General features: G+C 73.5%; 54 protein-coding genes (2 of these 54 only partly in view). 15 read left to right on the top strand and 39 right to left on the bottom strand.

What is annotated here, in order from left to right:
- From VKK44_RS30860 to VKK44_RS30820, 9 genes are all read right to left on the bottom strand, one after another.
- A protein-coding gene (locus tag VKK44_RS30860) for a PrsW family intramembrane metalloprotease (protein WP_343444716.1) crosses the window boundary here: on the bottom strand, positions 1–367 show its beginning. 806 nt of this gene lie to the left of the window's left edge; the window shows 367 of its 1,173 coding nt (coding positions 1–367); it begins with the start codon at positions 365–367; its stop codon lies beyond the left edge, outside the window.
- Positions 364–963, bottom strand: coding sequence for a hypothetical protein (locus VKK44_RS30855; RefSeq protein ID WP_343444715.1), 600 nt, complete (start codon positions 961–963; stop codon positions 364–366). The genes VKK44_RS30860 and VKK44_RS30855 overlap by 4 nt, the downstream gene beginning before the upstream one ends.
- A 250-nt stretch (positions 964–1,213) precedes the next feature.
- Positions 1,214–2,623 carry a class II fumarate hydratase gene (locus tag VKK44_RS30850; RefSeq protein WP_343444714.1) on the bottom strand — a complete coding sequence of 470 codons (1,410 nt, stop codon included), beginning with the start codon at positions 2,621–2,623 and terminating at the stop codon, positions 1,214–1,216.
- Between the two features lie 44 nt (positions 2,624–2,667).
- The gene (locus tag VKK44_RS30845) at positions 2,668–5,649 is read right to left on the bottom strand and encodes an AfsR/SARP family transcriptional regulator (protein WP_343444712.1); all 2,982 of its coding nucleotides are present in this window, start codon (positions 5,647–5,649) and stop codon (positions 2,668–2,670) included.
- A 308-nt stretch (positions 5,650–5,957) separates the two neighbouring features.
- The gene (locus VKK44_RS30840) at positions 5,958–6,491 is read right to left on the bottom strand and encodes a hypothetical protein (RefSeq protein WP_343444711.1); all 534 of its coding nucleotides are present in this window, start codon (positions 6,489–6,491) and stop codon (positions 5,958–5,960) included.
- An 8-nt stretch (positions 6,492–6,499) separates the two neighbouring features.
- On the bottom strand, positions 6,500–6,901 hold the full coding sequence (locus VKK44_RS30835; RefSeq protein WP_343444710.1) for a hypothetical protein: 402 nt from the start codon (positions 6,899–6,901) through the stop codon (positions 6,500–6,502).
- Between the two features lie 91 nt (positions 6,902–6,992).
- The gene (locus tag VKK44_RS30830) at positions 6,993–8,660 is read right to left on the bottom strand and encodes a fumarate hydratase (RefSeq protein ID WP_343444709.1); all 1,668 of its coding nucleotides are present in this window, start codon (positions 8,658–8,660) and stop codon (positions 6,993–6,995) included.
- 76 nt (positions 8,661–8,736) lie between these two features.
- A complete protein-coding gene (locus VKK44_RS30825; protein ID WP_458351586.1) occupies positions 8,737–10,170 on the bottom strand; it encodes an outer membrane protein assembly factor BamB family protein in 1,434 nt (477 codons plus the stop codon).
- A 70-nt stretch (positions 10,171–10,240) separates the two neighbouring features.
- Positions 10,241–10,735 (bottom strand): Lrp/AsnC family transcriptional regulator, encoded by a 495-nt coding sequence (locus VKK44_RS30820; RefSeq protein ID WP_343444708.1) that lies wholly within the window; start codon positions 10,733–10,735, stop codon positions 10,241–10,243.
- Positions 10,736–10,873: 138 nt separating this feature from the next.
- On the opposite strand from VKK44_RS30820, the gene hppD reads away from it, so the two are divergent.
- The 4 genes from hppD to hisC all read left to right on the top strand — a co-directional run bounded on the left by hppD (position 10,874) and on the right by hisC (position 15,032).
- Positions 10,874–12,079 (top strand): 4-hydroxyphenylpyruvate dioxygenase, encoded by a 1,206-nt coding sequence (gene hppD, locus VKK44_RS30815; RefSeq protein ID WP_343444707.1) that lies wholly within the window; start codon positions 10,874–10,876, stop codon positions 12,077–12,079.
- Between the two features lie 10 nt (positions 12,080–12,089).
- Positions 12,090–12,803 (top strand): RDD family protein, encoded by a 714-nt coding sequence (locus VKK44_RS30810; RefSeq protein WP_343444706.1) that lies wholly within the window; start codon positions 12,090–12,092, stop codon positions 12,801–12,803.
- Positions 12,804–12,918: 115 nt separating this feature from the next.
- Positions 12,919–13,932 (top strand): RDD family protein, encoded by a 1,014-nt coding sequence (locus VKK44_RS30805; RefSeq protein ID WP_343444704.1) that lies wholly within the window; start codon positions 12,919–12,921, stop codon positions 13,930–13,932.
- Positions 13,929–15,032, top strand: coding sequence for a histidinol-phosphate transaminase (gene hisC / locus VKK44_RS30800; RefSeq protein WP_343444703.1), 1,104 nt, complete (start codon positions 13,929–13,931; stop codon positions 15,030–15,032). The genes VKK44_RS30805 and hisC overlap by 4 nt, the downstream gene beginning before the upstream one ends.
- 68 nt (positions 15,033–15,100) lie before the next feature.
- Here the strand turns inward: hisC and VKK44_RS30795 are convergent, their stop codons facing one another.
- From VKK44_RS30795 to VKK44_RS30775, 5 genes are all read right to left on the bottom strand, one after another.
- Positions 15,101–16,354 (bottom strand): outer membrane protein assembly factor BamB family protein, encoded by a 1,254-nt coding sequence (locus tag VKK44_RS30795; RefSeq protein WP_343444702.1) that lies wholly within the window; start codon positions 16,352–16,354, stop codon positions 15,101–15,103.
- 67 nt (positions 16,355–16,421) lie between these two features.
- Entirely contained in the window at positions 16,422–16,904 is a 483-nt protein-coding gene (locus VKK44_RS30790; RefSeq protein ID WP_343444701.1) for an SRPBCC family protein, read from the bottom strand.
- 102 nt (positions 16,905–17,006) lie between these two features.
- Positions 17,007–17,216: a DUF397 domain-containing protein gene (locus VKK44_RS30785; RefSeq protein WP_343444699.1), complete on the bottom strand. Its 210-nt coding sequence runs from the start codon at positions 17,214–17,216 to the stop codon at positions 17,007–17,009.
- Positions 17,217–17,362: 146 nt separating this feature from the next.
- Positions 17,363–18,562, bottom strand: a complete 1,200-nt coding sequence (gene fahA, locus VKK44_RS30780) for a fumarylacetoacetase (protein ID WP_343444698.1) — start codon at positions 18,560–18,562, stop codon at positions 17,363–17,365.
- On the bottom strand, positions 18,559–19,425 hold the full coding sequence (locus tag VKK44_RS30775; RefSeq protein ID WP_343444697.1) for a hypothetical protein: 867 nt from the start codon (positions 19,423–19,425) through the stop codon (positions 18,559–18,561). Before VKK44_RS30775 ends, fahA begins: the two co-directional genes overlap by 4 nt.
- Positions 19,426–19,518: 93 nt before the next feature.
- Here VKK44_RS30775 and VKK44_RS30770 point away from each other — a divergent pair, with 93 nt between their 5' ends.
- Positions 19,519–20,685 (top strand): homogentisate 1,2-dioxygenase, encoded by a 1,167-nt coding sequence (locus VKK44_RS30770; RefSeq protein ID WP_343444695.1) that lies wholly within the window; start codon positions 19,519–19,521, stop codon positions 20,683–20,685.
- Between the two features lie 52 nt (positions 20,686–20,737).
- On the opposite strand, the gene VKK44_RS30765 is transcribed toward VKK44_RS30770, so the two are convergent.
- The 3 genes from VKK44_RS30765 to VKK44_RS30755 all read right to left on the bottom strand — a co-directional run bounded on the left by VKK44_RS30765 (position 20,738) and on the right by VKK44_RS30755 (position 24,248).
- Positions 20,738–21,778, bottom strand: a complete 1,041-nt coding sequence (locus VKK44_RS30765; protein ID WP_343444694.1) for an NAD(P)-dependent alcohol dehydrogenase — start codon at positions 21,776–21,778, stop codon at positions 20,738–20,740.
- A 71-nt stretch (positions 21,779–21,849) separates the two neighbouring features.
- Entirely contained in the window at positions 21,850–22,848 is a 999-nt protein-coding gene (locus tag VKK44_RS30760) for a tetratricopeptide repeat protein (protein WP_343444693.1), read from the bottom strand.
- A gap of 47 nt (positions 22,849–22,895) precedes the next feature.
- Positions 22,896–24,248 (bottom strand): BTAD domain-containing putative transcriptional regulator, encoded by a 1,353-nt coding sequence (locus VKK44_RS30755; protein WP_343444691.1) that lies wholly within the window; start codon positions 24,246–24,248, stop codon positions 22,896–22,898.
- 188 nt (positions 24,249–24,436) lie between these two features.
- Between VKK44_RS30755 and VKK44_RS30750 the strand changes: the two genes are divergently transcribed.
- On the top strand, positions 24,437–24,958 hold the full coding sequence (locus VKK44_RS30750; protein WP_343444689.1) for a hypothetical protein: 522 nt from the start codon (positions 24,437–24,439) through the stop codon (positions 24,956–24,958).
- A 37-nt stretch (positions 24,959–24,995) separates the two neighbouring features.
- Here VKK44_RS30750 and ispF read toward each other — a convergent pair whose 3' ends face one another.
- From ispF to VKK44_RS30735, 3 genes are all read right to left on the bottom strand, one after another.
- Positions 24,996–25,478, bottom strand: coding sequence for a 2-C-methyl-D-erythritol 2,4-cyclodiphosphate synthase (gene ispF, locus VKK44_RS30745; RefSeq protein ID WP_343444688.1), 483 nt, complete (start codon positions 25,476–25,478; stop codon positions 24,996–24,998).
- 120 nt (positions 25,479–25,598) lie between these two features.
- Positions 25,599–26,294, bottom strand: a complete 696-nt coding sequence (ispD, locus tag VKK44_RS30740; protein WP_343444687.1) for a 2-C-methyl-D-erythritol 4-phosphate cytidylyltransferase — start codon at positions 26,292–26,294, stop codon at positions 25,599–25,601.
- 53 nt (positions 26,295–26,347) lie between these two features.
- Positions 26,348–26,833: a CarD family transcriptional regulator gene (locus tag VKK44_RS30735; RefSeq protein WP_091610855.1), complete on the bottom strand. Its 486-nt coding sequence runs from the start codon at positions 26,831–26,833 to the stop codon at positions 26,348–26,350.
- 330 nt (positions 26,834–27,163) lie between these two features.
- Between VKK44_RS30735 and VKK44_RS30730 the strand changes: the two genes are divergently transcribed.
- The gene (locus VKK44_RS30730) at positions 27,164–27,844 is read left to right on the top strand and encodes a hypothetical protein (RefSeq protein ID WP_343444686.1); all 681 of its coding nucleotides are present in this window, start codon (positions 27,164–27,166) and stop codon (positions 27,842–27,844) included.
- A 6-nt stretch (positions 27,845–27,850) separates the two neighbouring features.
- Here the strand turns inward: VKK44_RS30730 and VKK44_RS30725 are convergent, their stop codons facing one another.
- From VKK44_RS30725 to VKK44_RS30710, 4 genes are read right to left on the bottom strand one after another with little or no spacing between them, the layout of a single operon-like run.
- Positions 27,851–28,456, bottom strand: a complete 606-nt coding sequence (locus tag VKK44_RS30725) for a hypothetical protein (protein WP_343444685.1) — start codon at positions 28,454–28,456, stop codon at positions 27,851–27,853.
- 33 nt (positions 28,457–28,489) lie between these two features.
- Positions 28,490–29,548 (bottom strand): type III polyketide synthase, encoded by a 1,059-nt coding sequence (locus tag VKK44_RS30720; protein WP_343444684.1) that lies wholly within the window; start codon positions 29,546–29,548, stop codon positions 28,490–28,492.
- 38 nt (positions 29,549–29,586) lie between these two features.
- Positions 29,587–30,753: an acyl-CoA dehydrogenase family protein gene (locus VKK44_RS30715; RefSeq protein ID WP_343444683.1), complete on the bottom strand. Its 1,167-nt coding sequence runs from the start codon at positions 30,751–30,753 to the stop codon at positions 29,587–29,589.
- A gap of 41 nt (positions 30,754–30,794) precedes the next feature.
- Entirely contained in the window at positions 30,795–31,550 is a 756-nt protein-coding gene (locus VKK44_RS30710) for a methyltransferase domain-containing protein (protein WP_343444682.1), read from the bottom strand.
- A 45-nt stretch (positions 31,551–31,595) separates the two neighbouring features.
- Between VKK44_RS30710 and VKK44_RS30705 the strand changes: the two genes are divergently transcribed.
- From VKK44_RS30705 to disA, 4 genes are all read left to right on the top strand, one after another.
- Positions 31,596–32,435, top strand: a complete 840-nt coding sequence (locus VKK44_RS30705) for a UbiA family prenyltransferase (RefSeq protein WP_343444681.1) — start codon at positions 31,596–31,598, stop codon at positions 32,433–32,435.
- Between the two features lie 142 nt (positions 32,436–32,577).
- A complete protein-coding gene (locus tag VKK44_RS30700; protein WP_343444680.1) occupies positions 32,578–33,357 on the top strand; it encodes a hypothetical protein in 780 nt (259 codons plus the stop codon).
- Positions 33,358–33,462: 105 nt separating this feature from the next.
- Positions 33,463–34,911: a DNA repair protein RadA gene (gene radA, locus VKK44_RS30695; protein WP_343444679.1), complete on the top strand. Its 1,449-nt coding sequence runs from the start codon at positions 33,463–33,465 to the stop codon at positions 34,909–34,911.
- 142 nt (positions 34,912–35,053) lie between these two features.
- Positions 35,054–36,241: a DNA integrity scanning diadenylate cyclase DisA gene (gene disA / locus VKK44_RS30690; protein ID WP_343444678.1), complete on the top strand. Its 1,188-nt coding sequence runs from the start codon at positions 35,054–35,056 to the stop codon at positions 36,239–36,241.
- A 6-nt stretch (positions 36,242–36,247) separates the two neighbouring features.
- Here the strand turns inward: disA and VKK44_RS30685 are convergent, their stop codons facing one another.
- The 3 genes from VKK44_RS30685 to VKK44_RS30675 all read right to left on the bottom strand — a co-directional run bounded on the left by VKK44_RS30685 (position 36,248) and on the right by VKK44_RS30675 (position 38,217).
- Complete coding sequence (locus VKK44_RS30685) at positions 36,248–37,039, bottom strand: hypothetical protein (protein ID WP_343444677.1); 792 nt, start codon at positions 37,037–37,039, stop codon at positions 36,248–36,250.
- A 105-nt stretch (positions 37,040–37,144) separates the two neighbouring features.
- Positions 37,145–37,708 carry a peptide deformylase gene (locus VKK44_RS30680; protein ID WP_343444676.1) on the bottom strand — a complete coding sequence of 188 codons (564 nt, stop codon included), beginning with the start codon at positions 37,706–37,708 and terminating at the stop codon, positions 37,145–37,147.
- Complete coding sequence (locus VKK44_RS30675; protein WP_343444675.1) at positions 37,705–38,217, bottom strand: glycine cleavage system transcriptional repressor; 513 nt, start codon at positions 38,215–38,217, stop codon at positions 37,705–37,707. Before VKK44_RS30675 ends, VKK44_RS30680 begins: the two co-directional genes overlap by 4 nt.
- A gap of 96 nt (positions 38,218–38,313) precedes the next feature.
- Between VKK44_RS30675 and VKK44_RS30670 the strand changes: the two genes are divergently transcribed.
- Positions 38,314–39,213: an HhH-GPD family protein gene (locus VKK44_RS30670; protein WP_343444674.1), complete on the top strand. Its 900-nt coding sequence runs from the start codon at positions 38,314–38,316 to the stop codon at positions 39,211–39,213.
- 169 nt (positions 39,214–39,382) lie between these two features.
- Here the strand turns inward: VKK44_RS30670 and VKK44_RS30665 are convergent, their stop codons facing one another.
- From VKK44_RS30665 to lysS, 3 genes are all read right to left on the bottom strand, one after another.
- Complete coding sequence (locus VKK44_RS30665) at positions 39,383–41,920, bottom strand: ATP-dependent Clp protease ATP-binding subunit (protein ID WP_343444673.1); 2,538 nt, start codon at positions 41,918–41,920, stop codon at positions 39,383–39,385.
- 488 nt (positions 41,921–42,408) lie between these two features.
- On the bottom strand, positions 42,409–42,759 hold the full coding sequence (locus VKK44_RS30660) for a histone-like nucleoid-structuring protein Lsr2 (RefSeq protein ID WP_343444672.1): 351 nt from the start codon (positions 42,757–42,759) through the stop codon (positions 42,409–42,411).
- Between the two features lie 118 nt (positions 42,760–42,877).
- A complete protein-coding gene (gene lysS / locus VKK44_RS30655) occupies positions 42,878–44,386 on the bottom strand; it encodes a lysine--tRNA ligase (RefSeq protein WP_343444671.1) in 1,509 nt (502 codons plus the stop codon).
- 94 nt (positions 44,387–44,480) lie between these two features.
- Between lysS and VKK44_RS30650 the strand changes: the two genes are divergently transcribed.
- On the top strand, positions 44,481–45,221 hold the full coding sequence (locus VKK44_RS30650) for a class I SAM-dependent methyltransferase (protein WP_343444670.1): 741 nt from the start codon (positions 44,481–44,483) through the stop codon (positions 45,219–45,221).
- Between the two features lie 2 nt (positions 45,222–45,223).
- Here VKK44_RS30650 and VKK44_RS30645 read toward each other — a convergent pair whose 3' ends face one another.
- The 8 genes from VKK44_RS30645 to VKK44_RS30610 form a co-directional block, all read right to left on the bottom strand.
- Positions 45,224–45,982, bottom strand: coding sequence for a type III pantothenate kinase (locus tag VKK44_RS30645; protein WP_343444669.1), 759 nt, complete (start codon positions 45,980–45,982; stop codon positions 45,224–45,226).
- A gap of 17 nt (positions 45,983–45,999) precedes the next feature.
- Complete coding sequence (nadC, locus tag VKK44_RS30640) at positions 46,000–46,896, bottom strand: carboxylating nicotinate-nucleotide diphosphorylase (protein ID WP_343444668.1); 897 nt, start codon at positions 46,894–46,896, stop codon at positions 46,000–46,002.
- A 16-nt stretch (positions 46,897–46,912) separates the two neighbouring features.
- Positions 46,913–48,622, bottom strand: a complete 1,710-nt coding sequence (locus VKK44_RS30635; RefSeq protein WP_343444666.1) for an L-aspartate oxidase — start codon at positions 48,620–48,622, stop codon at positions 46,913–46,915.
- Between the two features lie 61 nt (positions 48,623–48,683).
- Positions 48,684–49,577, bottom strand: coding sequence for a septum formation family protein (locus VKK44_RS30630; protein WP_343444665.1), 894 nt, complete (start codon positions 49,575–49,577; stop codon positions 48,684–48,686).
- Positions 49,578–49,798: 221 nt separating this feature from the next.
- Complete coding sequence (gene panD, locus VKK44_RS30625; RefSeq protein ID WP_343444663.1) at positions 49,799–50,227, bottom strand: aspartate 1-decarboxylase; 429 nt, start codon at positions 50,225–50,227, stop codon at positions 49,799–49,801.
- A gap of 30 nt (positions 50,228–50,257) precedes the next feature.
- Positions 50,258–51,097 (bottom strand): pantoate--beta-alanine ligase, encoded by an 840-nt coding sequence (gene panC, locus VKK44_RS30620; protein WP_343447964.1) that lies wholly within the window; start codon positions 51,095–51,097, stop codon positions 50,258–50,260.
- Between the two features lie 126 nt (positions 51,098–51,223).
- On the bottom strand, positions 51,224–52,153 hold the full coding sequence (locus VKK44_RS30615; RefSeq protein ID WP_343444662.1) for a Rossmann-like and DUF2520 domain-containing protein: 930 nt from the start codon (positions 52,151–52,153) through the stop codon (positions 51,224–51,226).
- Between the two features lie 146 nt (positions 52,154–52,299).
- The gene (locus tag VKK44_RS30610) at positions 52,300–53,577 is read right to left on the bottom strand and encodes a phytase (protein ID WP_343444660.1); all 1,278 of its coding nucleotides are present in this window, start codon (positions 53,575–53,577) and stop codon (positions 52,300–52,302) included.
- A 54-nt stretch (positions 53,578–53,631) separates the two neighbouring features.
- Between VKK44_RS30610 and VKK44_RS30605 the strand changes: the two genes are divergently transcribed.
- Positions 53,632–54,753: an SAM-dependent methyltransferase gene (locus VKK44_RS30605; RefSeq protein WP_343444659.1), complete on the top strand. Its 1,122-nt coding sequence runs from the start codon at positions 53,632–53,634 to the stop codon at positions 54,751–54,753.
- Positions 54,750–55,919: an NADH-quinone oxidoreductase subunit D gene (locus VKK44_RS30600; protein WP_343444657.1), complete on the top strand. Its 1,170-nt coding sequence runs from the start codon at positions 54,750–54,752 to the stop codon at positions 55,917–55,919. Before VKK44_RS30605 ends, VKK44_RS30600 begins: the two co-directional genes overlap by 4 nt.
- Positions 55,920–55,962: 43 nt before the next feature.
- Here VKK44_RS30600 and VKK44_RS30595 read toward each other — a convergent pair whose 3' ends face one another.
- On the bottom strand, positions 55,963–56,108 hold the 3' portion of the coding sequence (locus VKK44_RS30595; RefSeq protein ID WP_343444656.1) for a hypothetical protein. The gene runs 1,921 nt beyond the window's last position; only the last 146 of its 2,067 coding nucleotides appear in the window; its start codon lies off the right edge, out of view — the gene reads right to left on this strand; the stop codon is at positions 55,963–55,965.

Genomic DNA, 56,108 nt, shown 5'->3' with positions numbered 1-56,108 from the left:
CGTACAGCGAAAGGATCGCACCGTTGGCGGCCAGCGCGATCCAGAACGCGGCGCCGAGCGCCCCCCAGACGAACGCGGTCAGCAGTAGCTTGCCGGGCAACCGGGTGTATCGGTTGTGATAGGCCAGCAGAATGAGCCACGGAATGACGTAGAGGGCGAAGGCGATGACCCCGACACCCAGCCCCACACCGTACGCGGCAAGGCCGGACCCGAAGTAGTGGATCAGCGTGTAAGCGCCGCTGACGACGCCCAGCGCGAAGACCCAGAAACACAGGTTGCGAACCTGCACCAGGCGGAACGGTTCGCCCCAGCCGGATGCCCGTAGAGCGGTGGCGCGGTCGTTCTGCGCCGCGTCAGAAGTGGTCACGACTGCTCCTGGAAGTCGACGCTGCGCAGCATGGCGTTGATCGGCGCGGCATTGGCGGCGAGCTGGCTGCGGGTCCCGACGACCTCGATGACGACGCCACGGCCGTCCGGAACGGTGTAGGCGGCCAGGATGCCGTCATCGGAGGCGGTGGTGTAGTTCTCGGCGACGCCGGTCAGGCCGCCGGCGGCGCTCAACGTGGCCCGCGTGCCGGTGACGGTGAACTCGGGACGGTCGGACTCGGCGTCATTGCGGCTGACCTGATCCAGCAGGGCGTCCGGGCCGCCGGCGAAGGGCGCCACCCGAATCTGGACGTTGACGCCGCCCTGCGTGAATGCCGCAGATGGTGAGCCGGCCCCGGGCTCCACCCTGTTCGCGCCGACCAGAATGCCGTCGGTCAACTCCCACCCGGCCGGCGCCGCGACGGTGAGCCCACCGTCAAGGTTGATCCGCTCACCGGCCTTGATCACGTTATCGACCGGGACGGCCTGGTCGATCGCCGGTAGGACCGTCCGCAGCACGATGGCAATGACCAGCACGACCAGAGCGGGGAGCAGAGTACGCCGGTCCAGACCGAGCCATCGCCGCTCGACCGGCACCCACCTGTCTCTCGGGACGTGTCGTCCCCCGTAGCTGGTCATGCCTGCACCCTGCCATGAACACGTGACCACCGCATGACCGGAAGACACGCCACGTCGCATCCGGCCAGCCGGGTGGCGGTCGAGGTGATTACCGGCCCGGCGGCGCGACCGCCGACCTGCACCGGCTGCACCCGGTCGAACGGCTCGACCCGGCCGCCCTGCTCGCCCGCCTCCTCGGCTGGGCGCGACGACGGGCCCTGCCCTGACCTCAGGGGTGCGTCATCCGGAGCAGGTCCAGCGCCTCGTCCAACTGGGTCTCGGTGAGCGTGCCCGACTCGACGTGCCCGCGCGAGATCACCACCTCGCGGATGGAGACCTGCTTGGCCAGCGCCTCCTTCGCGATCGAGGCGGCCTCGTCGTACCCGAGATGGCGGTTGAGCGGGGTGACGATCGACGGCGAGCCCTCCGCGTACGCCAGGCAGACCTCGGCGTCGGCGACCAGGCCGGCCACCAGGCGCTCGGCGAAGAGCCGGCTGGAGGCGGCGATCAGCTTGATCGACTCCAGCAGGTTGCGGCCCATGACCGGAAGCATCACGTTCAGCTCGAAGTCGCCCTGCGAGCCGGCGAAGGCCACCGCCGCGTCGTTGCCGATCACCTGCGCGCAGACCTGGCGCATCGCCTCGGCCACCACCGGGTTGACCTTGCCCGGCATGATCGACGAGCCGGGCTGGAGGTCGGGAATGCGCAGCTCGCGCAGGCCCGCGCGAGGGCCGGAACCCATCCAGCGTACGTCGTTGGCGATCTTGTAGAGGCCGACCGCGACGGTGCGGAGCTGCCCGGACGTCTCCACCAGCGCGTCCCGCGCACCCTGCGCCTCGAAGTGGTTGCGTGCCTCGGACAGCGGCAGGCCGGTCGAGTCCCGCAGCCGCCCGATCACCTTGCCCGCGAAACCGAGCGGGGTGTTGATGCCGGTGCCCACCGCGGTGCCGCCCAGCGGCAACTCGGCCAGCCGGGGCAGCGCCGCCTCCAACCGCTCGACGCCGTAGCGGACCTGCGCGGCGTAGCCGCCGAACTCCTGCCCGAGCGTGACCGGGGTGGCGTCCATCAGGTGCGTCCGGCCCGCCTTGACCACGGTGGAGAACTCGGCCGCCTTCGCCTCCAACGCCATGGCGAGCTGCGTCAAGGACGGGAGCAGATCCTCCACCACGAACTGGGTGGCGGCCAGGTGGATCGAGGTCGGGAACACGTCGTTGCTGGACTGCGATGCGTTCACGTGGTCGTTCGGGTGCACGTCACGGCCCAACTCGCGGCTCGCCAGCGACGCGATCACCTCGTTGGTGTTCATGTTGGACGACGTGCCGGAGCCGGTCTGGAACACGTCCACCGGGAACTGGTCGTCGTAGCCCCCGGCGGCGACGTGCGCGGCGGCCGTGGCGATCGCCTCGGCCACGTCCGCGTCGATCACGCCCAACTCGCCGTTGACCTGGGCAGCCGCACCCTTGATCTGGGCCAGCGCCTTGATCTGGGCCGGTTCGAGCCCGCGACCCGAGATCGGGAAGTTCTGCACCGCGCGCTGGGTCTGCGCCCGCCACAGCGCCTCGGCGGGCACCTCCACCTCGCCCATCGAGTCACGTTCGATCCGGTAACCGGTCGCCTCTGGAGTCGTCACGCGTACCATCCTGCCGCGCCGCCCGCCGGTACGCAGGGAAAGCGGCGCGGGCCTCAACCCAGCTCGGCCAACAGTTCCTCGGTCGCCCGCTGGTCCGGGGACTCGATCTGACGGAACAACACCAGCGCCCGGCCGGCGTACCGGCGGGCCTGCTCGGCGTCCGTGTCGCGCAGGCACCGGGCCATGCCGTCCAGCGCACGGGCCTGCTCGTAGCGGGCGCCGAGCCGGGTGGCGTCGGCGAGCACCCGGCGGTGCAGGTCGAGCGCGCTGGCCACGTCACCCTGGTCGAGCAGCGCCTGGGCGAGCAGGTTGCGCGAGGCGCCCTGACCGATCCGGTCGCCGGAATCGGTCACCACCACCAGCGCCTCCCGGTGCAGGTCGGCCGCCCGCTCGGGCCGACCGACCCGCCGCTGGAGGGCGCCCATCTCGTTGAGCACCTCCGCCTCGCCGTACCTGCCGACGTACTTCTTCTTGAGGCGCAGGGCGACCCGCAGCAGCCGTTGCGCCGGCTCCAGGTCGCCCATCCGGTGCCGGATCATGCCGGTGTGCGCGACCGCGTTCGCCAACTGCCGGAAATCCCCGTTCTGCCGCGCCAGCACCAGGTGGGACCGGCTGAGGCGCAGCGCCTCCGCGTGGCGGCCGGCCGACAGCAGCGCGTAGGCCACGTTGTTGATCAGGTTGGCCAGCTCCGCCGTGTGGTCGGCGCCGCGGATCATCCGCATCGCGGAGTCGAGGCACTCCATCCCCTGCTGGTGATCCCCGTTCGCCGAGTAGGACACGCCGAGGTTCCACAACGACGTCCGCATCTCGTCGCGGAGCCCGAGCCGGCGACGGATGTCGAGGGCCTGCCGCATCAACCGGATGGCCTCGGGAAACCGGGCCTGCCGGTAGTAGACCGAGGAGAGGTAGTTGTAGATCGTGCCCACCGCCGCCTCGTCACCGAGCGCCTCGGCCGCGCGCAGGCCGACGCGGTGCGTCTCCAACAGGTCGTCCAGGTGTCCACTGTCGAAGTTGGCTCGCCAGCAGGCCCGGGTGAGCTGCCAGCAGTGCCGCAGGAAACCCTCCGCCTCGGCGAGCTGGACCAGCGCGGTCAACAGCGCCGTGTGCTCGTCGAACCAGGCCCGGCCCTGCGGGAGCGTGGCGGCGACCAGATCGGGCCGGCGCGGTGGGTTGGCGGGCAGGGACCGCAGGCTGCCCGCCGACTCGATCGTCCGGGCGATGGCCGTGGCCACGTCGAGGTGATGGTCCAGCAGCCGTTCCAGGGCCGTCCGGCGCTCCGCGGCCCGGTCCGGCTCGGCGATCAGCGTCCGGGCGTACTCGCGGATCAGGTCGTGCAGCCGGTAGCGGCCCGGCTCGGCCTCCTCCACCAGGTGCGCGTCCACCAGCTCGTCGAGCAGGTCCTGCGCCTCGGCCAGGGGTGCGTCGGCCAGCGCGGCGGCCACCCGGTTGTCGAAACCGCCCCCCGGCGGCAGACCGAGCAGCCGCAGCATCCGCTGCGCCGAGGGCGACACCTGGGCGTACGAGAGCGCGAACGCCTGCCCGACGGAACGCTCCCCGGCGGCCAGCTCGGCCAGCGGGTCCGGGCTGGTGGCGAGCCGTTCGGCCAGGTCCGCGACCCGCCAGCGGGGCCGGTGCGCCAGCCGGGCCGCCGCCAGCCGCAGGGCCAGCGGCAGGTGCCCGCAGCGCCGCGCCACCTCGGCAGCCGCCTCCGGTTCGGCGGCGACCCGGTCCCGGCCGCCGATCCGGCCGAGCAGCTCCACCGCCTCCTCCGGGTCGAGCACGGGCAGGGACGACGGGCGTCCCTCGTCCAACCCGACCAGCCGGCGGCGGCTCGTGATGAGGACGAGGCAGTCCGGGCCGTTCGGCAACAGCGGCGTGACCTGCGCGCTGTCGGCCGCGTTGTCGAGCACCACGAGCGCGCGGCGGCCGGCCAGCTCGGTACGCCACAGCGTCAACCGGTCCGCCAGGTCCAGCGGCATCCGTTCCGGCGGCACCCCGAGCTGGCGCAGCAGGACCGCCACCGCCGCCGCGGGGGTCAGCGGCATGCGCTCGCTGTGCCCGTGCAGGTCGACGAAGAGATGCGCGTCCGGGTAGCGGTCACCGAGGGCGGCAGCCAGGTGCACCGCCAGCGTGGTCTTGCCGCTGCCGGCCATGCCATCGATGAGCTGGACCCGGACCCGGTCCTCCCCGATCTCCTTCACCAGCCGGACCACGGTCTGCTGACGGCCGGTGAAGTCACTGATCGCCCGCGGCAGCGAACGGACCGGCACCGTGGACCGGTGCTCCGCGACACCCAGGGCCAGGTCGCCGGCGAGCACCCGCTGGTGCAGGTCCTGCAACTCCGGACCGGGCTCGATGCCCAGCTCCTCGGCGTACAGGCGGCGGCCCTCGCGGTAGACGGCGAGCGCGTCGGCCTGCCGGCCCACCGCGGCGAGGGCGCGCATGAGCTGGCCGCGCAGCCGCTCCCGCAGCGGGTTCCGCTCGACGCTCTCGGCCAGCTCGTCGACGAGGTCGGTCGCCGGTCGCAGTCGCAGCTCGATCTCGACGCGCTCCTCCAACGCGGCCAGCCGCTGCTCGTCGAGGGCCTGCGCCCGCCGGCGTACGCTCCGGCTGGGGATGCCGCTGAGTGCCGGACCCCGCCAGAGGGCCAACGCGGCCCGGTAGTGACGTCGCGCCTCCTCGGACTGCCCGGCGGCGACCGCGGCCCGCGCGGCGTCGACAGTCCGGCCGAAGATGTCGGCGTCGAGGTCGTCCGGTGCGGTGCGGACGCCGTAGCCGGACGGATCGGTGACGATGACGTCCGGCGGCAGCCCCAGCACCGCGAGGCGCTGTCGTAGTCGCGACACGCAGATCTGGAGCTGGGCCCGGGCGGTGGCCGGGGGACGCTCCTCCCAGACGGCGTCGATCAGCTCGTCGAACGGCACCACACGGCCGGCGCGCAGCAGCAGGAGGGCGAGCACGGTCCGGTCCCGACCTGCGGTGACGGTGGCTTCGCCGCCGCCTACCCGCAGAGGTCCCAGGATCCCGAACCGCATGCGCCGCCCCCGTACGCCCTTTGTGCACTTAGAGCAGCGTAACCCGGTGGTAACCGTACGACGCGTGGAGGCGATAGCGATCTGATAGAGGATCGACAGCGACGCCGTACAGACTCGTCACGGGTTGTCGGTGACGACATCCGACGGGGGCGGTGCGCCCGTCCGGCCGCGAGGTCGGGCGAGCGCACCGATGTCGGAAGGTGGAACCAGGCCCGTCGAAGCGGGTAGTATCGCAGTCGCCAGGAGCAGTAGCTTCTGGAAGTGGACCCGGCAGCCTTCCGGACGGTGGGTGGGCCGGGTCTCGCGTTTCAGCCGTCCACCGGTCGCACCTCGTCCACCATCGGGCGCACCATCGCCTTCCACTCGCCGCCTCTGGCCCACGACCAGGCAATCGCGTCGGGGAGCGCGAGCAGGTGGTCCTCATGGGCCCGCAAGTGGTCGTACCGCAACTGTTCGGCCACCCCGGCCAGCCGTAGCTCATGGTTGAGCGTGCGCACGTCGGCCACCCGCCGGGAGTCGTCCAACTCCAACACCAGACGCTCGGCACCGGCCTTGGCGGCGTCGGCGATCAACGCCCGGAGGCACGCTTCCCGGGCGGCACGATGGTCGCGGTGACTCGATGCGTCGTAGAGCACGACTGCCGCGCCGAGCTTGCGGAACGCCACGAGGATCTCCCGCCGCCGTTCAGGTCGCTCCTTGCAGAAGTGGATGCTGCGTTGACCGCGCAGCGTGAGCCCGGATACGACCTGACGGGCCGCAGTCACCCGGTGCCGATCGAGGACGGCTGCCGCGAGTATCAGGCCGCGTTCCTTGGTCTCGTCCACGAAGATGTGTGGCCCCACCTCTCACCTCACCGATGCCGCAGCGTCTGAAGCGGCGCAGCGGTCTCCGCGATGAGGAAGAAGCTCCAACCGTTGCGGTGCGGGCTCACCTCGGGGTTGTAGTGCTTGACAATCTCCCGGGCCGCCTGGCTCGGCGTCTTGAAGACGCTTCCGGCCAGCGGACCTGAGGTGATCTCGATGCGCCCCGGCCCCGGAACGAACGACGCGAAGGTGCGATGCCCGGCGTAGTCGGCATATACCTGAACGGCCGAGGGCTCGTCAGCGGCACTCGTTTCGCCTGCCCGCGCCTCGGCGCGCGCTCTCGCCTCCCGGACCAGGCGTGCCACGACCTGCCCTTTGGTCAGCCCCGCGATGTCGGCGGCGAACGCCAAGTAACGGTCGGTTTCTTCGTCTATGTCGATCGATGGCATGTGGCCCTCCTCGTCAGCCCGATCAGGCTACGAGAAGGGGGAAACTCCACCAAGCATCAAAACGCCAAAGATTCCTGAGAACTTAAATTTCTCAGCGGCGGCCGACGGTGAGCACCGGCTTGGTGACCTCGGCGAAGAAGTCGCTGCCCTTGTCGTCGACCACGATGAAGGCCGGGAAGTCCTCCACCTCGATCCGCCAGACCGCCTCCATGCCCAGCTCCGGGTATTCGAGCACCTCGACGTGCTTGATGCAGTCCTGGGCCAGCCGGGCCGCCGGGCCGCCGATCGAGCCGAGGTAGAACCCGCCGTGGGTGTGGCAGGAGCGGGTGACCTGGGCGGACCGGTTGCCCTTGGCCAGCATCACCATCGAGCCGCCGGCCGCCTGGAACTTCTCCACGTAGGCGTCCATCCGGCCGGCCGTGGTGGGGCCGAACGAGCCGGAGGCGTAGCCCTCGGGGGTCTTGGCCGGGCCGGCGTAGTAGACCGCGTGGTCGCGCAGATATTGCGGCATCGGCTCGCCGGCGTCCAGCCGCTCGGCGATCTTCGCGTGCGCGATGTCCCGGGCCACCACGAGCGGGCCGGTGAGCGAGAGCCGGGTCTTCACCGGGTACTTCGACAGCTCGGCGCGGATCTCGTCCATCGGCCGGTTCAGGTCCACCCGGACGACGGTCTCGGTGTCCAGCGTCTCGTCGGTGACGTCGGGCAGGTAGCGGGCCGGGTCGGTTTCGAGGCGCTCCAGCCACACACCCGACGGGGTGATCTTGGCAACCGCCTGCCGGTCGGCGGAGCAGGAGACCGCGATGGCGACCGGGCAGGACGCGCCGTGCCGGGGCAGCCGGACCACCCGCACGTCGTGGCAGAAGTAACGCCCACCGAACTGCGCGCCGATGCCGAAGTTGCGGGTCAGCTCCAGCACCTCCGCCTCCAGCTCCAGGTCACGGAAACCGTGCGCGCTCATCGAGCCCTGCGTCGGCAGCGCGTCGAGGTACTTCGCGGAGGCGTACTTGGCGGTCTTCAACGCGTATTCCGCGGAGGTGCCGCCGATGACGATGGCCAGGTGGTAGGGCGGGCAGGCCGCGGTGCCGATCAGCCGCAGCTTCTCCTCCAGGAACTGCATCATCCGCGTCGGATTCAACAGCGCCTTGGTCTCCTGGTAGAGGTAGGACTTGTTGGCCGAGCCCCCACCCTTGGCCATGAACAGGAACTTGTACGCGTCCGGGTGGCCGTCCGGGTCCTCGGCGTAGAGCTCCACCTGGGCCGGCAGGTTGCTGCCGGTGTTCCGCTCGTCCCACATGGTCAGCGGCGCGAGCTGCGAGTAACGCAGGTTCAGCTTCGTGTACGCCTGGTAGACGCCGCGCGAGATCGCCTCCGCGTCGGTGCCGTCGGTGAGCACGTGCCGGCCACGCTTGCCCATCACGATCGCGGTGCCGGTGTCCTGGCACATCGGCAGCACGCCACCGGCCGCGATGTTGGCGTTGCGCAGCAGGTCGAGCGCGACGAACCGGTCGTTCGGCGAGGCCGCCGGGTCGTCGATGATCGACCGGAGCTGGGCCAGGTGGGCCGGGCGCAGGAAATGGGCGACGTCGTGCATGGCCTCGGCGGTCAACGCGGTCAGCGCGGCCGGTTCCACGGTGAGGAAGCGGCGGCCACCCGGGCCGTTGACGACGTCCACGCCCTCGTCGGTGACCAGGCGATATTCGGTCTGGTCGGGGCCGGTCGGCAGGAGGGGCGCGTACGAGAAGGCGGCAGCACTGCTCATGACCGAAAAGCCTAGGGCAGAGCGGTCGATCGGTGACACCCGCCGGTAGGTCCTGGGACGCCTATCTCACCCGGCGTCACTTCCCGTCGGCGCAGAGTTCCTTCTTCGGCCCGCAGTCGCCCCGGTCGTTCGGGGGACGCCAGGTGTCACCGGGGTCGGGCGCCGGTACGGCACCCTGGTCGGCCGGCGGCGCACCGGCGCCACCGGTGCCCCAGCGGACGTACCCGATCTCCCGCCCCTCCCCGACGATCATGCCGTTCGGGCCGACCGCCAACGCGTTCGCCGAGGTGCGCAGCTCGGCCAGCACCCGGCCGCCGCGCGGCTCGACCGCGATCAGCCGGGACGGCTTCTCCTCCGTGATCACCACCGCGTACGGGGTGAGCGCCGCGCCGCTCCGGCCGCCGGCCGGCCGCGTCCACCGGGTCCGGTCGGCGGACAGCTCGCGGCCGAGCAGCGAGTCCTTGTCGGCGCTGCGCACCACCGCGTACCGGTCGTCGACGGCGAGCAGCTTCTCGCCCTCCGCGCCGACCTGGAGCAGCCGGCCGTCGTAGCCGTCGAGCACCGCCTCGCGACCGTCCGGGGCCACCCCGATGAGCACGTTGCGGGCGCCCTGCGGGTCCTCCCGCTGCACGCAGCCGGCGGCGTCCGCGGTCCGCAGGTTGACCCCGGCCCGTCGCCACACCTGCTGGCCGGTGGCCGGGTCGACGGCGGTGATGACGAAATAGCAGCTCCCGTCGCGGGAGGTGGCCGCGATCCGGAGCAGCCGGCCGCCGACCACCGCCAGCCGCTCCTCCCGACCGGGCTGGACGTTCTGGAGCACCCGGCCGGTGGCGGTGTCCACCACGTGCACCCGGCCGTCGACCGGGAAGCCGAGCAGCGGCGGGACCGACTCCGGCCCGGCCACCCCGCCGTCGATCCGGTTCGCGCCCAGCCGACGCGTGCCGAGCAGCTCCGGGTTGTCGGCGAGCACCCCGCTGTGCACGCCGGGCAGGAACGCGGTCCACAGCGGAGCGGTGCCGCGCGGCTCCCAGGCCCGCAGCGTGCAGTCGGTGGCCTGCACGCAGTACGCGTCGAGCAGCAGGTTCCGGTACGTCCAGACGGCAATCGCGCGACCGTCGCGCCGGCGGGTCACGCCGGTGGCCGGGTCGAGCACCTCGTACCCCTTGTCGAGCAGCTTGCCCACGGCGACGACCGACTCCCGGCCGTTGCCGGCCACCGCCGACCAGTCGGCCTTGCGCTCCCAGAGCTGGCTGCCGTCGGCGAGCTTGCGCGACTCGATCCGGGTGCGCTGCTCGACGATCACGGTGTCGCCGGCGATGGTGACGCTGCGCGGGGTGCCGCCGACGCGTTGCTGCCAGACCACGTCCGGCTCGGAGATCGGCTTGCTCCGGTCGACCCAGTCCCACAGCCGGGGGAAGGGATTCCAGACGCCGGTGGCGGCGAGGACGACCACGGTGATGAGCCCGAGCAGCAACCAGCCGCGTACGCCTAGGCCCTTCACACCGGACACGGTAGCGACGATCACCGTTCCCCGGGCTCCGTGCGGGGCGTGTCGCGCCGCTTCTTGCCGGCCCGAGGTGTTAATGGCCGCCGCGGGCGGCGGAGCGGACCAGCGGGAGCGTGCGGTAGGGGATCTGCTCGGCCAACGCGATGATGGTGGAGGCCCGCCGGATGGCGTCCGAGGCGACGATCTGGTCGATGACCCGCTGGAGGTCGGTGTTCGACCGGGCCACGATGCGGCAGAGCAGGTCGCTGGAGCCGGTGATGGTGTGCGCCTCCAGCACCTCCGGGATGGCGGCCAGGTGCGCGGTGACCTGGTCGTGGCCGTGCCGCTGGCTGATCTCCAGGGTGACGAAGCTGGTCACCCCGAACCCGATCGCGGCCGGGGAGATCTCCGGCCCGAACCCGCCCACCACGCCGCGGCCGACCAGCTTGTCGAGCCGGGCCTGCACGGTGCCGCGGGCCACGCCGAGCCGGCGGGAGCACTCCAGCACCCCGATCCGGGGTTCCTCCGCGAGCAGTTCGATCAAGCGCGCGTCCAACTCGTCGAGCTGTACATCCTGACCAGTGTTCATGGTGGTTCACGGTACCGAATGCGCAACCTGACCAGGAACATCGCCAACTATTGCCCAACTGGAGGCGGTCCGGAGATGCTCGCCGCAAGCACATCCACGGCGGCCCACGAGGCCGGCCGGTACGCGAGGGAGGCCACCATGACCCAGGCGATCGACCGACCCCAGTTGACCGAGGAGGTCGACGCCGACGTGCTCGTCGGCGCCGTCGACCACGACATCAGCCGGGACCCGTTCCCGGTCAAGGGCCTCGACCACCTGCACTTCCTGGTCGGCAACGCCAAGCAGGCGGCGCACTACTACTCCACCGCCTACGGCATGACCTGCGTGGCGTACCGGGGCCCGGAGCAGGGCTACCGCGACCACGCGCAGTACGTGCTGACCAGCGGTTCCGCCCGGTTCGTGCTGACCGGCGTGGTCCGCCCGGGCGCGGACGGCGAGGCGCACGTGGCGAAGCACAGCGACGGCATCTCCGACATCGCGCTGGAGGTGCCGGACGTGGACGCCGCGTACGCGCACGCCACCGCCCAGGGCGCGACCGGGCTGCTGGACCCGCACGACGTCAGCGACGAGCACGGCACCGTCCGGATGGCGGCCATCGGCGCGTACGGCGACACCCGGCACACGCTGATCGACCGGTCCCGCTACACCGGGCCGTTCCTGCCCGGCTTCGTGGCCCGCGCCCCGATCGTGGACCGCCAGCCGATGATCGACGCCGGCCTCCAGCCGAAGCGCTTCTTCCAGGCCGTCGACCACGTGGTCGGCAACGTGGAGCTGGGCCGGATGGACGAGTGGGTCGAGTTCTACAAGCGGGTCATGGGCTTCAGCAACATGGCCGAGTTCATCGGCGACGACATCGCCACCGACTACTCCGCGCTGATGAGCAAGGTGGTGGCGAGCGGCACCCGCAAGGTGAAGTTCCCGCTCAACGAGCCGGCGGTGGCCCGCAAGAAGTCGCAGATCGACGAGTACCTGGAGTTCTACCAGGGCCCCGGCGCCCAGCACGTCGCGGTGGCCACCAACGACATCCTGGCCAGCGTGGACGCCATGCGGGCGGCCGGCGTCGAGTTCCTGGACACCCCGGACTCCTACTACCAGGACCCGGAGCTGCGCGCCCGCATCGGCAACGTGCGGGTGCCGATCGAGGAGCTCCAGTCCCGCAAGATCCTGGTGGACCGGGACGAGGACGGCTACCTGCTCCAGATCTTCACCAAGCCGGTGCAGGACCGCCCGACCGTCTTCTTCGAGCTGATCGAGCGGCACGGCTCCCTCGGCTTCGGCAAGGGCAACTTCAAGGCCCTGTTCGAGGCGATCGAGCGGGAGCAGGAGAAGCGCGGCAATCTGTGACACTGTCCGCGTGACCCAGCCTCCCCCGAACACGACGCCGCCGCCCGCCGGGCCCCCGCCCGTGGGCGGCGGCTTCGCGCCGCCCAGCGGCCCGGCGGTGCCCGCACAGCCCATCCCGCAGACGTACCCGCCGCTCCCCGGCTACCCGCCGCCCCCACCCGGGTACGCCCCGCACGCCGCGTTCGTGCCACCGGCCCTGGCCCCGAACGGCCAACCGCTGGCCGCGTTCGGCGAGCGGCTGGTGGCGTGGCTGATCGACACGGCGGTCGCCACCGCGGTGGCGATGGTGCTCTTCGCCCCGGTCTTCATCTGGCTCGTCCTCCGCATGATCGACCGGATGCCGGCGCCCGGCCCGGACGGCACCGTGGCCGAGCCCGACCCCTTGGTCATCTTCGGCGACTTCCTCCTGCCGGTGCTCCTGGCCGAGTTGGGGCTGTTCGTTCTGCTGCTGGTCTTCTACTGGCTCTACCACGTCGAGTACGCCCGCCGGACCGGGCAGACGCTCGGCAAGAAGGTGATGAAGCTGCGGATCGTCCCGGCGCGTCCCGACGCCACGCTGACCCGCGGCATGCTCGGCAAGCGCTACCTGGTCGAGTTCGTCGCCGCCTCGCTGGTGCCGTTCCTCAACTACCTCGACGGCCTCTGGCAGCTCTGGGACAAGCCCTGGCAGCAGTGCCTGCACGACAAGGCCGCCGGCACGGTCGTCGTTAAGGTGGCACCGTGAGCGTGAGGAGCGAGCCGGGCCTGCGAGCCCCGCAGTCGCGAACTGAGGGGAGCCCTGTGAGCGTGAGGAGCGAGCCGGGCCTGCGAGCCCCGCAGTCGCGAACTGAAGGGGCACCGTGAGTCTGGAACCTGGCTGGTACGTCGACCCCGCCGAACCGGAGACCCGCCGCTGGTGGGACGGGGCGGGCTGGATCGGTGCGCCGATCCCGGTCGACGTCACCCCGCCCGACGGTCCACCGCCCGCCGAGCCCGAGCCGGCCGCCGCGCCGGGCAACGGCTCCGCCGCCAACCGGCCGGCCTCCGGCGCGGCGGGTGGCCCCACCGGTCAGCCGGCCGGACCGGTCCCGTCGGGGCAGCCCACCCCCGGGTGGGGGCAGCCCGGACAGCCGGGCCAGGCCGGACCATGGCCGGGGCAGCCCGGACAGCCGGGCCAGTCTGGAGCGTGGCCGGGACACCCCGGCCAGCCGGGGCAGCAGGGGCCGCCGCCGGGCTGGCCGTACCCGCAGTGGCCGGGCCGGCCGCCGGCGCCGCGCCCGCACGGGCTGCCGCTCGCCTCGTACGGTGCCCGGCTGGTCGCCCGCCTCATCGACCTCGGTGTGGTGTTCCTGCTCAACGTGCTGGTCAACGGCTGGTTCGTCTGGCGCTACTTCGAGGCGATCGAGCCCTACCTGCGGGAGACGATGCGTCGGGCGTTGAACGGCGACACCTCCACCGAGGGGCTGCCCCAGATCGACGACCAGGCCGGCGGGTTGCAGGTCGTCATCCTGCTGATCGCCACCGCGCTCTGGTTCGCGTACGAGGTGCCGTCGATGGCGGCGCGCGGGCAGACGTTCGGCAAGCGGGTGGCCGGCGTACGCGCGCTGCCGGTCGAGGCGGACCAGCCGCTCGGCTTCGGCCGGGCCTTCCGGCGCTGGAGCACGCTCGGTATGCCCACGCTGCTCTGGTACTGCTGCGGGCTGGGCCTGCTGCTCCAGCTCGTCGACGCCGTCTCGCCCCTGTTCGACCAGCCGCTGCGTCAGGCGCTGCACGACAAGCGGGCGCAGACCGTGGTGGTCCAGCTCCCCCGCAACCGGCCCGCTCCCCGTACCGCCCCGCCCGACCGCGCCGACCCCCCGGGAGACACCCCATGACCGAGACCGGACGTCACCAGCCTGCGCCGCGGCTCACCCGCGTCGACCTGGACGCGCTGCCCAACTACGTGCCCGGCCGCAGCCCCGCCGACCTGGCCCGGGAGCTGGGCCTGCCCGAGGCGATCAAGCTGGCCAGCAACGAGGTGCCGTACGGCCCGCTGCCCGGCGTGGTGGAGGCGGTCGCCGAGGCGGTCGCCGGTTCGCACCGCTACCCGGACATGGGCGTGGTGGCGCTGCGCCAGGCGCTCGCCGAGCGCTACGGCGTGGACGCCGACCGGATCGCCACCGGCTGCGGTTCGGTGGCGCTGGCCGAGCACCTGGTCCGGGCCACCTGCCTGCCCGGTGACGAGCTGCTCTACTCGTGGCGGTCGTTCGAGGCGTACCCGATCATCGCGGCGACCAGCGGCGCGACCAGCGTGCGGGTGCCGAACGACGCCGGCCACGGGCACGACCTCGCGGCGATGGCGGCGGCGGTGACCGACCGGACCCGGATGATCCTGGTCTGCAACCCGAACAACCCCACCGGTACGGCGGTCCGCAAGGCCGAGCTGGACCGCTTCCTCGACGCGGTGCCGGACGACGTGCTCGTGGTGATCGACGAGGCGTACCGGGAGTTCGTCACCGACGCCGAGGTGCCGGACGGCCTGAGCTACCTGGACCGGCCGAACGTGGCGGTGCTGCGCACGCTGTCCAAGGCGTGGGGCCTGGCCGGCCTGCGCATCGGCTGGCTGGTGGCCGCGCCGGCCGTGGCCGCCGCCGTCCGCAAGGTGGTCACCCCGTTCTCCACCAGCATGGCCGCCCAGGCCGGCGCGCTGGCCGCGCTCGCCCAGGCCGACGAGGTGCAGCGGCGCTGCGCGCTGGTGGTGGCCGAACGGGACCGGGTCACCGAGGCGCTGCGCAAGTTCGTGCCGGACGTGCCGGACAGCCAGGCCAACTTCGTCTGGCTGCCGCTGGGCGAGCGGGCGGTGGAGTTCGGCAAGGCGTGCGAGGCGCGCGGCGTGATCGTGCGGCCGTTCCCGGGCGACGGCGTGCGGGTCACCATCGGCACCCCGACCGAGAACGACGCGTTCCTGGCCGCCGCCGAGGCCGCCCTCGCCTGAGGCGTAGGGAGGGGCCCCTTCTTGACGCCTGGCGTCGAGAAGGGGCCCCTCCTCACCCGGCTGTCCGCTCAGGTGGCGGCGAGCAGCACCGGCTCGGCCATCAGGAACCACCCCTGGTCGTCGTCGTCCGGGGAGGCGTGCTCCCGCACCCGCTCCACCGCGACGTAGCCGTTCACCGCGTACGCCCGCCCCGGCTGCCAGCCGGTCCCGTCCCGCCCGGCGTTCAGCACGAACTCCGACCGGGTTGCGCCGGTGAGCGGGTCCAGCGTGACCAGTTCCCGCCGGTCGGTCAGCAGGTGCACCCGTCCCGGCTCGACCGCCAGCACCCGGGCCGGGTGGATGTCGGCCCGGCGCCACAGCTCCGCACCGGTGCGAGGGGACCGCCCGGTCACCACGCCGCCGGACGTGTCCACCACCCGCTCGCCGTCCAGCACCGACGCCGGCCCGTCCAGTCCCGGCGCGGCGGTCGGCTCGCCGGGATCCGTCACCAGCCAGCCCCGGCTGTGCTCGCCGTCCGGCCCGGCGGTACGCAGGCCACGGCAGCCGGAGTGCCGGTCGCGGCAACCGACCGGCGTGACCACGAGCCGGTCCGGCGCGTCCGGTGGCCGCCAACGGGTCCGCACCACGCCGGTCGTCGCGTCCCGCAGCTCGACCACTGCCGGTCCTTCGCAGGTGTCCACCCCGACCAGATCGCCGCTCGCGGTGCTGCCCACGTCGACCCGGCAGTCCGGGCCGACGTCGGCACGCCACAGCCGGCGGCCGTCCGTCAGGGCGTACCCGCCGACCGCGCCCGGACCGGCGGCGAGCAGCACGTCGCGGCCGTCGGCGGTGCGGGCGACGTGCAGGCCGGCCCGGTCCCAGACCGTGGCCGCGAACGTGCGGCGGGGCTTCGGCACCGACCCCGGCTCGGGCCCGTCGGCCCGCCACGCCACCCGCCCGGTACGCGCGTCCAGCGCCACCAGCTTCCCGTCGGACCAGCGGCTGACCACCGTGGTGCCCTCGGCGAGCACCCCGACCAGCGTCGCCGGCCACCGGCGGTAGGACCAGAACGGGGTGACCCGGTACCGGCCGGTGACCGGCTGGTCCGCGTACACCTGGCGGGTGCCGGCATAGACGCGGAGCCGGCCGTCCACGACCAGCGGCGCCACCGGCAGCCGCCCGATCACCCCGGCGGTCGGCGCGGGCGCCTGCGGGTACGGGTCCCGGGCCACGGTCTCGACCTCGGCCGGCGCCAGCACCCGGGCGACCACGGCGACCGACGCCACGACGGCCAGCACCGCCACCAGCGCCACCACGGCCCGCCGCCTGCCGGCCTTCGCCATCCGCCACCTCCGCCCCGGCACCCTACCGGCCGGGGCCGGACCGCGAGCCGGTCGCCCGGCCCTCGGCTCAGGCGGCCTCGGTGGAGCGGGTGGGGCCGGCGGCCAGCGCCAGGTCGGCCAGGTCACGCCGGAGCGCGCCCTCGACCGCCCGGGCGGCCAGGCCGCCGAGGATCAGCGCCAGCACCCGACCGTACGGCCGGGTCGGCGCCGCCTCCTGCTCGACGGTGACCTCGGTGCAGCCGCGCCGCCGCCGCTCGACCGTGCGCAACGTGAAGGTGATCCGGTAGTCGACGCCGGACCCGCGCGAGCCGAGCACCAGGCGGCGTGGAGCGACGGCCTCGACCACCTCGTACTCCTCCGGCTCGGCCCCGCCGTCCGGCCGGAGACGGGTCTCCCGCCAGGTGGTGCCGGGCCCGAACGCACCGGCGGTGAGCACCTCGACCGCGCCGACCGCGGAGAGCCAGTCGGCGCGTGCCGGGAGGTCGGTGAGCAGGCGCCAGAGGTCGGCATCCTGCGCTTCGATGAAGGCGGAAACGGTCACCGTCGACATGGCACCTCCCGTGTCGTCCACGGTACGGGCCGTGACCGGTGCAGGGGAGTCCCACGGTGACATTTCCACCGCCGGTGCCCCGTGCGGGGCACCGGGGGTCGGTCAGCCGCGGAGGGCGTCGCGTCGCAACGCCGTGACGAACGCGCTCCACCCCGGCGGGCTCACCGCGAGCGCCGGACCGGTCGGGTCCTTCGAGTCGCGTACGCCCACCACGCCGTACGCGGCCACCACGTTCGTGGCCACCTCGACGCAGAGGCCCTGGTCGTTGGAACGGCTGCTGGTGCGCCACACGGCACCGATCAGCTCGGTCATGCTCGGTCCTTCCTGTGTTTCCTCCTGGGTGCGCCCCGGACCGGCACCGCCCGGGGCGCACCCGATCCGCGTCGATCAACGCGCGAGGAAACGGCCCCGGTCGCACAGTGGGTGCGACCGGGGCCGTGGGCTCGGAAAGCCGGATCTCAGCGGGCCGGGAGGACCGTCCCGGTGACCTCGCCGAGCGCGATCGTGGTGCCGTCCGGTCCGGGCGCGGTGGCGGTGATCGTCACCGTGTCGCCGTCGGCCAGGAACGTCCGCTCGCTGCCGTCGGCGAACTTCACCGGCTCGGTCCCACCCCAGGTGAGTTCCAGGAACGAGCCGACCTGGCCGCGTTCCGGCCCGGAGACGGTGCCGGAGGCGTAGAGGTCGCCGGTGCGCAGCGACGCCCCGTTGACGGTGAGGTGGGCGAGCTGCTGGGCCGGCGTCCAGTACATGGTGGCGAACGGCGGCTCGGTCACCCGCTCGCCGTTCCACTCCACCGCCAGCGTCAGATCCAGCCCGAGGTGCGGGGTGTCGCGCAGGTAGTCCTGCACCGGCGGGTCCTGGTCGGGCGCGGGCACGAACGCGGCGCCGAGCGCGTCCAGCGGGGTGACCCAGCCGGCGACCGAGGTGGCGAACGACTTGCCCAGGAACGGGCCGAGCGGCTGGTACTCCCAGGCCTGGATGTCCCGGGCCGACCAGTCGTTGACCAGCACCACGCCGAAGACGTGGTCGGCGAAGTCGGCCACCGGGACCGGATCGCCGAGCCGGCTCGGCACGCCGACCACGAAGCCGACCTCGGCCTCGATGTCGAGGCGTACGGAGGCACCGGTGGTGGGGCCCTGCGCGCTGGCGCGCTGCCCGGTGGGACGGACCACCGGCGTGCCGGAGACGACCACCGTGCCGGCCCGGCCGTGGTAGCCGATCGGCACGTGCTTCCAGTTCGGCAGCAGCGGCGGCTGACCGGGCCGGAAAATCTGCCCGACGTTCGACGCGTGGTGCTCCGAGGAGTAGAAGTCGACGTAGTCCGCCACCTCGAACGGCAGCAGCAGCTCGATCTCACCGACCGGCACCAGCAGCGGCTCCACCGCCGGCCGGTGCGCCGGGTCGGTGAGCAGTTCGGTGACGCGCTCCCGGACGGCGGTCCACTGCGGCCGGCCGAGCGCCAGGAACGCGTTCAACGTGTGCCGGCCCAGCGCACCGCCGGCCAGCACCAGACCGGCGGCCTCCGCGCCGGCCAGATCCAGCACGAGGTCGCCGATGCGGACGCCGACGCGCGGCTCGCGGTCGCCGTGCCGGAACACGCCGTACGGCAGGTTCGTCACCCCGTACGGCGAACCCGCCGCCCCCTCAACCCAGCTCACGATTCGAAGCCTCCGTTCACCAGCCCCAGCCGGATCAGATCGGTCAGTGGTTCGGCGATGCTGCACGAGCCGTACCCGACCCAGAGCGGGCGCTGCGCCTCGCGCCGGGCCCGGGCCGCCTCGACCACGCGCACCGCGTCGGTGGCGGCCAGCAGCTCGGCCACGCCGTCCACGTCGGCGCCCTCGACCGCGGCCAGCGTGGCGGCCAGCACGTTGACGAAACCGTGGTGCGTGAAGCCGGTCTCCGGGTCGCGGTGCCGGATCGCGTGGTGCAGCCCGGCGGTGAGCTTGAACGGCAGGCTCCGGTCCCGGCAGGCGCAGATGACCGCGGCCAGCTCGACCGGGCTGGGGAACAGCTCGGCGGCCAGCCCGCCGGTGCGGAACTTGGCCGCCACCGGCAGCCCACCGGCCCGCGCCCCGGCGAGCGCGTCCAGCGCGCCCATCAGCCCGAACGTCAGCGGGATCTCCGCGTAGACGGCGGTGCCGTCGAGCCGCCCGGCGAGCGCGACCAGTTCGGCGAGGCCGGGCTGCGGGTCCTCGCCCCGCTTGGCGACCGGCGCCTCGATCTGCCGGGCGGTGACGCCGTCCGGTGTCAGGGCATCGAGCGCGACGGGCAGCCGGTCGAGGCCGGTGTCGCCGATGAGCCCGATGACGAACCCCTCGGCCGGGTCCACCCGGCCGTGCAGCGCGCCGTCCTCGATCTCCGAGGCGGGCAGCAGCAGCGGGCCGACCAGGCCGGCGTACCAGGCGTCGCGGTGCCGGCGGTGCGCGGTCACCGCGTCGGGCAGCGCGGCGTTGCCGGGCGGAAAGACCGCGGCGTCGTCGACCAGGCCGGCGAGGAGGCGGGGCACCTGCGTTGACACGAGAGAAGAATGTACGGGACGCTACGAGGAACGGACAACAGCGTCCGATTATCGGACGCCACCGGCCGGCCAACGGGACATAACGGAGGCGAGATGCCGTACTACCGCAGCGTGGGCGAGGTGCCCCGCAAGCGCCACACCCAGTTCCGGCAGCCCGACGGCACGCTCTACGCCGAGGAGCTGGTCGGTCAGGAGGGCTTCTCCTCCGACTCGTCGCTGCTCTACCACCGGCACGCGCCGACCGCGATCCTCGCCGCCGAGGAGTTCGCCCCGCCCACCGTCACCCGGGTGCCGAACCTACCGCTCAAACCGCGCCACCTGCGTACGCACAAGCTCGACGGCAGCGGCGCGGACCCGGTGCTCGGCCGGCGGTACCTGCTCGCCAACGACGACGTCCGGATCGCGTACGTGCTGGCCGACCGGCCGTCGCCGCTGTTCCGCGACGCCACCGGCGACCACTGCCTCTACCTGGAGTCCGGCTCGCTGCGGGTGGAGTCGCCGTTCGGCGTGCTCGACGCGGTGGCCGGCGACTACGTCGTCATCCCCACCTCGACCATCCACCGCCTGGTGCCCACCGGCGACGAGCCGACCCGGCTGCTCGCCGTCGAGGCGTCCGGCCACATCGGCCCGCCCAAGCGCTACCTCTCCGTACGCGGGCAGTTCCTGGAGCACTCGCCCTACTGCGAGCGCGACGTCCGGGGACCGGACACCCCGCTGCTCGTCGACGGCGAGGAGGTGGAGGTGCTGGTCAAGCACCGGCGCGGCTGGACGAGGTACGTCTACGCCAACCACCCGTTCGACGTGGTGGGCTGGGACGGGCACCTGTACCCGTGGGCGTTCTCCATCCACGACTTCGAGCCGATCACCGGGCGGATCCACCAGCCGCCGCCGGTGCACCAGACGTTCCAGGGCCCGAACTTCGTGATCTGCTCGTTCGTGCCGCGCAAGGTCGACTACCACCCGGCCGCCATCCCGGTGCCGTACAACCACCACAACGTCGACTCCGACGAGATGCTGTTCTACACCGGCGGCAACTACGAGGCCCGACGCGGCTCCGGCATCGAGCAGGGCTCCATCTCGCTGCACCCGTCCGGCTTCACCCACGGCCCGCAGCCGGGCGCCGCCGAGCGGTCGATCGGGGCGGACTTCTTCGACGAGCTGGCGGTCATGGTGGACACGTTCCGCCCGTTGGACCTCTGCGACGCCGGCACCGCCTGCGAGGACGACGGCTACGCCTGGACCTGGGCGCGCAAGCCCTGACGTACACGATGAGGGGCCGCGCGGACGCGGCCCCTCATCGCTCGTCGGCGCGTCAGAACGTCGAGGCGTCGATGACGAAGCGGTAGCGCACGTCGGACGCGAGCACCCGCTCGTACGCCTCGTTGATCTTCTCGGCCGGAATCACCTCGATCTCGGCGCCCAGGCCGTGCTCGGCGCAGAAGTCGAGCATCTCCTGCGTCTCCGCGATGCCGCCGATCATCGAGCCGGCGAACGACCGGCGGGCCGGGATCAGCGAGAACGCGCGCACCGACAGCGCGTCCTCCGGCGCGCCCACGTTGACCAGCGTCCCGTCCACGGCCAGCAGGCCCAGGTACGCGTCCAGGTCGATGCTCGCGCTGACCGTGTTGACGATCAGGTCGAACGAGCCGACCAGTTCCGTGAACGTCCCCTCGTCCGAGGTGGCGAAGTAGTGGTCGGCGCCGAGCCGCAGCCCGTCCTCCCGCTTCTTCAGCGACTGCGAGAGCACCGTCACCTCGGCGCCCATGGCGTGGGCCAGCTTGACGGCCATGTGGCCGAGGCCGCCCATGCCGATCACGGCCACCTTCCGGCCCGGCCCGGCGTTCCAGTGCCGCAGCGGCGAGTAGGTGGTGATGCCGGCGCAGAGCAGCGGCGCGGCGGCGTCCAGCCTGATGCCGTCCGGGATGCGCAGCACGAAGTCCTCGGTGACCACGATGGCCTGCGCGTAGCCGCCCTGGGTCGGCTGGCCGTCCCGGCCGACCGCCCCGTACGTGCTGATGTTGCCCTTGAGGCAGTACTGCTCCAGGCCCCGGCGGCAGTTGTCGCACTCCCGGCAGGAGTCGACCATGCAGCCGACGCCGACCCGGTCGCCGACGGCGAACTTCGTCACCGCGGAGCCGACCTCCCGCACCACGCCGGCGATCTCGTGGCCGACCACGATCGGGTAGGGCGTCGGGCCCCACTCGCTGCGCGCGGTGTGGATGTCGGAGTGGCAGATGCCGGCGAACTTGATGTCGATGAGGACGTCGTCCGGTCCGAGGTCCCGCCGCTCGATGGTGGTCGGCGTGAGCGGGTCGGTCGCGGAGGTCGCCGCGTAGGCGTTGACAGTCAGCATCCGACCTTCCTACCCCGGGAACGCCGGCCGGCACACGTACGCTTCCTCACCCCTGCCGGCGGGAATACCGCTCAGCGCCGGGTGAGCGCCACGAACCCGGCGACCATCGATGCGCCGACCGCCCCGACCAGCGGCCACGGGCCACCGGCCACCGCGTAGACCACCAGCAGCAGCGGCGCGGCGGCCCCCGCCCAGACCGCCGGTGCCGGTCCGCGCGACATCGCGTCCCGCACGCCGGGCAACCGGGTCATCGGCCGCCAGGCCAGCAGCACCACCCCGACCGCCGCCAGCACCGCGAGCAGCCGGGACACGGCCGGCGCGGTCGGGGCCAGCGCGGCGACGAGCACGGCGGCGGCCAGTGACCAGCCGGCGGCGGCCAGCAGGAGCCGGCGTACGCCCGCGTCGACGGTCCGCACCGGATCGGGGCCGGTCGGGGAGATGTCGGCCACCTCGGTCAGGTGCTCCAGCGTCTCCGCGTACCGCCGCCGCTCCAGCCGGACCACCCCCGCCTCCCGCCCCGCGCCGGCCAGCTCCGGGTCCAGCCGCAACGCCTCCCGGTAGGCGCGCTCGGCCAGGTCGAACAGCTCCAGCCGGACCGCGACCAGGCCGAGCACGAGGTGCGCCTCCGGCTCGTCCGGCGTCAGCTCGACACCCCGCCAGGCCGCGTCCAGCGCCGGCTGCCCGTTACGCGAGGCGGACAGGATGGCGGCGGCGCTGCGCTGCGCGTACGCGTCGGTGGGGTCGAGCGCCAGCAGCTCGTCGGCGGTGCTCGCGGCGGCCTTCCAGCGCTCCAGGTCGAGCAGCGCGAACCCGCGTGCCACCAGCGCGGGCGCGTCACCCGGCGCGGCGGCGACCGCCGCCTCGGCCACCGTCAGCGCCTCGGCGGGACGGCCGGCGGCGAGCTGCATCCGGGCCAGCATGGTCAGCGCGGCGAGGTGCGCGGGCTCCGCCGCGATCAGCGCGGTCAGCTCGCCGATGCCCTCGTCGTAGCGGCCCAGCTCGGCCAGGAGGTGGGCGCGTTGCAGGTAGCCGTCGGCGGCGGACTGGTCGGGGGCGGCGTCACTCGGCATCCCGGCGAGCCTAGCCGCCCCGGCCCGCCGGGTGCCCGGCAGCGCGGTCAGGCGCTGCGACAGGACGCGTCCGCCCGGCGCCCGCAGGTCCCGAGGCTGCACCACCTGCGCAGGCCGCTCCCGTCCAGGAACAACCACCCGCAGCGCTCGTCCGGGCAGGCCCGGACCGTGAGCCGGCTCGGATCGGCGAGCAGTTGCGCGCCGCTGAACGCGGCGGCGTGCACGGGCAGTCGCAGCCCGGCGGCGAGGTCGATCCACCAGCGACCGCGCCCGTCCGCCGTACGCCGGAACACCAGCGACCGGGCGGCCGACCCGGCGGCGCGGGCCACCGCGTCGAAGGCCCGACGGTCCGCCGGATCGGCCAGGCTGGCGTAGAGCGCGGCCCGCAGCGTACGGGCCTCGGCGAGCACCGCCTCCGCGGTGCCGGGGTCACGCCGGGCGAGGTGCAGCAGGCGGTTCACCGACGCCTCGTCGGTCAGCCCGACGTGGCCCGCCCAGACGGCGAGCGTCCGGTAACCGCGCAGCCACTCCGCGCCGGGCAGGGGGGTGCCGCGGCCCCACCCCGCGAACGTGTTGCAGAAGTCCAGCGCGGGATGGCCGCCGACGCTCCAGGGGAGGCTCTCGTCGCGGACCCGCACCTCGTAGACCGGGCGACCGGGCCGGTCCAGCCGGTCGTCGCCGGCGAGCACCCGGCGGTGCACCTCCCGCAGTCGGGGCCCCGGCTCGACGCCGACGTCCGCCGCGAGCCGCTCCCGGGTGGTGCGGTAGAGCCGCAGCGCCTCGGCCCGCCGGGCCCCCCGGTACAGCGCGGTCATCAGGACCGCCACGAGCTGTTCCCGGGTGGGGTGCCGGGCCGCCAGCGGCAGCAGGTCGGTGATCGCCGGCCCGTGCCGGCCCAACGCCAGATGCGCCTCGGCGCGCAGCTCCACCGCGACCAGCCGAAGCTCCTCGACGGTCCCGTGCAGCCGGTCGCGCAACTCACCGTCCGCCACGTCGGCGAGCAGCGGCCCCCGCCAGAGGGCCAGTCCCCGGTCGAGCAGCCGCACCCGCGTGTCCGGCTCGGCGGCGACGCCGGCCGCCCGGACCAGGTCCCCGAACTCGTCGACGTCGACGTGATGCCCGGCCCGGTCGACGACGTAGCCCCCGGCCCGGGTGCTGATCCGCACCCCGTACGGGCCCAGCGCGGCCCGCAACCGCCCGACGTACGTCTGCACCGCGCCACGGGCCGCAGCGGGCGGCCGGCCGCTCCAGAGCAGGTCGACGAGACGGTCGGTCGGCACCACCCGGTCCGCGTCGAGCAGCAGCAGTCCGAGCAGGCAGCGCTCCTGACGTCGGACGCCGATCTCGACGGGCCGGCCGTCGTGGTGGGCCTCGAACGGCCCGAGCAGGTGGAACTCCATGTCGAACAGGACGAGGAGGCCCCGCCCGGCGGTTGTCACCCGGCGGTGAGCGCGTGGTGGGGCGGGCCCGGTCGTCGGTCCGGGACCCCGCATCGATCGCCCGGCGGAGGTCCGGAAGCGGTGAGCCGGTGGTGAGCCGGCCGGACGATCCTGGTCCGGTCCCGGTCAGCGACACGGATGGAGTGACCATGCGATTGAGGATGAGCGTCGCGGTGGCGGCGGTCGTGACGGCGGTTGCCGCGGCTCTCCCCGGCCCGGCGTCCGCCGCCGCCCGCGCCCCCGGGGCCTGGGTGCCGGCGCCGCAGGAGGCGTTCGAACTGCCCGCCGGCGCCCGGTGTGCGTTCGCGGTACGGGTGGAGCCGATCGTCGACGAGGTACGGAAGCTGACGCTGGCGACCTACCCGGACGGCTCGCCGAAGCGGGAGTTGTTCACCGGCGCCCTGCTCGACCGGGTGACCAACCTGGAGACGGGTGCCACCTCCACCGCCGACGCGAGCGGCACCTCACTCGTCGTCCACGGCACGGACGGGTCGATGACCTGGTACGTCACGGGCCCGGTGCTGCTCGGCTTCCGGGAGAACGCCGGCACATTGCCGAAGGGGCTGTGGATCGTCGACGGCCAGTTCCGGGTGGCGTTCACGCCCACCTTCGACAAGACCATCACGATGCTGCACGGCACGACCCACAACGTCTGCACCGACGTGGACTGAGCCCCCGACCCGGCGGCCGGCGTCCCCGGTCGCCGGGTCACGCCGCCGGCGCCTCGTACACCAGCGCCACCGCGATGCCGGCGAGCCCTTCGCCGCGCCCGGTGAAGCCCAGGCCGTCGGTGGTCGCCGCGGACACCGTGACCGGTGCGCCGGCCGCCTCGGAGAGCACCCGCTGCGCCTCGTCCCGGCGTGACCCGATCCGGGGCCGGTTGCCGACCACCTGCACGGACACGTTGCCGATCACGAAGCCGGCCGCGCGTACCCGGCGCGCGCTCTCGGTCAGCAGCGCCACCCCGGAGGCGCCGGCCCACTCGGGTTGGTCGACGCCGAAGTTGGCGCCCAGGTCGCCGAGGCCGGCGGCGGAGAGCAACGCGTTGCAGGCGGCGTGCGCCACCACGTCGGCGTCCGAGTGGCCGGCCAGGCCGTCCTGGTCGGGCCAGTGCAGGCCGGCGACCCAGCAGGGCCGACCGGCCGCGAACGCGTGCACGTCGGTGCCGACGGCCACCCGAGGAACGATCATGACCCGAGCGTACGCGGACGCCATGATCAAGGAGTTCGGGTCACCATCGGGCCGGACGGCGACGCAAACCCCTTGGTCAACTCCGGAGGGCGGAGGGCGGAGGGCGGAGGGCGCGGAAGGTCAGGCGCCGGTGGCCAGGAGGTGTTCGGCCAGGGTCAGGTCGAACGGGCGGGTGATCTTCAGGGCCAGCTCGGAGCCGGGCACGCAGAACACCGCGACGCCCTGCTTCTCCACCAGGCCGGCGTCGTCGGTGAGCGGATCACCGGCCGCCCGGTGCGCGGCGGCCAGCACCGGCCGGCGGAAGCCCTGGGGGGTCTGCACCGCGCGCAGGACCGCCCGGTCGACGGTGCCGAGCACCCGCTCGGCGGCGTCGACCTCCTTGATCGTGTCGACCACCGGCAACACCGGGATCACCGCGTCGTGCCCGCCGCGGACTGCCGCAGCCACCGACTCGACCAGCTCGGGCGGGGTGAGCGCCCGGGCCGCGTCATGGACCAGGACGATCTCCGGCCCGGGCGGCACGGCGGCGAGCGCCGCCGCGACGGAAGCCTGGCGTTCGGCACCACCCGGCACCACGGTCACCGGTGCCACCGGGGCCAGCAACGCCCGCACCGACTCGACGTCGGCGGCCGGCGCGGCCACCACGATCGTGTGCACCGACGGTGCGGCGGCGATCCGGCGGACGGCGTGCACCAGCAGCGGCTCGCCGCCGAGCGCCCGGAGCGCCTTGGGAGCACCGGGGCCGAGGCGTACGCCGGCACCGGCCGCGGGAACGAGGACCGCGACGTCACCGCGCGGATTGAGCTGCGCGGTCACGTCGCGGTCCTCGGTTTCGTTCAGGGTGCTGCGGGTAGAGGCAGCGGTGCGGATCAGGCTTCGGTCAGCACCTTGTCGAGCAGCGACTCCGCCTCGTCCTTCGTGCTCTTCTCGGCCAGCGCGACCTCGCCCACGAGGATGTCACGAGCCTTGGCGAGCATGCGCTTCTCGCCCGCCGACAGGCCCCGCTCCCGCTCCCGGCGCCACAGGTCGCGGACGACCTCGGCCACCTTCAGCGGGTTGCCGGAGGCCAGCTTCTCCAGATTCGCCTTGTAACGCCGCGACCAGTTGGTGGGCTCCTCGGTGTGCGGAGCACGGAGCACGTCGAAGACCTTGCCCAGGCCCTCTTCGCCGACCACCTCGCGCACACCCACGATCTCGGCGTTCTCAGCGGGCACCCGGACCGTCAGGTCACCCTGCGCGACCCGCAGGACGAGGTACTCCCTGGGCTCGCCCTTGATGACCCGAGTCTCGATTGCCTCGATGAGTGCGGCCCCGTGGTGGGGGTAAACAACGGTCTCGCCGACACTGAAAACCATAGGTTCGAAACCCCTTTCGCTGTGTCTAGGGTAACACGCTCAGGCACCGATGTCTCACCGCTGTCCTGATCGTTGGCGCAGCTCAGGGGCCCTGTGAGAGGTATTTCTTCGGCTTGACAGGAGGCCAAGACGATGGTTTAGCCACGCTCCGTGACGAACAAATAACAACCCGGTACGGGCAACGACCGGAGCGAACAGATCTAGGGCAATGCGCTTCTTCCATGGTAGCTCCGTAACTCCACCCGTGCCCAGGTGTGGCGGTACGGCCCCCGGTGCGGGACGCTGGTGGAGGACGTGACGTCCGCTCGCCGAGACGTTCCTGGGGGTCCGATGGGCGTGCCTGACGCTGACGGCCAGGGGCCGGCGGACGGCCTGCCGGGGCTGCCCCCGGAGTGGGGCCGGGTCGTCGTGCCCGACGACGCCTCGGCGCTCGCCGACGAGGCCCGGCAGATCCGCCGCGAGCTGCGCCGCGACCCCCGCCACCACGCACGCCCGGCCCGGTTCGCGCGCCCGCTGCTGGCGCTGCTGGCCTCGGTGTTGATCACGCTCGCCGGGTTGGCCGCCGTCACCTGGCCGCGACCCCACCGCACCACCGGCGCGCCGACGGTGCTGCCCCGGTCCACCCCGGCGGCGATCGGCCCGCTGCCCGCGCTCGACCTGGTCGGCGCCGACGACACGCCGGTGCCGCTGCGCGGCCTGCTCCCCGCCATGATCATTTTGGTCGACGCCTGCGCCTGCGCCGAGCAGGTCGGCGCGGCGGCGGCCACCGCGCCCGCCGGCGTCACCGTGGTCACCGTGACCGAGGGCCGCCGCGCCGGACCCGCCACCGCGACCGGCGTACGACCGCTCGGCGACCCGGCCGGCGGCCTGCGCTCCTACCTGCACCTCTCGGCCCGTCCGGGCACCGCCACCGCGCTGCTCGTGGACCGACGGGGCACGCTCGTGCGCCTGGTGCCGGAACTGGGGCCGACGGCGGACTACCGGGCCGACCTGGCCCGGTTGGCCGGCTGAACCCGGCTAGTAGAGCGCCTCCATCCGCGCGTCCAGCTCGATCTCGCCCCGTACCGCGACGAACCGCACCCACACCGGCGCGCCCGTGCCGCCCAGGAGCGAGACGCTCACCCGGTCACCGCAGCCCATCACCCGCTCCACGCCGTTGGAACCGGCCCCGGTCACCGTCATCGAGACGGCCCCGTCGCCGGAGCAGCTCACCGACAGCCGGTACCCGTCGTCCCGGGACGGATTCGCCTGCCGCACGACCGGCGGGCCACCCGGCATCAGCCGGGACGTCTCCCGCCACACCACGTGCGACACGTCCCCCTGGCGCGTCCCGCCGTCGGGCTCCACGTCGACCACCACCGGACGGCCCGGCCCCGGGCGCACCTCGCCGGTGCGGGGATCGACCTCGACCACCACCGAACCCCGACCGACCGGCTGCTCCGGCAGCACCGGCGCGGTCCTGGCGTCGAGATCGACGCGGGACCGGACGCGGTCGTCGGCGGAGGGGCCGACGGTCGTGTCCAACCACGGCGTCGCCGACCGCCACCACCACGCGCCGAGCGCCAACGCCGACACGGTCAGCCCGACCAGCATCGCCGCCCGGAACCGCTCCTCCGAGGCCATGCCGGGCAGCGTATCGACGCGACGGCGACCCCGTCAGCCCGTGCGCTCCAGCAACGCCGCGTAGAGCGTCAGCCCCGGCCCGAACGCGAGCATCACCACCCGGCGCGGCGGCGGCTGGGCACGACTCAGCCGGTCCAGGATCAGCAGCACCGTCGGGGACGAGCAGTTGCCGTGCTCGGCCAGCGTCTCCCGGGACGCCGCCAGCGCCGTCGGCGGGAGATCCAGCTCGCGCTCCACCACGTTGAGGATCCGTGGACCACCCGGGTGCACCGCCCAGCCGTCCACCCCGGACCGGTCGCAGCCGTGCCGGGCCAGCAGGTCGTCCACCAGGTCACGGACGAACCGGGACAGCACCTTCGGCACCTTCGGCGACAGCCCCATCCGGAAGCCGGTGTCGGTGACGTCCCAGGTCATGTGGTCGGCGGTGGAGGTGTCGGTGACGGAGGTGACCTCGCGCAACGCGTACCCCGGGCCGCCCGGGACGACCACGGCGGCGACCGCGGCATCCGAGAACAACGCGTGCGAGACGATCTGCTGGGTGTCCACCCGGGCGCCCGGTGGCTGGATGTGCAGGCTGGTCAGCTCCGCGCAGAGCAGCAGCGCCGGCCGCCCCCGGGCGGTGACGAAGTCACTCGCCGCGCCGAGCCCCGGCAGCGCCGCGTAGCACCCCATGTGCCCGACGAACATGCGCTGGGTGTCCGGGGCCATGCCGAGGTCACGGGCCAGCAGGATGTCCAGGCCGGGCGTCGCGTAACCGGTGCAGGAGCAGACCACGAACAGCCCGACGTCGCCGGCGTCCAGGCCGGCGGCGGTGAGCGCGCGGCTGACCGCCTCCTTCCCGAGCGGCAACGCCTCGACCTGGTAACGGCGCATCCGGCGCTCGGTCGGCCACTCCGAGACGTCCTCCAGCAGCGGATTCACCGCCGCCTGCCGCCGGGTCACCCCGGAGTTGGCGAAGATCTTCTCGGCCAGCACCCGCGTGGTGCCCGAGAAGTGCTTCTCGAAGAAACCCGTCCACAGCTCGTCCTGCGCGGTGCCCGGCGGTAGCGCCATGCCCAGACCCGCGATCACCGGTACGCCCACGTCCCCCACCTCAGCTTCGCTCAGTCCTGCGGCCGTCGAACTCCGGCTTACCAACGAGGGACCGCGCTGTCCCGGTCCGGGTCGCCGCCGAGCGCGGCGATGCCGAGCCAGTCGGCGCACACGTCGGAGGTGGCCGGGTGCAGCGAGCCGCACCGGGCGTCCCGGTAGAGGCGCTCCAACGGATGACCGCGGCGGGTCGCCGACGTGCCGGCCGCCTCCAGCATGGACGCCGCCACGTCGGCCGCCGTGGTGCCGGCCAGCAGCTTGGCCCGCCACACCCAGCGGTTCGTCTCGGCGGAGCCGGGTTCCTCGTCGACCCGGCGGGCCGCCTCGGCGACCACCAGCTCGGCGGCGGCCGTGGCCGCGTCCGCCCGGCCCAGCCGGGCCCGGACCGCCGGCAGGCCGGCCAGGCCGCGGGTGTTCAGGTGCTCGGCGGCGGCGTCGATCGCGGCCCGGGCCACCCCGACGTAGACGGCGGCGTAGCTGGCCACCAGCCAGTGCGGCATGAGCTGGGCCACCACCAGCGCCAACCCCTCCACGCCGCCGAGCAGCCGGTCGGCCGGCACGGTCACGTCCAGGTGCAGGTCGTGCGAGGAGGTGGCGCGCATCCCGAGCGAGTCCCAGGTCGGCTCGACCGTGATCCCCTCCCCGGCCGGGACCAGGAACTGGGAGACCACCGACTGGTCGGTGGCGCTGCGCGCGGCCACCAGGTAGCCGTCCGGGTGGCCGGCACCCGAGCAGAACGTCTTGGCGCCCTTGAGGTGCCAACCGCCGTCGACCGGTTCGTAGACGGTGCTGAGCTGGGACAACCGCGCGCCGGCCCCGCGCTCGCTCATCGCCACCGCGTACCAGGCGCCGTCGGCCGCCGCGCGCAACAGCCGGTCGCGGGCGGCGAGCGCCTCCTCCGGTACGCCGAGCGCCTCGGCCAGTTCCTCGGTCACCGCGCCCAGCGCCCCGGTGACCGAGGCGTGCATGTTGAACACCAGCGCGGTGGCCCCGTTGCCCCGGGCCAGTTCGGTGGCGACGGCGGCGTACTCGGCGAAGGTCGCCCCCTGCCCGCCCAGCTCGCGCGGGACCATCAGGCCGAACAGGCCGGCCTGGCGAAGGTCGGCGAAGTCGTCCACCGGGAACGAGCCGTCCCGGTCGTGCCCGGCCGCCCGGGCGGCCAGTCGCGGCGCCAACCGGCGGGCCGCCTCCAGCGCGTACACGGTCATGTCGCCCCCTTCTCGGCGTCCCTTACCCCCGGTGACCTCGGCTATCCGCGCCGGCGTCCACTGCCCTGGTAGAGCACCGCGGTCGACCGCGTCGGCACGATGCGCGGCTCCGTCCGCACCGGACGGTCACCGCCCCGCCACCGGCGCAGCAACCAGGCCAGCGTGCCGCCCAGCTCCGGCCGGACCCCGCGCAGGCGCAACGACACGCCGTGCCGGGCACACTCGGCGACCAGCGCGCGGGCGTCCACGAACAGCCGGTGGTCGTGGATGCCGCGCGGCACGGTCGGCAGCCGCTCGCCCAACTCCACCGCGACCAGCCGGGCCAGCAGCGTGTCGTTGAGCGTGTCCAGCACCAGCAGCCCGCCGGGTCGCAGCAACCGGCACGCCTCGGCCACCGCCCGCCGCCAGTCCGGCACGTGCTCCAGCAGCTCGCCGGCGGAGACCACGGCGGCGCAGCCGTCGGCCAGCGGCACGGCGGTGGCGTCGCCCTGGAGCACCGTCACGCCGTGCGCGGCGGCCTGGTCGAGCGCGGAGCGGGTCAGATCCACACCGACGTGCCGGTAGCCCTTGCCGGCCAGGTGCGGCGCCAGCAGCCCGGCCCCGCAGCCGAGGTCGACCAGCAGATCGTCCCGGGTGGACGCCGGTGGCACCAGGGCGGCGCGGGCGCGGGCCAGCCAGTGCAGCATGGCGAACGCGCCGTCGGGCCGCCACCACTCGCCGGCCAGGTCGTCGTACTGCCGGGGGTCGTTCGGGGACAGCGCCCGGTGCGGGCTGGGCACCGGCGACGCTTCGGGCATGGACCGAGCGTGGCACGACTCCCCGGTAACGACCAGACTTCCCTTATGTCGACGCGGGTGTTAGGGCTGGTCAGAGCGAGTCATCCGGAGCCGGCCGTGGCGGTCGTCGTGGTCGCCGCGCTGCTCGCCGCCGGCGTCGGGCACACCCCCGTCGGGGTGGCGACGGTGGCGCTGACGGTGCTGGCCAGCCAGCTCGCCGTCGGCTGGAACAACGACCTGGTCGACGCCGACCGGGACGCCGCGGTGGGGCGTACCGACAAGCCGGTGACCACCGGCGCGGTCGCCCGCCCGACGCTGGCCCGGGCCACCGCGGTGGCCGCCGTCGCCACCCCGCTGCTGGCGCTGACCGGCGGCCCGGCCGCGGCGGCCTGCGCCACGTTGGGGCTGGTCTCCGCGTTGCTCTACAACAAGCCGTTGAAGTCCACGGCGGTGTCGGTGCTGCCCTACGCGGTCTCGTTCGGCGCGCTGCCCGCGTTCGTGGTGCTGGCCCGGCCCGGCCCGGCCGCGCCGCCGGCCTGGCTGGTGGCCGCCGCCGCGCTGCTGGGTGCCGGGGCGCACTTCGCGAACGTGCTGCCCGACCTGGCCGACGACGCCCGGACCGGGGTGCGTGGGCTGCCCCACCGGCTGGGCCCCGCGGGCAGCCGACTGGCCGCCGCCGGGCTGCTCCTCGCCGCCACCGTCGCGCTGGTCCTCGGTCCGCCCGGGCCGCCGTCGTGGACCGGCCTGGCGGCGGTCGCCGCCGCCGTCGCGGTGCCGGCCATCGGTTGGTACGCCGGGCGCGCCGCCACCGGGACCGGCGGCCGGCCGGTGGCCGCCTTCCGGGCGGTGCTGGTGGTGGCGCTCATCGATGTGGTGCTGCTGGTGGCGAACGGCCGGGTGGTCTGAGCCGTCGCCGCCGAAGGTGGCATTGCCGGGTCCGCGTGCGGGCCTCGATCAGCTCCAACTACCCTGGAGCGCGGTCTGCGCGGGTATGGCCACCCCGTGTCCGGGGGTCGACCGGGCGGGGATCGTGACGAGGAGGACCGACGTGACGCGCTCGATCAGGGGTTCCCGGCGGCCGGCCCTGCTGCTGGCCGGCACGGCGGCGGCGGCGAGCCTGCTGCTGTCCGGGTGCGGCGCCGGGCAGGTGGCCGAGACCGCCAACAAGATCCCGTCGGTCCAGGGCGTCAACGTCCAGACCTCTGACAACCTCTACAAGGTGCGCGGGCTCTACGTGCAGTTCCCCGGCCCGGAGGGCTACCAGGCCGGTGCGAACGCGCCGCTGAACGTCGTGATCTACAACGACAGCGAGGCCCCGGTGACGGTGACCGTCACCACCGACAGCGCCCGCGAGATCCTGCTGACCGGCGCGGCCGGCTCCAGCGGCGCGGCCACCCCGACCGGCTCGCCGACCGAGCCGGCGTCGGCGTCGCCTACCGCCGCCGACCCCAGCGCCTCCCCCAGCCAGTCGCTGGAGGTGCCCGCCTCGCCGTCCGCCTCGTCCAGCGCGTCGCCGTCGGGGGAGGCGTCGCCGTCCGAGAGCGCGTCGGCGCCCGCCGGCCAGCCCGCTCGGATCGAGATCCCGGCGCTCGGCTACGCGCAGCTCAACCACGGCAACCCGCGGTTCCTCCAGCTCGTCGGCCTGAACCAGAAGCTCCTCGTCGGCCAGCAGGTCAACCTGACCTTCGACTTCGGCGACGGCAAGGTGGTCAAGACCCCGGCGCCGATCGGTGTCCCGCTGACCCCGCCGGCGCAGCCGTCCCAGATCGTCAACCCGCGCGAGCACTCCGCCGAAGAGGGTGGCACCGAGGGCGGCAGCCACGGCTGACGCCGTACCCGTTCCGTCCGACACCGCCGCGGTGGCCAGCGCCACGCGGCGGTGTCGTCGTCTCGGCGGTGGGCGTTCGTCGTACCGGCCGGATAGCGTCCGGTGGTGACCACGCCCCGATCGACCCCGTCCCGCGCCGGCGCCGGCCGCGGTCGCGCCGCCGCCCGCGAACCCCGCCCGGCCTACGAGTGCGACGCCTGCGGCCACCAGCCGCCCAAGTGGATGGGTCGGTGCCCCGAGTGCGGCGAGTGGGGCTCGGTGGTCGAGTCCACGGTCACCGGCCCGCTGGTCTCCGGCCGGGTGGTCAGCTCCCGGATGCCGGCCGAGCCGGCCCGGCCGATCGCCACCATCAGCGCCGCGCCGGCCCGGGCCCGGCCGACCGGCGTCAGCGAGCTCGACCGGGTGCTCGGCGGCGGGCTGGTTCCCGGCGCGGTGGTGCTGCTCGCCGGTGAGCCCGGCGTCGGCAAGTCGACGCTGCTGCTCGACGTGGCCCAGCAGTGGGCGGCCGGGGCCGGCAGCCCGTCGCTGGTGGTCAGCGGCGAGGAGTCGGTCAGCCAGGTGCGGTTGCGGGCCGAGCGGATGGGCACCCTGCACGACCAGCTCTACCTGGCCGCCGAGAGCGACCTGGCGGCGGTGCTCGGCCACCTCGACGCGGTCAAGCCGGGGCTGCTGGTGCTCGACTCGGTGCAGACCATCTCCACCACCGGCACCGAGGGCGTGCCCGGTGGCGTGACCCAGGTGCGCGCGGTCACCGCGGCGCTGGTGTCGGTGGCCAAGGAGCGGGGCCTCGCCACCGTGCTGGTCGGGCACGTCACCAAGGACGGCCAGGTGGCCGGCCCCCGGGTGCTGGAGCACCTGGTGGACGTGGTGCTCCACTTCGAGGGCGACAAGCACTCCTCGCTGCGCATGGTGCGCGGCGTGAAGAACCGGTTCGGCGCCGCCGACGAGGTGGGCTGCTTCGAGATGCACGAGGGCGGCATCAGCAGCCTGGCCGACCCGTCCGGCCTGTTCCTGACCCGCTATTCCGAGCCGGTGCCGGGCACCTGCGTCACGGTGGCCATGGAGGGCCGGCGGGCGCTTGTCACCGAGGTGCAGGCGCTCATCGGGGCCACCGTCGCCGGCTCGCCGCGGCGCACGGTCTCCGGTCTCGACAGCGCCCGGCTGGCCATGGTCCTGGCGGTGCTCCAGCGCCGCACCGAACGGCTGACGCTGCACGACCGCGAGGTCTTCGCCGCCACGGTGGGCGGCATCCGGGTGGTCGAGCCGGCCGCCGACCTGGCGGTGGCGCTCGCGGTGGCGTCGGGTGGGCTCAACCTCGCGCTCAACCCGCACCTGGTCGCCATCGGCGAGGTCGGGCTCACCGGTGAGGTGCGCCGGGTCGGCGCGGTGCCCCGGCGGCTGGCCGAGGCCGCCCGGCTGGGTTTCCGACTGGCTCTGGTCCCGCCCGGGTGCGGCCCCGGCAGCAGCGGCGTGGCCCCCGAGCACATGCGGGTGATCGAGGTCACGGACGTGCGGGCGGCGCTCCAGGCGGCTGCCCGGGCATCGGCGGAGTGACAGTGCGTAGTCACGTGCCGGGAGCGGCCGGACGATTCCGGACAGGCCACCCCGCCCGGCGGGGACCCGCCGAGCCGGACATCACGACACATCACAGTAACCACGAGAGCACCCACCGCACCGCAGTCCGTAGACTGTGCCCGTGCCGATCGACCGCGATGCCACCAAGCCCGCAACGGCGACGCCGCACGCCCGCACCGGCGCCGTGAGCGGCAACCCCACCCGTGCCATCAGCGTGAGCGTCGCCGGCAGCGTCGGCGGGGCCGGCGCCGACCCGCTGCGGGCCAATCTCGCCCTGATGGCACCGGGCACCGCGCTGCGCGACGGCCTGGAGCGCATCCTGCGCGGTCGCACCGGCGCGCTGATCGTGCTCGGCTACGACAAGGTGGTCGAGCAGATCTGCACCGGCGGCTTCCCGATGGACGTGGAGTTCTCCGCCACCCGGGTCCGCGAGCTGTGCAAGATGGACGGCGCCGTGGTGCTCTCCAGCGACGGCACCCGGATCGTCCAGGCCGGCGCGCACCTGATGCCCGATCCGTCCATCCCCACCGAGGAGTCCGGCACCCGGCACCGCACCGCCGAGCGGGTGGCCCGACAGACCGGCTACCCGGTCATCTCGGTCAGCCAGTCGATGCGGATCATCAGCCTCTACGTCAACGGTCAGCGGCACGTGCTGGACGACTCGGCGGCGATCCTGTCCCGGGCCAACCAGGCCCTGGCCACGCTGGAGCGTTACAAGCTCCGGCTGGACGAGGTCTCCGGCACGCTCTCCGCGCTGGAGATCGAGGACCTGGTCACCGTGCGCGACGCGGTGGCCGTGGTGCAGCGGCTGGAGATGGTCCGGCGGATCGCCGACGAGATCGCCGGCTACGTGGTCGAGCTGGGCACCGACGGCCGGCTGCTGGCGCTTCAACTGGACGAGCTGATGGCCGGCGTGGACGCCGACCGCACCCTGGTCATCCGCGACTACCTGCCGGTCGGCCGCAAGTCGCGCACGCTCGACGAGGCGCTGGTCGAGCTGGACCTGCTCAGCGCCACCGAGCTGATCGACCTGGTGGCGGTGGCCAAGGCGATCGGCTACCCGTCCGCCTCGGACGCGCTCGACGCGGCGGTCAGCCCGCGCGGGTTCCGCCTGCTGGCCAAGGTGCCGCGACTGCCCGCCGCCGTGGTCGACCGGCTGGTGGTGCACTTCGGCAGCCTCCAGCGGCTGCTCGGTGCGACCGTGGAGGATCTCCAGGCGGTCGAGGGGGTGGGCGACGCCCGCGCCCGGGGCGTGCGCGAGGGCCTGTCCCGGCTCGCCGAGGCATCCATCCTGGAGCGGTACGTCTGACCCGGCTCAGCCGGTGACGGTCAGCTTCACCGGCTCGCTGATCTTGGTGCCGACCCGGGCGAAGACCTGGTACGTGCCGATCGGGGCGTACGGGCCGGCGGCCAGCCCGTCGGCGCAGCGGCTGGTGTCCCGCCCGTTCCAGCCCAGCTCGTAGGCGCGCTCGAAGTTCGGCGTGAACGACTGCACATCCGAGCCCTTGCCGGTGCCGCAGGTGTCCGACGACCAGATCTTCTCCGCGCCGGCCTTGACGTAGAGCTCCTGGAGATCGGCGCCGACGTCCCGGCTGCACGTGCGGTTCGAGACATTCTTGATCTTGAGGCGCAGCGTGACCACCGTGCCCCGCTGGGCGGTGGCCGGCACCGCGACCGGCGTCACCTGAAGCTCGGCGTCGGTGCAGGCGCCGTCGGCGGAAACCGGCTCGCCGGACGCGCCACCGTCGCCCGGGCCCGATCCGCCGCCGGTGTTCGTACCGCCCCCGGTGTTCGTACCGCCCCCGGTGTTCGTGCCCCCGCCGCTGCTGCTCGTGCCGCCGCCGTCGGCGCCGGTGTCACCACCGGAGGCATCAGGCGCCGGCGACGGACTGGCCGTCTGCGGGGTCAGCACCGAGCCGGACGGGCCCGGGGCCGCCCCCGCGGAGCCGCCCGGTGACGGGTCACCCCCGCCCGGCCCGCCGGCGTTGCGGTCCGTGCCGGTGCAGGAGTAGAGCAGGACAATCAGGAAGAGCACGCCCGCGCCGAGCACGACGGCACGACGCCGCCAGTACACGGTGGGGGGCAGGGGGCCGACCGTCAGACGCATGATGCGCCTACCGTAGTCGCGCGGCGCTCGGCGCGCCGGTCCGACGCGCCGGTGACCGCGCGTCACCCCGATCCGGACGTCCACTGTGGATCACCACGGGGTCGGTCAGAGGTAGACCTGACGCTGGTAGATGGCGTGCGCCCCGGCGACCCGGTCGAGGAAGAGCAACCCGGTGCAGTGGTCGATCTCGTGCTGGAGCGCACGCGCCTCGAAACCGTCGGTCACCAACCGCACCGGCTCCCCGCTGCCCGGCAGCGCCCCCTCCACCACCAGGCGACTGGCCCGCTTCACGTCGCCGGTCAGGTCCGGCACCGACATGCAGCCCTCACGGCCGGCCTTCCACCGGCTCGCCTCCACCACCCGGGCGTTGCAGAGCACGAACGTGCCGTGCACGGTGACCGCCTTCGGATGCCCGGTCACGTCCACCACGAACACCTGGGCGCTCACCCCGACCTGCGGCGCCGCCAGGCCCACACAGCCCGGCGAGACGCGCATGGTGGCCACCAGGTCGGCGGCCAGTCGCACCACCTCGTCCGAGGTGGGATCGACCTCCGGGCCGGGCCGGCTCAGCACCGGCTCCGGGGCGGCGACCACCGGACGGACCTCACCCGGGACGCCCAGCTTCTCCGGTGTCCAGCCGCCCAGGCCGGCGTACCCCCCGGAGGTCACAGCAGGTCCGAGTCCGCCGGGCGGAGGCTGACGCCGACACCCAGCTCGGCCGCCGCCCGGGTGAGCCGCCCGGCCACCTCGTCCGAGCTGCCCGGCGGCAACTCCACCTCGGCGACCACCACGTAGAGCGAGCCGGTCAGCCGGGTGCTCAGATCGGTCACGTTGCCGCCGGCGTCGGCCAGCACCCGGGTCATCGCCGCCACGATGCCCATCCGGTCCGCGCCGTGCACCGCGAGCACGTACGGCTCACCGGCGGGCACGCTGGCGCCGTCCGGGGCGACCGCGCGCACGGTGGCCAGCAGGTACCCGTCGGCGGCGAGCGGGGCCAACGCGGCCTCGACGTCGGCGGCGGTCGGGCCCACGCAGATCAGCGTCATCGCGAAGTGGCCGCGCAACCGGGTCATCGTCGAGTCGGTGAGGTTCGCGCCGAGCCGGGCGAGGGCCTCCGCGACGTCGGCGACGATGCCCGGCCGGTCCCGGCCGATGACGGTGATCGCGAGCTCGTTCATTCGGACATTCTGCCGCGCCGCCGAAGTCCCGCCGCGCCGGCCCACCCGGCCCGCCCAACCAGCGGGAAAGCCACCCGTGACATCATCGGCACCGCCATGACTGAGCCCACCTTCGCCACCCAGGTCAGCCGGTGGTACGAGCGCAACGCCCGTGACCTGCCCTGGCGCAAGCCCGGCATCGGCGCCTGGGCGATCCTGGTCAGCGAGGTCATGCTCCAGCAGACCCCGGTGGTCCGGGTGGTGCCGGCCTGGGAGGCGTGGCTGGCCCGCTGGCCGGAGCCGCGTGCGCTGGCCGAGGACACCCCGGCCGAGGCGATCCGGATGTGGGGCCGGCTCGGCTACCCCCGCCGGGCGGTACGCCTGCGCGAGTGCGCGGTGGCCGTCGTGGAACGGCACGGCGGCGTGGTGCCCGACCGGCTGGACCAGTTGCTGGCGCTGCCCGGCGTGGGCACGTACACGGCCCGGGCGGTGGCCGCGTTCGCGTACGGGCAGCGGCACCCGGTGGTCGACACCAACGTCCGGCGGGTGGTGTGCCGGGCGGTCGCCGGTGAGCCGGACGCCGGCCCGACCACCCGGCCCGCCGACCTGGTCGCCACCGAGGAACTGCTGCCGGTCGAGCCGGCCGCGGCGGCCCTGGCCAGCGCCGCGTTCATGGAACTCGGGGCGGTCGTCTGCACCGCCCGCACGCCCCGCTGCGCGGTGTGCCCGGTCGAGTCCACTTGTGCCTGGCGGGCGTCCGGGCAGACCGCCCCGGCCGGGCCGACCCGCCGGCCGCAGCGCTACGCCGGCACCGACCGGCAGGTACGCGGCCTGCTCCTGGCGGTGCTCCGGGACACCAGTGGACCGGTGCCGCACCAGCGGCTGGACCAGGTCTGGCACGACGACGTGCAGCGGGCCCGGGCGCTGGCCGGGCTGGTCACCGACGGACTGGTGGAACCGGTGGGCGCGGAGTCCTTCCGGCTGGCCGGCGACGGCCCCCCGGTCCCCCTCCCCTGACGGCCACCCGGACCCGCATCGAGCGTTGATCAAGGAGTTCGCGTCGCGACGGGCCTCCGCAACGACGCAAACTCCTTGATCACTGAGGGCTGACGGGCCCGGACGGAGAAAGGCGACGGCCCCGGTGGCTCTCGCCGACCGGGGCCGTCGCCCTGGAAACTCGCCCGCCTTACGCGGCGGCGTCGTCCGCGCCGGTGGCGGCGGCGCCGAGATCCGCCGGGACCGCGTCCGGCACGGCGTCCGGCCGGTCCGCGCCCCGGAAGACAAGCTTGGACTTGTCGATGTTCTCCGGGTCGCCCTCGCAGTCCACCACCACGATCTGACCCGGGGTCAGCTCGTTGAAGAGGATCCGCTCGGACAGGTTGTCCTCGATGTCGCGCTGGATCGTGCGACGCAGCGGCCGTGCGCCCAGCACCGGGTCGAAGCCCTTCTTCGCCAGGTACTTCTTGGCGTTGTCGGTCAGCTCCAGACCCATGTCCTTGTTGCGCAGCTGGCCCTCGATCCGCTGGATCATGATGTCCACGATCGAGAGGATCTCGATCTCGCGCAGCTGGTGGAAGACGATGGTGTCGTCGATCCGGTTCAGGAACTCGGGCCGGAAGTGCTGCTTGAGCTCGTCGTTGACCTTCTGCTTCATCCGGTCGTAGTTCGACTCGGAGTCCTCCGAGGCCTGGAAGCCCAGGGAGACCGCCTTGGCGACGTCGCGCGTGCCGAGGTTGGTGGTCAGGATGATGACCGTGTTCTTGAAGTCCACGATCCGGCCCTGGCCGTCGGTGAGACGCCCGTCCTCCAGGATCTGGAGGAGCGTGTTGAACACGTCCGGGTGGGCCTTCTCGATCTCGTCGAAGAGGACCACCGAGAACGGCCGGCGGCGCACCTTCTCGGTCAGCTGGCCGCCCTCGTCGTAGCCGACGTAGCCGGGAGGGGCACCCACCAGCCGGGAGACCGTGTAGCGGTCGTGGAACTCGGACATGTCCAGCTGGATGAGGGCGTCCTCGCTGCCGAAGAGGAACTCGGCGAGCGCCTTGGACAGCTCGGTCTTACCGACGCCGGACGGGCCGGCGAAGATGAACGAGCCGGACGGGCGCTTCGGGTCCTTCAGGCCGGCCCGGGTACGCCGGATCGCCTTCGAGACCGCCTTGACCGCGTCCTCCTGGCCGATGACGCGCTTGTGCAGCTCGTCCTCCATGCGCAGCAGGCGCGAGGTCTCCTCCTCGGTCAGCTTGTAGACCGGGATGCCGGTCCAGTTGCCGAGCACCTCGGCGATCTGCTCGTCGTCGACCTCGCTGACGACGTCCAGGTCACCGGCCTTCCACTCCTTCTCCCGCTGGGCCTTTTGGCCGAGGAGCTGCTTCTCCTTGTCGCGGAGCTGAGCCGCCCGCTCGAAGTCCTGCGCGTCGATCGCGGACTCCTTGTCGCGGCGCACCTGGGCGATGCGCTCGTCGAAGTCACGCAGGTCCGGCGGCGCGGTCATCCGGCGGATGCGCATCCGGGCACCGGCCTCGTCGATCAGGTCGATCGCCTTGTCCGGCAGGAACCGGTCGGAGATGTACCTGTCGGCGAGGGTCGCGGCGGCCACGAGAGCCGCGTCGGTGATCGAGACGCGGTGGTGCGCCTCGTAGCGGTCCCGCAGGCCCTTGAGGATCTCGATGGTGTGGGCCAGCGACGGCTCACCCACCTGGATCGGCTGGAAGCGGCGCTCGAGCGCGGCGTCCTTCTCCAGGTGCTTGCGGTACTCGTCGAGCGTGGTGGCGCCGATGGTCTGCAGCTCGCCGCGGGCCAGCATCGGCTTGAGGATGCTGGCGGCGTCGATCGCGCCCTCGGCGGCGCCCGCGCCGACCAGGGTGTGGATCTCGTCGATGAACAGGATGATGTCGCCGCGGGTGCGGATCTCCTTGAGCACCTTCTTGAGGCGCTCCTCGAAGTCACCGCGGTAACGCGAACCGGCCACCAGGGCGCCGAGGTCGAGCGTGTAGAGCTGCTTGTCCTTCAGCGTCTCGGGCACCTCGCCCTTGATGATCTTCTGGGACAGCCCCTCCACCACGGCGGTCTTGCCGACGCCGGGCTCACCGATCAGCACCGGGTTGTTCTTGGTGCGGCGGGACAGCACCTGCATGACCCGCTCGATCTCCTTCTCGCGCCCGATGACCGGGTCGAGCTTGCCCTCGCGGGCGGCCTGGGTCAGGTTGCGGCCGAACTGGTCCAGCACGAGGCTGGTCGACGGCGCGGCCTCGCCCGGCGCGGCGCCCGCCGCGGCCGGCTCCTTGCCCTGGTAGCCGGAGAGCAGCTGGATCACCTGCTGGCGGACCCGGTTGAGGTCGGCGCCGAGCTTGACCAGCACCTGGGCGGCCACGCCCTCGCCCTCACGGATCAGGCCGAGCAGGATGTGCTCGGTGCCGATGTAGTTGTGGCCGAGCTGGAGCGCTTCGCGCAGCGACAGCTCCAGCACCTTCTTGGCCCGCGGCGTGAACGGGATGTGCCCGCTCGGCGCCTGCTGGCCCTGGCCGATGATCTCCTCGACCTGCTGACGGACGCCCTCCAGGGAGATGCCGAGGCTCTCCAGGGCCTTTGCCGCGACACCCTCACCCTCGTGGATCAGGCCCAGCAGGATGTGCTCCGTGCCGATGTAGTTGTGGTTGAGCATCCGGGCCTCTTCTTGGGCCAGGACGACAACCCGTCGCGCTCGGTCGGTGAACCGCTCGAACATGCCCTCGTGCTCCTCACATGCCGTGCGCCTTGATGGTCAGATCTCGGCGGGGCCGGTGCGCGGACGTCCGGGACGGGCGTCCGTGCCTCCTTACTCTATCGCCGCGGACCGTCTCCGCTGAGGTCGTGTGACCCCGCCGATGACCGTTCCGACGTCGTTTCTGCCAACCGTCCACGCTCAGGAGGTGTTCCGGGACCCCCGCCTGTACGCGCAGAGCGAAATTCGACCTCCGGCGGAGAGCCCGGTCGAGCGGGCTCCGGCGGCGCCGACGCGCCCGCCGCGGTCGTCCACAGCCTGTGGACGGATTCTCCACCGCCTGTGGACAACTCCCCCGGACGCCGGATTCTTCCCGTGCCGGACGGGCCGGCCGACCCGCCCACCGACACCCGACCGGGAAGCGGACATCGGACACGAAAAGGTCGAAAGCGGCGACGCCGGCCCGGAGTCGTCCTCCGGGCCGGCGTCAGTCGCCGTCGCGTGCGTCGGGGTCAGTGCCCCGCCTTGGCGTGGTACTCGTCCACGATCTCCTGCGGGATCCGACCCCGGTCGGAGATGTCCTTGCCGGCCTTCTTGGCCCACTCGCGGATGGCCCGGTTCTGCTCGCGGTCGGCGGTCGCGCCGCCCCGGCCACGCGCGGCCCGGCCACCCACGACCACTCCGCCGCGACCGACCTTCGTGCCGTGCGCGATGTACTGCGCGAATGCATCGCGCAATTTTTCAGCGTTGGAAGCCGAGAGGTCGATCTCGTACTGCACGCCGTCCAGCGCGAACTTGACAGTCTCGTCAGCGTCCCCGCCGTCCAGGTCATCGACCAGCTTGTGAATGATCTGCTTGGCCACGTCCCACATTCCTTTCGAGCAGGGTTGCGCTCCTGCATTACTCTGAGCACGATAACCTGCCCGATGCTTGCTCCGTCAATAGGACGGCGTAACAAGCCGGCGAAGCTTTGCGGCCCTACTACTCCGGCCGGACCAAGGGGAACAGGATGGTTTCCCGAATTCCCAGGCCGGTCAGCGCCATCAGGAGCCGGTCGATTCCCATTCCCATACCGCCGGCCGGCGGCATTCCGTACTCCATCGCCCGGAGAAAGTCCTCGTCGAGTCGCATGGCCTCGTCGTCGCCACGTGCCGCGAGCTGCGCCTGGGCCACCAGCCGCTCCCGCTGCACGACCGGGTCCACCAGCTCGGAGTACGCGGTGCCCAACTCGAAACCGAGCACGTAGAGGTCCCACTTCTCGGCCAGACCGGGCTCGCTCCGGTGCGCCCGGGTCAACGGGCTGGTCTCCTCCGGGTAGTCGCGGACGAACGTGGGCGCCTCCAGGGACGGCACCACCAGTTCCTCGAACAACTCCTCGGCCAGCTTGCCGGGACCCCACTTCGGGTCGACGGGGAGGCCGACCTTGTCCGCGTACTCGACCAGGCGTGACCTTTCGGTGCGGACGGTGACTTCCTCACCGAGCGCTTCGGAAAGAACACCGAACAGCGTCACCGACCGCCACTCGCCGCCCAGGTCGAACTCGCGGCCGTCGGCGTGGGTCACCACGGTCGAGCCGGCGACCGCGATGGCGGCCTGCTGCACCAGATTCTGGGTCAGCGCGGCCATCGTGTCGTAGTCGCCGTAGGCCTGGTACGCCTCCAGCATCGCGAACTCGGGCGAGTGCGAGGAGTCGATGCCCTCATTACGGAAGTTGCGGTTGATCTCGAAGACGCGGTCGACGCCACCCACGACCGCCCGCTTGAGAAACAGTTCCGGTGCGATTCGCAGATACAGATCGGTGTCGAGCGCATTGCTGTGGGTCACGAATGGCCGGGCGGTCGCGCCGCCGTGCAGCAGTTGCAGCATCGGCGTCTCGACCTCGATGAAGTCCTGCCCGTGCAGGGTGTCCCGCAGGCTGCGGACCGCGGCGGACCGGGTCCGCACCATCTGCCGGGCCTGCGGACGGACCACCAGGTCGACGTAGCGCTGGCGGACCCGGGACTCCTCGCTCAGCGGCTTGTGCGCCACCGGCAACGGGCGCAGCGCCTTGGCGGTGACCGTCCACTCGTCGGCCAGCACCGACAGCTCGCCGCGCCGGCTGGTGATCACCTCGCCGGTCACGCCGACGTGGTCGCCGAGGTCCACCAGGCGCTTCCAGTCCGCCAGCCGCTCCGGGCCGACCCGGTCCAGCGAGAGCATCGCCTGGAGCTCCGTGCCGTCACCGTCACGCAGCGTGGCGAAGCAGAGCTTGCCGGTGTTCCGGATGAAGATCACCCGCCCGGTGACCGAGGCCCGGTCGCCGGTGGCGGTGTCGGTGGGCAGGTCGGCGTAGCGCTCACGCAGCCGCGCCAGCGTGGTGGTCCGGGGAAAGCCGACCGGGTACGGCTCGACGCCCTCGGCGAGCATCCGGTCCCGCTTCTCCCGGCGGACCTTCATCTGCTCGGGAAGGTCGTCGGCGGGGTCGGTTGGCAGGGCGTTCTGCTCGGTCACGGCACGCTTCCTCAAGCCTTGGGGAACATCGGCGGGGTCAGCCCATGAGCGTACTCAAGCGGCGTGCCGGCCGTTACGGGATAACCTGCCCGCCATGACGGACCCCACTGCGGCGCTGTCGTTCGGCACCGCCGCCGCCGAGTACGACCGATTCCGGCCCCGCTATCCCGAGGCGGCACTGCGCTGGGCGCTGGACGGGTCGCCGGCCCCGGCCCGGGTGGTGGACCTCGGCGCCGGCACCGGCATCCTCACCCGCGGCCTGGCGGCGCTCGGGCACCACGTCGTACCCGTGGAACCCGATCCGGGGATGCGGGCGCAACTGGCGGCCGGCACGCCGGGCACGACGGCGCTGGCCGGCAGCGCGGAGGCGGTGCCGCTGCCGGACGACACCGCCGACGCGGTGCTGGTCGGGCAGGCCTACCACTGGTTCGACCGGGCACGCGCGCATGCCGAGGTCGCCCGCGTGCTGCGCCCGGGCGGCACGTTCGCGCCGGTGTGGAACGTCCGGGACGAGCGGGTCGGCTGGGTGGCGGAGCTGACCCGGATCGCCCACCTCGACCACAACGCGGGCGACGTGACCGAGCGGTACGCCGACTTCGGCGCCGCCTTCACCCCGGTCGAGGTGGGCGAGTTCACGCACGCCACCACGCTCACGCCGGACGAGCTGGTGGCCATGCTGCACACCCGCTCCTACTGGCTGACCGCCACGCCGGCGGAACGGACGCGCGTCGACGCCGGGCTGGCCGAGCTGTTCGCCACCCACCCCGAGCTGACCGGCCGGGCCACCGTGGAGCTGCCGTACCGCACGATCGTGCTCCGCGCGCGGCGGCGCTGACGTCAGGTGTTGCGCTCGTAGACCATCCGCAACCCGATCAGGGTGATCATCGGCTCCTGGTGGGTGATGGTGCGGCACTCGCCCACCACCAGCGAGGCCAGCCCGCCGGTGGCGATCACCGCCTTCACCTCGCCCAACTCCTCGGACATCCGCTCGACGATCCGGTCCACCTGGCCGGCGAAGCCGAAGTAGAGGCCGGACTGGAGGCACTCGACCGTGTTCTTGCCGATCACCGAGCGCGGCCGGGTGGCCTCCACCTTGCGCAACTGCGCGGCGCGGGCGGCCAGCGCGTCGAAGGAGATCTCGATGCCGGGCGCGAACGCCCCGCCGAGGAACTCGCCCCGGCCGCTGATCACGTCGAAGTTGGTGGTGGTGCCGAAGTCGACCACGATCGACGGCCCGCCGTAGAGCGTGTACGCGGCCAGCGTGTTGACCACCCGGTCCGCGCCCACCTCCTTCGGGTTGTCGATGGCGAGCTGCACGCCGGTCCGGACCCCCGGCTCGACGATCACGCTGGGCAGGTCGGCGTAGTAGCGGCTCAGCATGGTGCGCAGCGACCGCAACGCGGCCGGCACGGTCGAGCAGGCGGCCACCCCGGTGATCTCCACGGCGTCACCGGCCAGCAGCCCGCGGAACATCAGGCCCAGCTCGTCCGCGGTGGAACGGGCGTCGGTCTTGATCCGCCACGAGTGCACCAGCTTGTCGCCGTCGAAGGTCGCCAGCACGGTGTTGGTGTTTCCGATGTCGATGCAGAGCAGCACAGCGGCAGCCTAGACGGTCATTCCTCGCGCAGGTCGAGGGCGATGTCGAGGATCGGCGAGGAGTGGGTCAACGCGCCGACGGAGAGGAAGTCGACGCCGGTCGCGCCGTACTCGGCCGCCACCGGCAGGGTCAGCCCGCCGGTCGCCTCCAGCTCCGCCCGGTCGCCCACCACGGCCACCACCTCGCGCAGTTGCGCCGGGGTCATGTTGTCCAGCAGCAGGAAGCCCGCCCCGGCCTCGACCGCCTCCACCGCCTCGGCCAGCGTGTCCACCTCCACCTGCACCGGCACGTCCGGGAACGCCTCCCGGACCCGCCGGAACGCGGGCGCGATCCCGCCGGCCGCCAGCTTGTGGTTGTCCTTGATCATGGCGATGTCGTGCAGGCCCATCCGCTTGTTGGTGCCGCCGCCGGCCCGGACCGCGTACTTCTCCAGCGCGCGCAACCCCGGCGTGGTCTTGCGGGTGTCCAGCACCATCGCCTTCGTGCCGGCCAGCGCGTCGGCCCAGGCCCGGGTATGCGTCGCCACGCCGGACATCCGGGAGAGCAGGTTGAGCGCCGTCCGCTCGGCGGTGAGCAGCAGCCGGGTCGGCCCGGTCACGGTCGCCAGCACGTCGCCGCGCGCCACCCGCTGACCGTCGTGGGCCACCAGCGACACCTCGACCGTACGGCCGGCGCCGGTCACGTCGCCCACCAGCTCGAACACGGCGGCGGCCACCGGCAACCCGGCCACCACGCCGTCCTCGCGCGCCACCAGGTCGGCCGTGTCCCGCTGCTCGACCGGGACGGTGGCGACGCTCGTCACGTCGAGGAAGTCCGCGCCCAGGTCCTCGGTCAGCGCGTCGACCACGACCCGCCGGACCCGCTCCGGGTCCAGGCCGCCGTCCCGCAACGCCCGCACCGTCGACTCGATCATCAGTTCCTCTCCTCGTTCACGACGTTCGCGTCTGCGAGGCCGGCGGGTTCTCCCACCGCTCGGCGAGCCGCCCGTCCGGGCCCACCCCGGCCACCAGGTGCCCCCGCCACCGGTCGTCGGCCACCGGGTGGTCCTCCCGCCAGTGGCAGCCCCGCGTCTCCTGCCGGGCGTACGCGGCGGCGACAAGCGTCGACGCCACGGTGAGCAGGTTCGTCGCCTCCCAGTCGGCGGTACGCGGCACGCCCCGCCCCTCGCCCAGCGCGCGGAGCGTGTCGGCGGTGGCGGCCAGCGTCTCCGCCGAGCGGAGCACGCCCGCGCCCCGGGTCATCGCCCGTTGCAGCTCCGGCGTGCCCGCCGCCGGCACCAGCCGGCCCGGCCCACCCACCCAGGCGCCGGTCTCCGCCGGTCGGGCCTGCTCGGGCAGGCCGGCGGCGATGTCCTCGGCGATCCGCCGGGAGAAGACCAGCCCCTCCAGCAGCGAGTTGCTGGCCAGCCGGTTGGCGCCGTGCACGCCGGTGCAGGCCACCTCGCCGCAGGCGTACAGGCCGGGGATCGAGGTGCGGCCGTGCAGGTCGGTCCGGACGCCACCGGAGGCATAGTGGGCGGCCGGCGCGACCGGGATCAGGTCGGTCGCCGGGTCCACGCCGATGGCCAGGCAGGACGCCACGATGGTCGGGAACCGCCGGGCCAGGAAGTCGCCGCCCAGGTGCCGCGCGTCCAGGAAGACGTGCTCCGCGCCGGTGGCCAGGAGCACCCGGTGGATGCCCTTGGCCACCACGTCCCGGGGGGCCAGCTCGGCCAGCTCGTGCTGGCCGACCATGAACCGCTTGCCGTCGCCGTCGACCAGGTGGGCGCCCTCGCCCCGCAGCGCCTCGGAGACCAGCGGCTGCTGCGCGAGACCGGCGTCCGGCCCGCCGGCCGGCACGATCAGCGCGGTCGGGTGGAACTGCACGAACTCCAGGTCGGTGACGGCCGCGCCGGCGCGCAGCGCCAGCGCCACCCCGTCGCCGGTGGAGACCGCCGGATTGGTGGTGGCGGCGAAGACCTGCCCCATCCCGCCGGTGGCCAGCACCACCGCACGGCCGAGGATCGCGCCGACGCCGTCCTCGCTGCCCTCGCCGAGCACGTGCAGCGTGATCCCGCAGGCCGGTCCGAGCCCACCCGGCCCGTCTCCCGGCGCGCGCAGCAGGTCCAGCACCAGCGCGTGCTCGACCAGCCGGATCCACGGGTCGCGGCGCACCGCGGCGTGCAGCGCCCGCTGCACCTCCGCGCCGGTGGCGTCGCCGCCGGCGTGCACGATCCGGTCGGCCCGGTGACCGCCCTCCCGGGTGAGCATCAGGGAGCCGTCCGGGTTGCGGTCGAACTCCGCCCCGATCCGCATCAACTCGCGCAGCCGGGTCGGGCCCTCCTCCACCAGCACCCGCACCGTCGCCGGGTCGCAGAGGCCGACGCCGGCCACCTCGGTGTCGTGGGCGTGCGCGGCCGGGCTGTCCGCCGGGTCGAGCACCGCGGCGATGCCGCCCTGCGCCCAGCGGGTGGAGCCCTCGTCGATGTCGACCTTGGTGACGACCGTGACGTGCAGGCCGGCCTCACGCAGGTGCAGCGCGGCGGTCAGCCCGGCGACGCCGGAGCCGACCACGATCACGTCGGTGGTCTCCACCCAACCGGGCGCGGGCGCGGCGAGCAGCCGGGGCAGGACCGGCAGGTCGACCGTGGGAAGGTCCATGAGCACAGTCAACCCGAAGCATCCTCGTCCCGGGCGGCGGGGGCGGGACGAGTGGTTCCGGCTACCTCGTCCGGACCGGCATCCCGGCCGGGCCGGCGCCCTTCAACGAGACGCTCACCTTGCGGTGGCTGAGCCACAGGTAGCAGCGGACCCCGCGGTCGCCGACCGCCCAGCGGCCGGCGCCGGGCGGCCGGACCACCACGTCGCTGCGGTACGGCAGCACCGCGTCGGCGGGCACGCCGGTCCAGCGCGCGACGGCGGTGTAGCAGCCGGCGTAGAGCGGGGCCCAGTCCGCCGGCCGGCTCGGGTACGGCCGGTCCGGTGCCACCCACACGCCGACGAACTCGGCGTCGTGCGCCGTCGCGCAGTCGACCTGGGTGAGCGTCTGCACCCGCCGCCGGTCCTGCCCGGTGCGCTGGCAGCCCAGGCGCAGCCGGGACGGCTGCCTGAGCGCGTCGCGCAGGCTGCCCGTCCGGGTCACCACGGTGGCCGCCGCCTCGGTCGTGTTCAGCTCGGTCAGGTCGCACCGGAACCAGCGGGAGCCGGCCGTCCACCCGGTGCCGGTGGGCGTCGCCACGGCCAGCCGGAGCCGGCCGGCACGCCAGTCGTCGCCGACGTAGCCGCGGGCCCGGGTGTCGCACTCGGCGAACGCGGTACGCAGCTCCGGCGAGGTGAGCGCCGGCGGGGTGGCCCGGTCGACGGTGAACGCACCGACGTGCACCGTCTCCACCCGGTGCGGCAGGTCGCAGCCGACCGGCGCGTAGCCGGCCAGACCCACGGTCGGGGTGAAGTCGGCGACCTGGCAGACGCCGGCCACCGGCGTGAACGGCCCGGGAGCACCCAGCGCCGGCCAGTCGTCGGCGAGATCCCCGTCCACCCCGCCCGACGAGGCACACCCGGCCAGCATCACGCCCGCGACCACCGCGGCGACGAGGCTGCGCATCGCACGGCCCATCGCGCCTCCCCCAGCCCGACGACCGTCGATTCCGACGGCCCGCCCAGGGTAGCCGAAAATGACCTTCCGGTAACAGACCGCGCCCGCCCCGACCCGACCCCTGCCCCGCCCCCCGTCCGCCGATCTTGCGGTTTCCGCCCCGACGAACGGGGCGAACCGGACGAACGAAGGACACCAACCGCAAGATCGCGGGGGCGGGGCGGGCGCGGGGGTGGGACGGGTCAGGTCAGGGCGGCGGCCAGGGGGTTGGGGATGGGGGCGCCGGCGGTGCCGGGGGCGGCCGTGGCGGGGTCGGCGGTGAGGTCGACGACCCTGTTGTCGGCGTCGACGTGCACCACCCGGGGCTGCCAGGTCCGGGCCTCGGCGTCGTCCATCTGCCCGTACGAGATGAGGATGACCAGGTCACCGGGGTGCACCAGGTGCGCGGCGGCACCGTTGATGCCGATCACGCCGCTGCCCCGGCGACCCGGGATCACGTACGTCTCCAGCCGGGCGCCGTTGGTGACGTCCACGATCGCGACCTGCTCGCCGGGGAGCAGGTCCGCCGCGTCCAGCAGATCCTCGTCCACGGTCACCGAGCCGACGTAGTGCAGGTCGGCCTGGGTCACCGTGGCCCGGTGGATCTTCGACTTGAGCATGGTCCGGAGCATCGGGGTGCCTTTCCGCATTTCGTGGTGGGGTCAGGGACGCGGCGCGAGGTGGATCGCCGCGTTGTCGATCAGGCGGGTGGCGCCCACCCAGGCGGCGATCAGCAGCCGGGCCGCGCCGGAGACCGGGCCGGGCTCCAGGTTCGTGTCGGTGAGCACCAGGTAGTCGAGGCGGGCCCCCGGCGCGTCGAACGCCCGGTGGGCGGCGGCCAGCACCGCGCCCGCGTCGTCACCCCGCTCCGCCGCCGCCGCACCGGCGCGCAGCGCGGCGGAGAGGCTCAACGCGGCCCGCCGCTCCGACGCGGAGAGGTAACGGTTGCGGCTGGACAACGCCAGGCCGTCCGGCTCGCGTACGGTCGGCACGCCGACGATCCCGGTCGGCACGTCGAGGTCGCGGACCATCCGGCGGACCAGGGTGAGCTGCTGGTAGTCCTTCTCGCCGAAGAAGGCCAGGTCCGGGCGGGTGAGCTGGAGCAGCTTCATGACCACGGTGAGCACCCCGTGGAAGAAGCCGGGCCGGCTGAGGCCCTCCAGGTCCTCGCCGAGCGGGCCCGGGTCGAGCCGCACCGTCGGCTGTCCCTCCGGATACATCTCGTTCACCGGGGGCGCGAAGACCAGGTCCACCCCGGCCCGGCGGCAGATCTCCAGGTCCGCGTCGAGCGTGCGCGGGTAGCGGTCGAAGTCCTCGTTCGGGCCGAACTGGAGCGGATTCACGAAGATCGTCACCAGCACGTGGTCGGCCTGCTCCCGGGCGGCCCGCAGCAGCGTCTCGTGCCCCGCGTGCAGCGCGCCCATGGTCATCACCACCCCGACCGTGCCGGTCAGCCCGGCGCGGGCCGCCGCCAACTCCTTACGCGTGTGCAGCACGCCCACCGTCACGCCGTGCCTCCCTCAGTTCGCGACTGCGGGGCTCGCAAACCCGACTCACTCCTCGCGCTCACGCCGTACCTCCCTCGGCTCGCGACCGAGCGGCTCGCGAACCCGACTCGCTCCTCGCGCTCACGCCGCCACCTCCATCCCGTCCAGCACGTCCCGCAGCGGCGCCGCGTCCGCCGGGCGCAGCCGGCCCGCCGCGACCGCGCGGTCCGCCGTCCGTCGGGCCAACGCCAGGTAGGCCGGCACCGATTCCGGCGCGGTCGCGGCCAGCCGGTCCAGGTGCCGGCGTACGGTGCCCGCGTCGCCCCGGGACACCGGGCCGGTCAGCGCGTCGTCGCCCAGCCGCAGCGCGTTCTCCAGGGCGGCGCGCAGCAGCGGGGCGAGCACCTTCTCCGGCCGGTCCACCCCGGCGTCACGCAGCCGGTCGGCGGCGTCGTTGACCACTGTCACCAGGTGGTTCGCGCCGTGCGCGAGCGCCGCGTGGTAGAGCGGCCGGTCCGCCTCGCCCACCCACTCCGGCACGCCGCCCAGGTCCGCCACCAGCCGGGCCGCGAACGGGCGCAGCTCGGCCGGGGCGGTCACCCCGTAGGAGCTGCCGGCCAGGCGGGACAGGTCGTCCGGCGTACCGGTGAAGGTCATCGCCGGGTGCAGCGCGAGCGGCCGGGCGCCGGCCTCGGCGGCCGGCGCGAGCACGGCCAACCCGTGCGCGCCGGAGGTGTGCGCCACCACCTGGCCGGGGCGCAGCGCGCCGCTCGCGGCCAGTTCGGCGACCACCCCGGCCAGGACGTCGTCGGGGACCGCCACGATCAGCAGGTCGGTGGCGGCGCGCGCCACGGCGGGCGCGGCACGGTGCGGGGTCTGCGGCAGCAGCAACGCCAGCCGGGCCCGCGAGGCGCCGGACGCGCCGGACGCGGCGACCACCCGGTGACCGGCGGCGGCGAGCGCCGCGCCGAGCACGGCGCCGACCCGGCCGGCGCCGAGCACACCGACGGTGAGGGTACGGGGAAAGGCGAGCGGGGCGCGGTGGGCCCGCGGGCGCAGCGGTGCGCTCATGGCAGCGATCCAGTCCTCGAAGGGGGTACCGGTCGATGGCAAGTATGCGCCGCGGCCAGGGAGGCGGAACAAGAAGGTGTGAAAACCTTCACCGCCCGCGCCGAGGGGGCCGCCGCTGATGAACACGGCGACCCCGTTCCGCCCGGTCAGCGCGAGGAGCGGAGGAAACCGGCGTCGACGAACTTGAAGTTCGTGTCGGGCCGGGCCCCGCCGTCCCCGTCGGCCGACTCCGGGGTGTTCCGGCCGTCGTGCACCACCAGCAGGCCACCCGGATAACCGGGCAGCGGGGTGGCGGTCACCGCCGCGCCGTCGCACTCCTGCGAGCCGTCCACGCGCCCGTCGACCACCGCGAACCGGCCGATGGGCCGATCGGTACGCCGGTCGTAGGTGTAGAAGGTGTCGTCACCCTGGCTGGAGACGATCAGGGTGCCGGTGGACCGTCCGGTCCGGTGGATGGTCAGCCCCTCCACGTCCTGGGCGATCCGGCCGCCGAAGCCGGGGTCGGCCGCGTAGTCGGTCACGCAGTCGTCCTCCTCGGCGTCGAAGGTGGCCGGCACGCCGTACTCACGGACCCGCTCGACGGACCGCGGGGCGCCGACGAACCGGCCACCGACCAGCCGGGTACGCCAGAGACCGACCTTCTCCTGGGCCAGGTGGACCACACCGGTGTCCGGGTCCACCACGGTCCCCTCGACCTGCGGGCCGTCGCCCGGGTCGGTGCACGGCGACCAGGTGGCCCCGTTCGGCAGGGTGAACGTCGACGGCAGCACCAGCCGGTCGACCGGCCGGTAGCTGACCCGTCCGGCCCGCTCCACCAGCCGGAACAGCCCCACCTCCGGGGTGCTGCGCCGGCTCACCACCGCGTACGCGGCGCCGGTGGCGTCGACGTACGTGCCCAGCCCGTAGGCGGTGCGCTGCTCGTTGACCTCGGCCTGGTCCGCGCTGAACACGAACGGCACATCCGGGGCGGTCACGTCGGTGAGCATCCGGGTCCGCCCGTCGATCCGGAAGAAGCGCAGTTGGTCGCGTCCCCGGTCGGTGACCACGGCCAGATCAGCGGAACGCCCGCCCAGCCGGAAACCCGCCACCAGGTCCACGTTGTTGAAGCGGCCCGCCTCGTCGTCCGGCCCCGGCGCCGGTGGCGTCGCCACCGCCTGCCGCTCGCGTGCCCGCAGGTCGTACACCCGCAGGCCGCCGTTCTTCGCGGTGGCGATGACCAGGCTGCCGGCCCGGTCGGTCGGGTGCACCCAGATCGCCGGGTCGTCGGCGTCCGCGTCGCCGCCGGCCTCGTCGTCGAAGAGTGAGGGGGTCTCCGTCACCGCGCGGACCGGGCGTGGGGCGTCGGCGGTGGGCGCGGCCACCGCCGGGGCCGAGGCCAGCAACAGGGACACCGCGACCAGCGCGGGAATCGTGGTTCGTCTCATGTCCGGTCACCGTAGGGTCAGCACGGTGACGCCCCCTGAACGAGGAATGAACTGATGGCGCTCCGCTGGCGCGACGCGATGGAGGCCGCGCTGTACGGCCCGAACGGCTTCTTCGTGGCAGGTCGGGGCCCGGCCGCCCACTTCCGCACCAGCGTGCACGCGTCCCCGGTGTTCGCGTCGTGTCTCGGGCACGTCCTCACCGCACTCGACCTCGCGCTCGATCACCCCGCCCGGCTGGACGTGGTCGACGTGGGCGCCGGTCGGGCCGAGCTGCTCCGCGCGTTGCTGGGGGCCGTCGTGGCGACGCCCACCGGGCCGTCGCTGGCGGAGCGGATCCGTTTCGTCGCGGTGGAGAAGGCCGCCCGCCCGGCCGACCTGCCCGCGGAGATCGAGTGGCGACCCGACATCCCGGCGGGCATCACCGGCCTGCTGCTGGCGACCGAGTGGCTGGACAACACCCCCCTGGACGTCGCCACCCACACCCCCGACGGCTGGCGCCACCTCCTGGTCGACCCCGCCACCGCCCGCGAGACGCTCGGCCCTGCCCTCTCCCCCGCCGACGCCGCCTGGCTCACCCGCTGGTGGCCGCTCCCGCCTCCGCCGTCCCACGTGATCAAGGAGTTCGCGTCGGGCCCGACACCGAACGGCGACGCCAACTCCTTGATCAGCGACGAGCGCGGGTGGTCGGGCGGGTGGGGGCAGCCGGGCGGGTGGGGGCGGGTGGAGATCGGGCGGGAGCGGGACCAGGCCTGGGCGGAGGCCGTGGGGCAGGTGCGGCGGGGGGCGGCGCTGGCCGTGGACTACGGGCACCTGCGGGAGTCGCGGCCGGTGGACGGGACGTTGACCGGGTACCGGGACGGACGGCAGGTGCCACCGGTGCCGGACGGGTCGTGCGACGTGACCGCGCACGTCGCCATGGACTCGGTCGCCTCCGCCGGTGAGCGGGTCGCCCGGTGTGCGTACACCCTGGTGTCGCAGCGGGCGGCGGTGCGGGCGCTCGGGGCCGACGGCGGGCGACCGCCGCTGAGCCTGGCCTCCCGGGACCCGGCCGGCTACCTGCGGGCGCTGGCCGCGGCGTCGGCGGTGGCCGAGCTGACCGACCCGGCCGGCCTCGGCGGGCACTGGTGGCTGTGGCAGCCGGTCGGCGTCGACCTCGACCCGCTTCTGGCACGATGACGGGCATGACCACGGACGCCGGCGACCTCCGCGAACTGACCGTCGGGACCGGCGCCGGCGGTGAGCAGCTCGGCACCGACATGGTGCTCAACATCGGGCCGCAGCACCCGTCGACGCACGGCGTGCTGCGCCTGCGCCTGGTGCTCGACGGCGAGCGGGTCGTCGCCGCCGAGCCGATCGTCGGCTACATGCACCGGGGCGCGGAGAAACTCTTCGAGGTACGCGACTACCGGCAGATCATCGTGCTCGCCAACCGGCACGACTGGCTCTCCGCGTTCTCCAACGAGCTGGGCGTGGTGCTCGCGGTGGAACGGCTGATGGGCATGGAGGTGCCGGAGCGCGCCACCTGGCTGCGGATGGCGCTGGCCGAGCTGAACCGGGTGCTCAACCACCTGATGTTCCTCGGCTCGTATCCGTTGGAGATCGGCGCGATCACGCCGATGTTCTACGCGTTCCGGGAACGGGAGACCATCCAGGCGGTGATGGAGGAGGTCTCCGGCGGTCGGATCCACTACATGTTCAACCGGGTCGGCGGCCTGAAGGAGGAGGTGCCGGCCGGCTGGACCGGCCGCGCCCGCGCCGCCATCGGCGAGGTCCGCCGACGGATGCCCGACCTCGACCACCTGATCCGCCGCAACGAGATCTTCCTGGCCCGCACCGTCGGCGTCGGCGTGCTCTCCGCGGCCGACGCCGCCGCGTTCGGCGCGTCCGGGCCGGTCGGCCGCGCCTCCGGGCTCGACCTCGACCTGCGCCGGGACGAGCCCTACCTGGCCTACGACCAGCTCGACGTGCCGGTGGTGACGAAGACCGCCGGGGACTGCCACGCCCGGTTCGAGGTGCTGCTCGACCAGGTGTACGCGTCGCTCGACCTCGCCGAGCAGTGCCTGGACCGGGTGGACCGGATCGGCGGGCCGGTGAACACCCGGCTGCCGAAGGTCGTCAAGGCCCCCGAGGGGCACACGTACGCCTGGACCGAGAACCCGCTCGGCATCAACGGTTACTACCTGGTGTCCCGGGGCGAGAAGACGCCGTGGCGGTTGAAGCTGCGCACCGCCTCGTACGCGAACGTGCAGGCACTGTCGACGCTGCTGCCCGGGTGCCTGGTGCCGGACCTGATCGCCATCCTCGGGTCGATGTTCTTCGTGGTGGGCGACATCGACAAGTGACCTCCGGCGCGGCGGCACCGCCGCACGGGCGGTCGGGCCACGGTCAGCGCCAGCGGTCGGCGGTGTCCCGGGGCGTCGGGCCGTAGCCGTCCGGCTCCGGACGGCGCCACTCCGGCTCGGGCTGCCACTCCGGTTCGGGCTGCCGCCACTCCGGCCCGGGCTGCCGCCACTCGGGCTGGCCGCTGCGTT

The organism is Micromonospora sp. DSM 45708 (assembly GCF_039566955.1).
GTDB lineage: Bacteria > Actinomycetota > Actinomycetes > Mycobacteriales > Micromonosporaceae > Micromonospora.
This window is presented reverse-complemented; position numbering and strand designations above follow the sequence as displayed.

Excerpts from the sequence above, each read along its gene's own strand:
- VKK44_RS30715 (WP_343444683.1), bottom strand. The coding sequence starts at position 30,753 with ATGACCGTGTACGCGCTGGAGGCGGCCCGCCGGTTGGCGCCGCGACTG.
- VKK44_RS30765 (WP_343444694.1), bottom strand. The coding sequence starts at position 21,778 with ATGCTGACTGTCAACGCCTACGCGGCGACCTCCGCGACCGACCCGCTC.
- VKK44_RS30650 (WP_343444670.1), top strand. The coding sequence starts at position 44,481 with ATGACGGACCCCACTGCGGCGCTGTCGTTCGGCACCGCCGCCGCCGAG.
- hppD (WP_343444707.1), top strand. The coding sequence starts at position 10,874 with ATGACCCAGGCGATCGACCGACCCCAGTTGACCGAGGAGGTCGACGCC.
- VKK44_RS30705 (WP_343444681.1), top strand. The coding sequence starts at position 31,596 with ATGTCGACGCGGGTGTTAGGGCTGGTCAGAGCGAGTCATCCGGAGCCG.
- VKK44_RS30615 (WP_343444662.1), bottom strand. The coding sequence starts at position 52,153 with ATGAGCGCACCGCTGCGCCCGCGGGCCCACCGCGCCCCGCTCGCCTTT.
- VKK44_RS30610 (WP_343444660.1), bottom strand. The coding sequence starts at position 53,577 with ATGAGACGAACCACGATTCCCGCGCTGGTCGCGGTGTCCCTGTTGCTG.
- VKK44_RS30725 (WP_343444685.1), bottom strand. The coding sequence starts at position 28,456 with ATGGCCTCGGAGGAGCGGTTCCGGGCGGCGATGCTGGTCGGGCTGACC.
- VKK44_RS30830 (WP_343444709.1), bottom strand. The coding sequence starts at position 8,660 with ATGAGCAGTGCTGCCGCCTTCTCGTACGCGCCCCTCCTGCCGACCGGC.
- VKK44_RS30760 (WP_343444693.1), bottom strand. The coding sequence starts at position 22,848 with ATGCCGAGTGACGCCGCCCCCGACCAGTCCGCCGCCGACGGCTACCTG.
- VKK44_RS30735 (WP_091610855.1), bottom strand. The coding sequence starts at position 26,833 with ATGGTTTTCAGTGTCGGCGAGACCGTTGTTTACCCCCACCACGGGGCC.
- VKK44_RS30605 (WP_343444659.1), top strand. The coding sequence starts at position 53,632 with ATGGCGCTCCGCTGGCGCGACGCGATGGAGGCCGCGCTGTACGGCCCG.
- VKK44_RS30685 (WP_343444677.1), bottom strand. The coding sequence starts at position 37,039 with ATGCGTCTGACGGTCGGCCCCCTGCCCCCCACCGTGTACTGGCGGCGT.
- VKK44_RS30795 (WP_343444702.1), bottom strand. The coding sequence starts at position 16,354 with ATGGCGAAGGCCGGCAGGCGGCGGGCCGTGGTGGCGCTGGTGGCGGTG.
- hisC (WP_343444703.1), top strand. The coding sequence starts at position 13,929 with ATGACCGAGACCGGACGTCACCAGCCTGCGCCGCGGCTCACCCGCGTC.
- VKK44_RS30790 (WP_343444701.1), bottom strand. The coding sequence starts at position 16,904 with ATGTCGACGGTGACCGTTTCCGCCTTCATCGAAGCGCAGGATGCCGAC.
- nadC (WP_343444668.1), bottom strand. The coding sequence starts at position 46,896 with ATGATCGAGTCGACGGTGCGGGCGTTGCGGGACGGCGGCCTGGACCCG.
- panD (WP_343444663.1), bottom strand. The coding sequence starts at position 50,227 with ATGCTCCGGACCATGCTCAAGTCGAAGATCCACCGGGCCACGGTGACC.
- VKK44_RS30785 (WP_343444699.1), bottom strand. The coding sequence starts at position 17,216 with ATGACCGAGCTGATCGGTGCCGTGTGGCGCACCAGCAGCCGTTCCAAC.
- VKK44_RS30820 (WP_343444708.1), bottom strand. The coding sequence starts at position 10,735 with ATGAACACTGGTCAGGATGTACAGCTCGACGAGTTGGACGCGCGCTTG.
- VKK44_RS30600 (WP_343444657.1), top strand. The coding sequence starts at position 54,750 with ATGACGGGCATGACCACGGACGCCGGCGACCTCCGCGAACTGACCGTC.
- VKK44_RS30630 (WP_343444665.1), bottom strand. The coding sequence starts at position 49,577 with ATGGGCCGTGCGATGCGCAGCCTCGTCGCCGCGGTGGTCGCGGGCGTG.
- VKK44_RS30750 (WP_343444689.1), top strand. The coding sequence starts at position 24,437 with ATGCGATTGAGGATGAGCGTCGCGGTGGCGGCGGTCGTGACGGCGGTT.
- VKK44_RS30850 (WP_343444714.1), bottom strand. The coding sequence starts at position 2,623 with ATGGTACGCGTGACGACTCCAGAGGCGACCGGTTACCGGATCGAACGT.
- VKK44_RS30665 (WP_343444673.1), bottom strand. The coding sequence starts at position 41,920 with ATGTTCGAGCGGTTCACCGACCGAGCGCGACGGGTTGTCGTCCTGGCC.
- VKK44_RS30675 (WP_343444675.1), bottom strand. The coding sequence starts at position 38,217 with ATGAACGAGCTCGCGATCACCGTCATCGGCCGGGACCGGCCGGGCATC.
- VKK44_RS30670 (WP_343444674.1), top strand. The coding sequence starts at position 38,314 with ATGACTGAGCCCACCTTCGCCACCCAGGTCAGCCGGTGGTACGAGCGC.
- VKK44_RS30635 (WP_343444666.1), bottom strand. The coding sequence starts at position 48,622 with ATGGACCTTCCCACGGTCGACCTGCCGGTCCTGCCCCGGCTGCTCGCC.
- VKK44_RS30835 (WP_343444710.1), bottom strand. The coding sequence starts at position 6,901 with ATGCCATCGATCGACATAGACGAAGAAACCGACCGTTACTTGGCGTTC.
- VKK44_RS30845 (WP_343444712.1), bottom strand. The coding sequence starts at position 5,649 with ATGCGGTTCGGGATCCTGGGACCTCTGCGGGTAGGCGGCGGCGAAGCC.
- VKK44_RS30710 (WP_343444682.1), bottom strand. The coding sequence starts at position 31,550 with ATGCCCGAAGCGTCGCCGGTGCCCAGCCCGCACCGGGCGCTGTCCCCG.
- VKK44_RS30730 (WP_343444686.1), top strand. The coding sequence starts at position 27,164 with ATGGGCGTGCCTGACGCTGACGGCCAGGGGCCGGCGGACGGCCTGCCG.
- VKK44_RS30770 (WP_343444695.1), top strand. The coding sequence starts at position 19,519 with ATGCCGTACTACCGCAGCGTGGGCGAGGTGCCCCGCAAGCGCCACACC.
- ispF (WP_343444688.1), bottom strand. The coding sequence starts at position 25,478 with ATGATCGTTCCTCGGGTGGCCGTCGGCACCGACGTGCACGCGTTCGCG.
- VKK44_RS30755 (WP_343444691.1), bottom strand. The coding sequence starts at position 24,248 with ATGGAGTTCCACCTGCTCGGGCCGTTCGAGGCCCACCACGACGGCCGG.